Source organism: Staphylococcus sp. EG-SA-17, from assembly GCF_017151845.1.
Lineage (GTDB): Bacteria > Bacillota > Bacilli > Staphylococcales > Staphylococcaceae > Staphylococcus > Staphylococcus aureus.
This window is the reverse complement of record NZ_JACVZO010000008.1, coordinates 1-57,671: the sequence shown is the minus strand read 5'-3', so window position 1 is coordinate 57,671 and position 57,671 is coordinate 1. Positions and strand designations below refer to the sequence as shown.

52 protein-coding genes and 5 pseudogenes are annotated in these 57,671 nt (G+C 33.2%); 38 read left to right on the top strand and 19 right to left on the bottom strand.

Going from position 1 to position 57,671, the window contains the following annotated elements:
- Positions 1 to 45: 45 nt before the first annotated feature.
- Positions 46 to 567 carry a methylated-DNA--[protein]-cysteine S-methyltransferase gene (locus tag IDG65_RS05640; RefSeq protein ID WP_000262592.1) on the top strand — a complete coding sequence of 174 codons (522 nt, stop codon included), beginning with the start codon at positions 46 to 48 and terminating at the stop codon, positions 565 to 567.
- Between the two features lie 170 nt (positions 568 to 737).
- On the opposite strand, the gene IDG65_RS05635 is transcribed toward IDG65_RS05640, so the two are convergent.
- Positions 738 to 1,904 (bottom strand): hydroxymethylglutaryl-CoA synthase, encoded by a 1,167-nt coding sequence (locus IDG65_RS05635; RefSeq protein ID WP_000151986.1) that lies wholly within the window; start codon positions 1,902 to 1,904, stop codon positions 738 to 740.
- Between the two features lie 253 nt (positions 1,905 to 2,157).
- Here IDG65_RS05635 and IDG65_RS05630 point away from each other — a divergent pair, with 253 nt between their 5' ends.
- Positions 2,158 to 3,435: a hydroxymethylglutaryl-CoA reductase, degradative gene (locus tag IDG65_RS05630; RefSeq protein ID WP_001180327.1), complete on the top strand. Its 1,278-nt coding sequence runs from the start codon at positions 2,158 to 2,160 to the stop codon at positions 3,433 to 3,435.
- Between the two features lie 138 nt (positions 3,436 to 3,573).
- Here IDG65_RS05630 and IDG65_RS05625 read toward each other — a convergent pair whose 3' ends face one another.
- Both IDG65_RS05625 and IDG65_RS05620 read right to left on the bottom strand, forming a co-directional pair.
- Positions 3,574 to 4,005: a CHAP domain-containing protein gene (locus tag IDG65_RS05625; protein WP_000455858.1), complete on the bottom strand. Its 432-nt coding sequence runs from the start codon at positions 4,003 to 4,005 to the stop codon at positions 3,574 to 3,576.
- A gap of 388 nt (positions 4,006 to 4,393) precedes the next feature.
- Positions 4,394 to 4,612 (bottom strand): sterile alpha motif-like domain-containing protein, encoded by a 219-nt coding sequence (locus tag IDG65_RS05620; protein ID WP_000011687.1) that lies wholly within the window; start codon positions 4,610 to 4,612, stop codon positions 4,394 to 4,396.
- 166 nt (positions 4,613 to 4,778) lie between these two features.
- Here IDG65_RS05620 and cidR point away from each other — a divergent pair, with 166 nt between their 5' ends.
- From cidR to ptsG, 5 genes are all read left to right on the top strand, one after another.
- Positions 4,779 to 5,657, top strand: coding sequence for a cidABC operon transcriptional activator CidR (gene cidR / locus IDG65_RS05615; RefSeq protein ID WP_000351761.1), 879 nt, complete (start codon positions 4,779 to 4,781; stop codon positions 5,655 to 5,657).
- Between the two features lie 212 nt (positions 5,658 to 5,869).
- Entirely contained in the window at positions 5,870 to 6,265 is a 396-nt protein-coding gene (gene cidA / locus IDG65_RS05610) for a holin-like murein hydrolase modulator CidA (RefSeq protein WP_000549734.1), read from the top strand.
- Positions 6,258 to 6,947, top strand: a complete 690-nt coding sequence (locus IDG65_RS05605) for an LrgB family protein (RefSeq protein WP_001001019.1) — start codon at positions 6,258 to 6,260, stop codon at positions 6,945 to 6,947. The genes cidA and IDG65_RS05605 overlap by 8 nt, the downstream gene beginning before the upstream one ends.
- Before the next feature lie 46 nt (positions 6,948 to 6,993).
- Complete coding sequence (locus tag IDG65_RS05600) at positions 6,994 to 8,733, top strand: pyruvate oxidase (RefSeq protein WP_001062645.1); 1,740 nt, start codon at positions 6,994 to 6,996, stop codon at positions 8,731 to 8,733.
- Positions 8,734 to 9,033: 300 nt separating this feature from the next.
- Entirely contained in the window at positions 9,034 to 11,100 is a 2,067-nt protein-coding gene (ptsG, locus tag IDG65_RS05595) for a glucose-specific PTS transporter subunit IIBC (RefSeq protein WP_000473691.1), read from the top strand.
- A gap of 87 nt (positions 11,101 to 11,187) precedes the next feature.
- On the opposite strand, the pseudogene IDG65_RS05590 reads toward ptsG, so the two are convergent.
- Positions 11,188 to 12,688, bottom strand: a pseudogene (locus IDG65_RS05590) (transposase).
- A 535-nt stretch (positions 12,689 to 13,223) separates the two neighbouring features.
- On the opposite strand from IDG65_RS05590, the gene IDG65_RS05585 reads away from it, so the two are divergent.
- From IDG65_RS05585 to IDG65_RS05575, 3 genes are all read left to right on the top strand, one after another.
- Positions 13,224 to 13,634, top strand: coding sequence for an acyl-CoA thioesterase (locus IDG65_RS05585; protein ID WP_000206033.1), 411 nt, complete (start codon positions 13,224 to 13,226; stop codon positions 13,632 to 13,634).
- Between the two features lie 41 nt (positions 13,635 to 13,675).
- A complete protein-coding gene (locus tag IDG65_RS05580; protein ID WP_000240663.1) occupies positions 13,676 to 14,032 on the top strand; it encodes a thioredoxin family protein in 357 nt (118 codons plus the stop codon).
- A 120-nt stretch (positions 14,033 to 14,152) separates the two neighbouring features.
- Positions 14,153 to 15,121, top strand: a complete 969-nt coding sequence (locus IDG65_RS05575; RefSeq protein WP_001228168.1) for an alpha/beta hydrolase fold domain-containing protein — start codon at positions 14,153 to 14,155, stop codon at positions 15,119 to 15,121.
- Between the two features lie 81 nt (positions 15,122 to 15,202).
- Here IDG65_RS05575 and IDG65_RS05570 read toward each other — a convergent pair whose 3' ends face one another.
- On the bottom strand, positions 15,203 to 16,138 hold the full coding sequence (locus IDG65_RS05570) for a DMT family transporter (RefSeq protein ID WP_072362001.1): 936 nt from the start codon (positions 16,136 to 16,138) through the stop codon (positions 15,203 to 15,205).
- A gap of 182 nt (positions 16,139 to 16,320) precedes the next feature.
- Positions 16,321 to 16,524, bottom strand: a complete 204-nt coding sequence (locus IDG65_RS05565; RefSeq protein ID WP_001177186.1) for a hypothetical protein — start codon at positions 16,522 to 16,524, stop codon at positions 16,321 to 16,323.
- 548 nt (positions 16,525 to 17,072) lie between these two features.
- On the opposite strand from IDG65_RS05565, the gene IDG65_RS05560 reads away from it, so the two are divergent.
- The 5 genes from IDG65_RS05560 (at position 17,073) to IDG65_RS05540 (ending at position 20,061) form a co-directional block, all read left to right on the top strand.
- Positions 17,073 to 18,116, top strand: a complete 1,044-nt coding sequence (locus tag IDG65_RS05560; protein WP_000353634.1) for a PTS sugar transporter subunit IIC — start codon at positions 17,073 to 17,075, stop codon at positions 18,114 to 18,116.
- A 2-nt stretch (positions 18,117 to 18,118) separates the two neighbouring features.
- Entirely contained in the window at positions 18,119 to 18,799 is a 681-nt protein-coding gene (sdaAB, locus tag IDG65_RS05555; protein ID WP_001140234.1) for an L-serine ammonia-lyase, iron-sulfur-dependent subunit beta, read from the top strand.
- 13 nt (positions 18,800 to 18,812) lie between these two features.
- Positions 18,813 to 19,712, top strand: coding sequence for an L-serine ammonia-lyase, iron-sulfur-dependent, subunit alpha (gene sdaAA, locus IDG65_RS05550; RefSeq protein ID WP_000460418.1), 900 nt, complete (start codon positions 18,813 to 18,815; stop codon positions 19,710 to 19,712).
- 18 nt (positions 19,713 to 19,730) lie between these two features.
- Positions 19,731 to 19,829 (top strand): hypothetical protein, encoded by a 99-nt coding sequence (locus IDG65_RS05545; RefSeq protein WP_031789447.1) that lies wholly within the window; start codon positions 19,731 to 19,733, stop codon positions 19,827 to 19,829.
- 61 nt (positions 19,830 to 19,890) lie between these two features.
- The gene (locus IDG65_RS05540; RefSeq protein ID WP_001549802.1) at positions 19,891 to 20,061 is read left to right on the top strand and encodes a hypothetical protein; all 171 of its coding nucleotides are present in this window, start codon (positions 19,891 to 19,893) and stop codon (positions 20,059 to 20,061) included.
- A 148-nt stretch (positions 20,062 to 20,209) separates the two neighbouring features.
- Here IDG65_RS05540 and IDG65_RS05535 read toward each other — a convergent pair whose 3' ends face one another.
- Positions 20,210 to 20,701 carry a GNAT family N-acetyltransferase gene (locus IDG65_RS05535; RefSeq protein ID WP_000617359.1) on the bottom strand — a complete coding sequence of 164 codons (492 nt, stop codon included), beginning with the start codon at positions 20,699 to 20,701 and terminating at the stop codon, positions 20,210 to 20,212.
- 193 nt (positions 20,702 to 20,894) lie between these two features.
- Between IDG65_RS05535 and srtA the strand changes: the two genes are divergently transcribed.
- The gene (srtA, locus tag IDG65_RS05530) at positions 20,895 to 21,515 is read left to right on the top strand and encodes a class A sortase SrtA (RefSeq protein ID WP_000759360.1); all 621 of its coding nucleotides are present in this window, start codon (positions 20,895 to 20,897) and stop codon (positions 21,513 to 21,515) included.
- Between the two features lie 161 nt (positions 21,516 to 21,676).
- Here srtA and IDG65_RS05525 read toward each other — a convergent pair whose 3' ends face one another.
- Positions 21,677 to 22,408: a peptide ABC transporter permease gene (locus tag IDG65_RS05525; RefSeq protein ID WP_014667756.1), complete on the bottom strand. Its 732-nt coding sequence runs from the start codon at positions 22,406 to 22,408 to the stop codon at positions 21,677 to 21,679.
- A gap of 5 nt (positions 22,409 to 22,413) precedes the next feature.
- On the bottom strand, positions 22,414 to 23,049 hold the full coding sequence (locus tag IDG65_RS05520) for an ATP-binding cassette domain-containing protein (protein WP_000773921.1): 636 nt from the start codon (positions 23,047 to 23,049) through the stop codon (positions 22,414 to 22,416).
- 320 nt (positions 23,050 to 23,369) lie between these two features.
- Here IDG65_RS05520 and IDG65_RS05515 point away from each other — a divergent pair, with 320 nt between their 5' ends.
- Positions 23,370 to 24,170: a Cof-type HAD-IIB family hydrolase gene (locus IDG65_RS05515; protein ID WP_000237524.1), complete on the top strand. Its 801-nt coding sequence runs from the start codon at positions 23,370 to 23,372 to the stop codon at positions 24,168 to 24,170.
- Positions 24,171 to 24,380: 210 nt separating this feature from the next.
- Here the strand turns inward: IDG65_RS05515 and IDG65_RS05510 are convergent.
- A pseudogene (locus IDG65_RS05510) lies at positions 24,381 to 24,861 on the bottom strand (transposase); the annotation flags it as partial.
- Positions 24,862 to 25,268: 407 nt separating this feature from the next.
- Complete coding sequence (locus IDG65_RS05505) at positions 25,269 to 26,261, bottom strand: D-lactate dehydrogenase (protein WP_000161539.1); 993 nt, start codon at positions 26,259 to 26,261, stop codon at positions 25,269 to 25,271.
- Between the two features lie 269 nt (positions 26,262 to 26,530).
- Between IDG65_RS05505 and IDG65_RS05500 the strand changes: the two genes are divergently transcribed.
- A complete protein-coding gene (locus IDG65_RS05500) occupies positions 26,531 to 27,202 on the top strand; it encodes an NAD(P)H-dependent oxidoreductase (RefSeq protein ID WP_000069098.1) in 672 nt (223 codons plus the stop codon).
- 119 nt (positions 27,203 to 27,321) lie between these two features.
- Here the strand turns inward: IDG65_RS05500 and IDG65_RS05495 are convergent, their stop codons facing one another.
- Both IDG65_RS05495 and IDG65_RS05490 read right to left on the bottom strand, forming a co-directional pair.
- A complete protein-coding gene (locus IDG65_RS05495; protein ID WP_000863969.1) occupies positions 27,322 to 28,128 on the bottom strand; it encodes a VOC family protein in 807 nt (268 codons plus the stop codon).
- A gap of 173 nt (positions 28,129 to 28,301) precedes the next feature.
- On the bottom strand, positions 28,302 to 28,586 hold the full coding sequence (locus tag IDG65_RS05490; protein ID WP_000067112.1) for a GNAT family N-acetyltransferase: 285 nt from the start codon (positions 28,584 to 28,586) through the stop codon (positions 28,302 to 28,304).
- A 226-nt stretch (positions 28,587 to 28,812) separates the two neighbouring features.
- On the opposite strand from IDG65_RS05490, the gene mhqR reads away from it, so the two are divergent.
- From mhqR to mhqD, 3 genes are all read left to right on the top strand, one after another.
- A complete protein-coding gene (mhqR, locus tag IDG65_RS05485) occupies positions 28,813 to 29,247 on the top strand; it encodes a MarR family transcriptional regulator MhqR (protein ID WP_000376235.1) in 435 nt (144 codons plus the stop codon).
- Between the two features lie 77 nt (positions 29,248 to 29,324).
- Positions 29,325 to 30,293, top strand: coding sequence for a ring-cleaving dioxygenase MhqE (gene mhqE, locus IDG65_RS05480; protein WP_000002677.1), 969 nt, complete (start codon positions 29,325 to 29,327; stop codon positions 30,291 to 30,293).
- A gap of 21 nt (positions 30,294 to 30,314) precedes the next feature.
- Positions 30,315 to 30,908 carry a methylhydroquinone degradation carboxylesterase MhqD gene (gene mhqD / locus IDG65_RS05475; RefSeq protein WP_000400018.1) on the top strand — a complete coding sequence of 198 codons (594 nt, stop codon included), beginning with the start codon at positions 30,315 to 30,317 and terminating at the stop codon, positions 30,906 to 30,908.
- A gap of 104 nt (positions 30,909 to 31,012) precedes the next feature.
- Here mhqD and IDG65_RS05470 read toward each other — a convergent pair whose 3' ends face one another.
- From IDG65_RS05470 to IDG65_RS05455, 4 genes are all read right to left on the bottom strand, one after another.
- Entirely contained in the window at positions 31,013 to 32,092 is a 1,080-nt protein-coding gene (locus tag IDG65_RS05470) for a YkvI family membrane protein (RefSeq protein ID WP_001670188.1), read from the bottom strand.
- A gap of 341 nt (positions 32,093 to 32,433) precedes the next feature.
- Entirely contained in the window at positions 32,434 to 34,398 is a 1,965-nt protein-coding gene (locus IDG65_RS05465) for a fructose-1,6-bisphosphatase (RefSeq protein WP_000192182.1), read from the bottom strand.
- A gap of 436 nt (positions 34,399 to 34,834) precedes the next feature.
- Positions 34,835 to 35,605, bottom strand: coding sequence for an ABC transporter permease (locus tag IDG65_RS05460; protein ID WP_000536961.1), 771 nt, complete (start codon positions 35,603 to 35,605; stop codon positions 34,835 to 34,837).
- 1 nt (position 35,606) lies between these two features.
- The gene (locus tag IDG65_RS05455; protein ID WP_000382904.1) at positions 35,607 to 36,302 is read right to left on the bottom strand and encodes an ABC transporter ATP-binding protein; all 696 of its coding nucleotides are present in this window, start codon (positions 36,300 to 36,302) and stop codon (positions 35,607 to 35,609) included.
- A gap of 413 nt (positions 36,303 to 36,715) precedes the next feature.
- Here IDG65_RS05455 and IDG65_RS05450 point away from each other — a divergent pair.
- The 3 genes and pseudogenes from IDG65_RS05450 to IDG65_RS05440 all read left to right on the top strand — a co-directional run.
- Positions 36,716 to 37,036: pseudogene (locus IDG65_RS05450) on the top strand (MarR family winged helix-turn-helix transcriptional regulator); the annotation flags it as partial.
- Positions 37,029 to 38,192, top strand: coding sequence for an MFS transporter (locus IDG65_RS05445; protein ID WP_000185193.1), 1,164 nt, complete (start codon positions 37,029 to 37,031; stop codon positions 38,190 to 38,192). The pseudogene IDG65_RS05450 and the gene IDG65_RS05445, both read left to right, overlap by 8 nt.
- A pseudogene (locus IDG65_RS05440) lies at positions 38,182 to 38,281 on the top strand (hypothetical protein). Before IDG65_RS05445 ends, IDG65_RS05440 begins: the two are co-directional and overlap by 11 nt.
- An 8-nt stretch (positions 38,282 to 38,289) precedes the next feature.
- On the opposite strand, the gene uptA reads toward IDG65_RS05440, so the two are convergent.
- A complete protein-coding gene (gene uptA, locus IDG65_RS05435; protein WP_000435042.1) occupies positions 38,290 to 38,901 on the bottom strand; it encodes an undecaprenyl phosphate transporter UptA in 612 nt (203 codons plus the stop codon).
- A gap of 546 nt (positions 38,902 to 39,447) precedes the next feature.
- On the opposite strand from uptA, the gene IDG65_RS05430 reads away from it, so the two are divergent.
- The 12 genes and pseudogenes from IDG65_RS05430 (at position 39,448) to galU (ending at position 54,312) form a co-directional block, all read left to right on the top strand.
- Positions 39,448 to 40,725 (top strand): pyruvate MFS transporter, encoded by a 1,278-nt coding sequence (locus IDG65_RS05430; protein WP_000660709.1) that lies wholly within the window; start codon positions 39,448 to 39,450, stop codon positions 40,723 to 40,725.
- 194 nt (positions 40,726 to 40,919) lie between these two features.
- Positions 40,920 to 41,123 (top strand): hypothetical protein, encoded by a 204-nt coding sequence (locus IDG65_RS14790; RefSeq protein WP_001670187.1) that lies wholly within the window; start codon positions 40,920 to 40,922, stop codon positions 41,121 to 41,123.
- A gap of 511 nt (positions 41,124 to 41,634) precedes the next feature.
- Entirely contained in the window at positions 41,635 to 43,458 is a 1,824-nt protein-coding gene (locus tag IDG65_RS05425; RefSeq protein WP_000586385.1) for an FUSC family protein, read from the top strand.
- Between the two features lie 138 nt (positions 43,459 to 43,596).
- Positions 43,597 to 44,013 (top strand): DUF2188 domain-containing protein, encoded by a 417-nt coding sequence (locus IDG65_RS05420; protein ID WP_001117047.1) that lies wholly within the window; start codon positions 43,597 to 43,599, stop codon positions 44,011 to 44,013.
- Between the two features lie 229 nt (positions 44,014 to 44,242).
- Complete coding sequence (locus IDG65_RS05415) at positions 44,243 to 44,935, top strand: GTP pyrophosphokinase (RefSeq protein ID WP_000289136.1); 693 nt, start codon at positions 44,243 to 44,245, stop codon at positions 44,933 to 44,935.
- 164 nt (positions 44,936 to 45,099) lie between these two features.
- Entirely contained in the window at positions 45,100 to 45,864 is a 765-nt protein-coding gene (locus IDG65_RS05410; protein ID WP_000074017.1) for a MerR family transcriptional regulator, read from the top strand.
- 153 nt (positions 45,865 to 46,017) lie between these two features.
- Positions 46,018 to 46,698 (top strand): GntR family transcriptional regulator, encoded by a 681-nt coding sequence (locus IDG65_RS05405; protein ID WP_000990133.1) that lies wholly within the window; start codon positions 46,018 to 46,020, stop codon positions 46,696 to 46,698.
- 23 nt (positions 46,699 to 46,721) lie between these two features.
- A complete protein-coding gene (gene gntK, locus IDG65_RS05400; protein ID WP_000876635.1) occupies positions 46,722 to 48,275 on the top strand; it encodes a gluconokinase in 1,554 nt (517 codons plus the stop codon).
- Between the two features lie 116 nt (positions 48,276 to 48,391).
- Complete coding sequence (locus tag IDG65_RS05395) at positions 48,392 to 49,750, top strand: gluconate:H+ symporter (RefSeq protein WP_000481425.1); 1,359 nt, start codon at positions 48,392 to 48,394, stop codon at positions 49,748 to 49,750.
- Between the two features lie 382 nt (positions 49,751 to 50,132).
- Positions 50,133 to 50,235 (top strand): annotated as a pseudogene (locus IDG65_RS05390) (hypothetical protein).
- Positions 50,219 to 53,266 (top strand): fibronectin-binding protein FnbA, encoded by a 3,048-nt coding sequence (gene fnbA, locus IDG65_RS05385; protein WP_052997684.1) that lies wholly within the window; start codon positions 50,219 to 50,221, stop codon positions 53,264 to 53,266. Before IDG65_RS05390 ends, fnbA begins: the two are co-directional and overlap by 17 nt.
- A gap of 179 nt (positions 53,267 to 53,445) precedes the next feature.
- Complete coding sequence (gene galU, locus IDG65_RS05380; RefSeq protein WP_000721337.1) at positions 53,446 to 54,312, top strand: UTP--glucose-1-phosphate uridylyltransferase GalU; 867 nt, start codon at positions 53,446 to 53,448, stop codon at positions 54,310 to 54,312.
- Positions 54,313 to 54,523: 211 nt separating this feature from the next.
- Here the strand turns inward: galU and sarU are convergent, their stop codons facing one another.
- The gene (gene sarU, locus IDG65_RS05375; protein WP_000386367.1) at positions 54,524 to 55,267 is read right to left on the bottom strand and encodes an HTH-type transcriptional regulator SarU; all 744 of its coding nucleotides are present in this window, start codon (positions 55,265 to 55,267) and stop codon (positions 54,524 to 54,526) included.
- A 323-nt stretch (positions 55,268 to 55,590) separates the two neighbouring features.
- On the opposite strand from sarU, the gene sarT reads away from it, so the two are divergent.
- Both sarT and IDG65_RS05365 read left to right on the top strand, forming a co-directional pair.
- On the top strand, positions 55,591 to 55,947 hold the full coding sequence (sarT, locus tag IDG65_RS05370; protein WP_000998872.1) for an HTH-type transcriptional regulator SarT: 357 nt from the start codon (positions 55,591 to 55,593) through the stop codon (positions 55,945 to 55,947).
- Between the two features lie 306 nt (positions 55,948 to 56,253).
- Positions 56,254 to 57,671: YSIRK-type signal peptide-containing protein (locus IDG65_RS05365; RefSeq protein WP_041498128.1), on the top strand; the 1,418-nt coding region annotated here is incomplete at its 3' end.

Sequence of the window (57,671 nt, the reverse complement as noted above, 5' to 3'; positions counted from 1 at the left end):
TAAAGTTAAATGAATAGTATGATGATGCAAAAGGAGTGTGTGTTTATGGTATATAAGAGTTACTATGATTCTCCTGTTGGACGATTGGAACTTTTGAGTGATGGGGTAAGTCTGACCGCTGTTTTGTTTGAAAATCAACAAGGTGATGGTAATAGGGAAGAAAATACGTCTTTAGCGATATTTAAAGAGGCGACACAGTGGTTAGACGCGTATTTTAAAGGTGACAATCCTGAAATCACAATACCTTTAAAGCCAACAGGTAGTGATTTTCAACAGTGTGTTTGGAATGAATTAAGACAGATTCCTTATGGGACGTTAACAACGTATGGTGCTATTGCCAAAAAAGTAGGCAAGGTGCTTGATAAGCCAAAAATGTCAGCTCAAGCGGTTGGAGGTGCAGTCGGAAGTAATCCATTATCAATTATCGTGCCATGTCATCGTGTTGTCGGTAAAACGGGTAGCTTAACAGGATTCGGTGGAACGATTAATAATAAAATTAAGCTGTTAGAGTTGGAGAATATCGATATGTCAAAGCTTTATGTACCAAAACATAGCACGAAGCCGTAACGTATAAAGGATCCAGGCATTAGGAAAACTTTAATAATATGTCAAATAGGCATAATGAATTCATTCAAGACGAAGCATTATAAATAGAAAACAGCAGTAAGACGATTTCAATTAGAAGTGGTCTTACTGCTGTTTTTAGGTTATATTTAAATGTCTTTCAAATACACAGATTACTCTGGTCTGTGATATTCGCGAACGTTATTTTCAATATTTGATAAGTAGAAAATATGGCGATCTTCATGAACAGCATCTTGTTCTTCGTCAAAGTCTACGTCATCAAAACGTTTGAAGAATGTTTCATATGCATCAACAGATACTTCAGTACGGTTATTTAATAATGCTTTGTGAGCAGCCTGATCTAAATGATCTTTGTAGCCTTCAACTAATGTCGCACTATAGAATTCACCAACTGAACCTGAGCCATAACTGAATAAACCGATTGTTTCACCAGCTTGTAAATCACGATTTTCAAGTAATGAAATTAGGCTTAAATATAGTGATCCAGTATAAATGTTACCGACATAACGGTTATAATCTACAGCATCTTCATATCCTGAACGTAAACGCTCTTGAGTTGTTTCATCAGCGTTATCAATGATTGACTCTAATGCCTTTTTACCCATTTTTGTAAATGGAACATGGAAGCATAGAGATGCGAAGTCAGCTAGCGACTTACCTTGACGTTTTGCGTATTCATTCCAGCTTTGTTGGAATGAGCGGATATAAGCATCTTTAGATAATGCACCATCAACTAATGGATATTTATGTCCAGTTGGACGCCAGAAATCATAAACGTCTTCAGTGTAAGCAACAGCATCTTGATTTAATGCCAAAATGCTTGGATTATGTGCAATAACCATCGCAACTGCGCCAGCACCTTGTGTTGGCTCGCCGCCTGAATTCAATCCATAACGTGCTGTATCTGTAGCAATAACTAATACTTTTTCATTCGGTCTAGTTGCTAAATAATCTTTAGCTAATTGAATTGCTGGTGTTGCAGCATAACAAGCTTCTTTCATTTCAAAGCAACGTGCAAAAGGTTGAATACCTAATAAGTTGTGAATTTGAACAGCGGCTGCTTTAGCAGCATCAACTGCTGATTCAGTTGCCACAATTACCATACCAATTTTCTTTTTGTCTTCGTCTGTTATAATGTCCTTAGCAGCATTAGCGCCCATTGAAACGATGTCTTGGTTTACAGGACTAACAGCCATTTCAGTTTGACCAATACCAATTAAAAATTTGTTTGGATCTACTTGGCGTGCTTCTGCTAATTTAGCCATGTCTACATAGTACTTTGGAACGTAAAAGTTTATTTTATCGATACCTATTGTCATAAGGTTTTACATCCTTTCAAATTTATAAAAGCAACACTTGTATCATATCAGAATATGCTAATTTTATACAAAGAAATATACTAAATTTAAAAATGATTTGTCGTTTCTTGTAAGCGTTTTAATTTACCTTGTTTTATTTTAAAGTCAAAACGACAATTATTCAATTGAATTTTAAGACGAATGACGTTATTTTGTGGTAAAAATAGTAGTGATTGAAATGTTAAAAATTATGTGAAGTAAAAGGAGTACGTCCATGCAAAATTTAGATAAGAATTTTCGACATTTATCTCGTAAAGAAAAGTTACAACAATTGGTTGATAAGCAATGGTTATCAGAAGAACAATTCGACATTTTACTGAATCATCCATTAATCGATGAAGAAGTAGCCAATAGTTTAATTGAAAATGTCATCGCGCAAGGTGCATTACCCGTTGGATTATTACCGAATATCATTGTGGACGATAAGGCATATGTTGTACCTATGATGGTGGAAGAGCCTTCAGTTGTCGCTGCAGCTAGTTATGGTGCAAAGCTAGTGAATCAGACTGGCGGATTTAAAACGGTATCTTCTGAACGTATTATGATAGGTCAAATCGTCTTTGATGGCGTTGACGATACTGAAAAATTATCAGCAGACATTAAAGCTTTAGAAAAGCAAATTCATAAAATTGCGGATGAGGCATATCCTTCTATTAAAGCGCGTGGTGGTGGTTACCAACGTATAGCGATTGATACATTTCCTGAGCAACAGTTACTATCTTTAAAAGTATTTGTTGATACGAAAGATGCTATGGGCGCTAATATGCTTAATACGATTTTAGAGGCCATAACTGCATTTTTAAAAAATGAATTTCCGCAAAGCGATATTTTAATGAGTATTTTATCCAATCATGCAACAGCGTCCGTTGTTAAAGTTCAAGGCGAAATTGATGTTAAAGATTTAGCAAGGGGCGAGAGAACTGGGGAAGAGGTTGCCAAACGAATGGAACGTGCTTCTGTATTGGCACAAGTTGATATTCATCGTGCTGCAACACATAATAAAGGTGTTATGAATGGCATACATGCTGTTGTTTTAGCAACAGGAAATGATACGCGTGGTGCAGAAGCAAGTGCGCATGCATATGCGAGTCGTGACGGACAGTATCGTGGTATTGCTACATGGCGTTACGATCAAGATCGTCAACGATTGATTGGTACAATTGAAGTACCAATGACATTAGCAATTGTTGGGGGTGGTACGAAAGTATTACCAATAGCTAAAGCTTCATTAGAGCTACTAAATGTAGAGTCAGCACAAGAATTAGGTCATGTAGTTGCTGCCGTTGGTTTAGCGCAAAACTTTGCAGCATGTCGCGCGCTTGTGTCAGAAGGTATTCAACAAGGTCATATGAGTTTACAATATAAATCATTAGCTATCGTTGTAGGAGCAAAAGGTGATGAAATTGCTAAAGTAGCTGAAGCATTGAAGCAAGAACCCCGTGCAAATACACAAGCAGCGGAACGTATTTTACAAGAAATTAGACAACAATAGTAAATTGCGAATAGCGATTTTAAAGAAAAGTTTAAGTCAGTCCATCGTAGCGCTTAAATAAATTAATATGAACAAAAAATAAAAACTTCTATCACACGCATACAGGAAATTGAAGCGTTCGTGATAGAAGTTTTTTGATTAGTAAATATAGTTAAAGTTACGTGCTGCCTTTTTGCTTAGTACACGTGTATTGTATTTTAATGGGCGATAAAAGTTGTATTCTGAAACTTTAATACTACCGTTTTTATATACTTGTTCAACAACTGCGACATGTCCATAATATCCTGCAGTTGATTGCATTACAGCAAATTTTCTTGGTGTACGACCAGTCGCATATTTTGATTTACGTGCATTGTTATACCAATTTTTGGCATTACCCCATTTGTTAGAGACAGGTTTGCCAACTTGTGCGCGACGTTTAAATGCCCACCATGTACATTGGTTTTTACTATAATAATTAACTGCGGCATGCGATTGATGCGTTTGTTCGACGGATTGATAAGTGAAATCTGCTGAGAAAAGTACTGCAAAAGCAATTAATAAACGAATTAGTATCTTTTTATATTCCATTTTTATCTCCCAAGTTAATTTTTTTCTTTATTCAACGTTATTTATGATAACAAAATTTTTTTAGAAAACAATGCAAGCAATCAACAATAAAAGTAACTGTAATGAAGTTGTCATATAAAGTGTTGAATTGTAATAAAAATGGATTTTTTCATAAAATGTAGAAATTAATGTATTTAACAATTAATTGTCATAGTGATACAAGGATGTCAGAATTGATTAACAGCGGATATTAGTGGGAAAATATAAATGATTTAAAAGAAAAGGTACGTGGTTTTATAACTGAAAGAAAATAGCAATCACAACATACTAAATGTAGCGATAACATTAAAAATAGCGCCCTGCAATCAGAGCGCTAACATGAGATGATGTGACTCCATGTATTCATGTATCATTGTACATTTGTGAATTGGTTGAAAACTGATAGTGCCCGTTTAATTACAGGTACTGAGATGCTTTCAGGACATGGATTTGTTCGAAAATATGACAATATTTCACTATGGCTCTTCACTTCTCTAGGGAAATTGCTATCTTGATTAATCCAATCAACCAATTCACCTAATGGTGTGTCATCACCAAGAAAACTTTGCATAAATTCGTAAAAGCTCAATACCTCACCTCGAATAACAAACTTGAGCCATTAATATAATACCATAAAAGAATGTGTATTTTACATGAAACTTTTTATAAAGCAATTTTATAAATCTAAATTTATTGAATGTTTAAGAAGTTGTGTATAATGAAATAAACGTGTTGAAATAGTTAGGATGATGTTAGTGGATATCAAACATATGAAATATTTTATTGAAGTCGTTAAGCAAGGGGGCATGACTAATGCTTCCAAATCATTATATATTGCACAACCTACAATTAGTAAAGCAATTAAAGATATTGAAAATGAAATGGGCACGCCCTTATTTGATAGAAGTAAAAGACATTTAATTCTTACCGATGCAGGTCAAATTTTTTATGAGAAAAGTAAAGAAATTGTTGCACTGTATGATTATTTACCATCTGAAATGGAACGCTTGAATGGACTGGAAACAGGGCATATAAACATGGGTATGTCGGCAGTCATGAATATGAAGATTCTTATCAATATTCTTGGTGCATTCCATCAACAATATCCAAATGTTACATATAATTTAATAGAAAATGGCGGCAAAACGATTGAACAGCAAATTATCAATGATGAAGTAGATATAGGCGTGACCACTTTGCCAGTCGATCATCATATTTTCGATTATACTACCCTAGATAAGGAAGATTTGCGACTTATCGTGAGCAGAGAGCATCGACTCGCAAAATATGAAACTGTTAAACTCGAAGATTTAGCAGGTGAAGACTTCATTTTATTTAATAAAGACTTTTACTTGAATGATAAAATTATTGAAAATGCTAAAAACGTTGGCTTTGTTCCGAATACTGTAGCGCAAATTTCACAATGGCATGTTATAGAAGATTTAGTTACGAATGAATTAGGTATTAGTATTTTACCAACATCAATTTCAGAGCAACTAAATGGAGATGTGAAGCTGCTACGCATTGAAGATGCTCATGTACATTGGGAATTAGGTGTTGTTTGGAAGAAGGATAAACAATTAAGTCATGCCACAACGAAATGGATAGAATTTTTGAAAGACCGTTTAGGCTAACATATTAATAAAGCACTCATTATTTAAGGCGCATCATTACGTGGGTCATTGAAATAATGAGTGTTTTTTTGTGAAAATGAAGTGAAATTTAGAGAGCGTTTCCATAGAAAATAGTAATACAAACTATAAAAAAAGAGTATTTTTATATTGTGTACGCCATCTTTATAATAGTTATTGTAACAATTTAGACATATTTAGAAAGGGATGGCGCCATGCACAAAGTCCAATTAATAATCAAACTACTACTACAACTAGGAATCATCATTGTGATTACTTATATTGGCACAGAAATTCAAAAGATTTTTCATCTTCCCTTAGCCGGCAGTATTGTTGGTCTATTTTTATTTTATTTACTATTACAATTTAAGATTGTACCGCTAACTTGGGTAGAAGACGGTGCAAACTTTTTATTAAAGACGATGGTCTTTTTCTTCATACCGTCAGTTGTAGGTATTATGGATGTTGCTTCCGAAATTACGCTAAATTATATACTCTTTTTCGCAGTCATTATCATAGGAACATGTATCGTTGCATTATCTTCAGGTTATATTGCTGAAAAAATGTCTGTTAAACATAAACATCGTAAAGGTGTAGACGCTTATGAATGATTACGTGCAAGCCTTATTAATGATTTTGTTGACTGTCGTTTTATATTATTTCGCTAAAAGGTTACAACAAAAATATCCGAACCCATTTTTGAATCCAGCATTAATTGCATCTTTAGGAATTATTTTTGTCTTACTTATCTTTGGAATTAGTTATAACGGGTATATGAAAGGTGGCAGTTGGATCAACCATATTTTAAACGCAACGGTCGTATGTTTAGCGTACCCACTTTATAAAAATAGAGAGAAAATTAAAGACAATGTCTCTATCATTTTTGCAAGTGTATTAACTGGCGTCATGCTGAATTTCATGTTAGTGTTCTTAACACTTAAAGCATTTGGCTATTCTAAAGACGTCATTGTAACGTTATTGCCCCGATCTATAACAGCCGCAGTAGGTATCGAAGTGTCACATGAACTAGGTGGTACAGATACGATGACCGTACTTTTTATTATCACAACGGGTTTAATCGGTAGTATTTTAGGTTCGATGTTATTAAGATTTGGAAGATTTGAATCTTCTATCGCCAAAGGTTTAACGTATGGGAATGCGTCACATGCATTTGGCACAGCTAAAGCACTAGAAATGGATATTGAATCCGGTGCATTTAGTTCAATTGGGATGATTTTAACTGCAGTTATTAGTTCAGTGTTAATACCTGTTCTAATTTTATTATTCTATTAATTTAGATATTTAAAATGATAGACAGAAAGGGAGGCTATTAGTAATAATGGCAAAAATAAAAGCAAATGAAGCATTAGTTAAAGCATTACAAGCATGGGATATAGATCACTTGTATGGTATTCCAGGAGACTCAATCGACGCAGTAGTCGATAGTTTACGTACAGTGAGAGATCAATTTAAATTTTATCATGTACGTCATGAAGAAGTAGCAAGCTTAGCGGCTGCTGGTTACACAAAATTAACTGGTAAAATCGGTGTGGCATTAAGTATCGGTGGCCCTGGTTTAATTCATTTATTAAATGGTATGTATGATGCCAAAATGGATAATGTACCGCAATTAATATTATCTGGACAAACGAATAGTACAGCACTTGGAACGAAAGCATTCCAAGAAACAAATTTACAAAAATTATGTGAAGATGTAGCCATTTATAATCACCAAATTGAAAAAGGTGACAATGTGTTTGAAATTGTTAACGAAGCAATTCGTACGGCATATGAACAAAAAGGTGTAGCTGTTGTTATTTGTCCTAACGACTTATTAACTGAAAAAATTAAAGATACAACGAATAAACCAGTAGATACATCAAGACCAACTGTTGTATCACCAAAATATAAAGACATTAAAAAAGCTGTTAAATTAATCAATAAGAGTAAAAAGCCGGTTATGTTGATTGGTGTTGGTGCAAAACATGCGAAAGATGAGCTACGTGCGTTTGTTGAAGCGGCAAAAATTCCGGTCGTTCATTCATTACCTGCTAAGACAATCTTACCGGATGACCATCCATACAGTATTGGTAACTTAGGTAAAATAGGTACAAAAACCTCATATCAGACAATGCAGGATGCAGATTTACTAATTATGGTAGGTACAAACTATCCATATGTAGATTACTTACCTAAGAAAAATATTAAAGCAATCCAAATCGACACAAATCCTAAAAATATCGGACATCGTTTTAATATTAATGTAGGAATTGTTGGAGACAGTAAAATTGCATTGCATCAGTTAACTGAAAATATTAAACATGTTGCGGAAAGACCATTTTTAAACAAAACGTTAGAACGTAAAGCGGTTTGGGATAAATGGATGGAACAAGATAAAAATAATAATAGCAAACCATTACGTCCAGAACGTTTAATGGCATCAATTAACAAATTTATTAAAGATGATGCAGTAATTTCAGCAGATGTTGGTACTGCAACAGTTTGGTCTACACGTTATTTAAATCTTGGTGTGAACAACAAGTTCATCATTTCAAGTTGGTTAGGTACAATGGGTTGCGGTCTTCCAGGAGCTATGGCATCAAAAATTGCATATCCAAATAGACAAGCGATTGCCATTGCTGGTGACGGTGCATTCCAAATGGTAATGCAAGACTTCGCTACAGCAGTACAATATGATTTACCTTTAACTGTATTTGTACTTAATAACAAACAGTTAGCATTTATTAAATATGAACAACAAGCAGCTGGTGAATTAGAATATGCAGTTGATTTTTCTGATATGGATCATGCAAAATTTGCTGAGGCAGCAGGTGGTAAAGGTTATACAATTAAGAGTGCTAGCGAAGTAGATGCTATAGTCGAAGAGGCATTAGCACAAGATGTACCAACGATTGTAGATGTATATGTTGATCCTAATGCTGCGCCATTACCAGGTAAAATTGTAAATGAAGAAGCGCTTGGTTATGGTAAGTGGGCATTTAGATCAATTACTGAAGATAAGCATTTAGATTTAGATCAAATTCCACCAATTTCAGTGGCAGCAAAACGTTTCTTATAACTGATTTAAAGGTTATCACAATTGAATTGAACTATAAAAACGGTAATTTCTATTTCAACAAAATGGGAATTGCCGTTTTGTTTATTTATCACAAATGATCGTACTGAATTGATGATAAAATTGTGAAAAAGTTGTTGAAAACGCTTTTACAAATATGTATAATAGCTATGAATTAGATATCACTTGCGTGTTACTGGTAATGCAGGCATGAGCAAACAACCGCACTATGAGAATAGTCTTGTTTGTTCATGCCTGCTTTTTTTGTACATGGAAGCGGAAATTGAGATAGGGGATGTTTATATGTTTAAGAAATTGTTTGGACAATTGCAACGTATCGGTAAAGCATTAATGTTACCTGTTGCGATTTTACCAGCAGCTGGTATTTTATTAGCGTTTGGTAACGCAATGCACAACGAACAATTAGTAGAAATTGCACCATGGTTAAAAAACGATATCATTGTAATGATTTCGTCGGTCATGGAAGCAGCAGGACAAGTTGTATTTGATAACTTGCCATTATTATTTGCAGTTGGTACAGCACTTGGATTAGCAGGAGGAGACGGTGTTGCAGCATTAGCAGCGCTAGTAGGTTACTTAATTATGAATGCAACAATGGGGAAAGTGTTGCACATTACAATTGATGACATTTTCTCATATGCCAAAGGGGCAAAAGAATTAAGTCAAGCAGCGAAAGAACCGGCACATGCCTTAGTATTAGGTATTCCAACATTACAAACGGGTGTGTTTGGCGGTATTATCATGGGTGCTTTAGCCGCATGGTGCTACAACAAATTTTATAACATTACACTACCACCATTTTTAGGATTCTTTGCAGGTAAACGATTTGTACCGATTGTGACATCGGTCGTAGCGATTGCAACAGGTGTGGTTTTAAGCTTTGCGTGGCCACCAATTCAAGACGGATTAAATAGTTTATCGAATTTCTTATTAAATAAAAATTTAACATTAACAACGTTTATATTCGGTATTATTGAACGCTCATTAATTCCATTTGGTTTACATCATATTTTCTATTCACCGTTCTGGTTTGAATTCGGTAGTTATACAAATCACGCAGGTGAATTAGTTCGTGGTGACCAACGTATTTGGATGGCACAATTGAAAGATGGCGTACCATTTACTGCTGGTGCATTTACTACTGGTAAATATCCATTTATGATGTTTGGTTTACCAGCGGCAGCATTTGCGATTTATAAAAATGCACGACCAGAACGTAAAAAAGTCGTGGGTGGTTTAATGTTATCAGCAGGATTAACTGCATTTTTAACTGGTATCACTGAGCCATTAGAATTTTCATTCTTATTTGTAGCACCAGTACTTTATGGAATTCACGTATTATTAGCTGGTACATCATTCTTAGTAATGCATTTATTAGGCGTTAAAATTGGTATGACATTCTCAGGTGGTTTCATAGATTATATTTTATATGGTTTATTAAACTGGGATCGTTCACACGCATTATTAGTTATTCCAGTCGGTATTGTATATGCTATCGTGTATTACTTCTTATTCGACTTTGCAATTCGTAAGTTTAAATTGAAAACACCAGGTCGTGAAGATGAAGAAACTGAAATTCGTAACTCTAGTGTCGCAAAATTACCATTTGATGTCTTAGATGCAATGGGTGGAAAAGAAAACATTAAACATTTAGATGCATGTATTACACGTCTGCGCGTAGAAGTGGTTGATAAATCAAAAGTAGATGTAGCAGGTATTAAAGCTTTAGGCGCATCAGGTGTATTAGAAGTTGGAAACAATATGCAAGCTATCTTTGGTCCAAAATCAGATCAAATTAAACATGATATGGCCAAGATTATGAGTGGTGAAATTACGAAACCAAGTGAAACGACAGTGACTGAAGAAATGTCAGATGAACCAGTTCACGTAGAAGCACTTGGAACAACAGATATCTATGCACCAGGTGTCGGTCAAATCATTCCATTATCAGAAGTACCTGATCAAGTATTCGCTGGTAAAATGATGGGTGATGGTGTTGGCTTTATCCCTGAAAAAGGTGAAATTGTAGCACCGTTTGATGGTACAGTGAAAACAATCTTCCCTACGAAACATGCGATAGGATTAGAATCTGAAAGTGGTGTCGAAGTACTTATTCATATTGGTATCGATACAGTGAAACTGAATGGCGAAGGATTCGAAAGTCTGATTAACGTTGATGAAAAAGTAACACAAGGTCAACCATTAATGAAAGTGAATTTAGCATACTTGAAATCACACGCACCAAGCATCGTTACACCAATGATTATTACAAATCTTGAAAATAAAGAACTTGTCATTGAAGATGTACAAGATGCTGATCCAGGTAAGCTAATTATGACAGTCAAATAATGATTAAAAATGAAACAGCATATCAAATGAATGAACTTTTTGTCATTCGTAGTGCGTATGCGAAGTAGCGAGTTGAAACAGAATACGTTACAAAAGAGCTTGAGACATTAAGTTCTTAGGCAATGTAAAAAAGCTGATTTCTATTAATTATTTGATAGAAATTAGCTTTTTTGATATGTATTTTATAATGTACAGCTCGTTGAGCTGCTATTTTCCTTATATTAAGTGCCATTAATACAAAACCTAGCTCTCGTTTAACTTTATTTATTCCTCGAACTGACATACGAATGAAACTCAAAATAGCTTTCATAAATCCAAAAACAGGCTCTACATCAATTTTTCTTTGACTATAGATTTTTTTCGTTTCTGGTTCAGAACGCTTTTGATTAATTTGGGCTTTAAAGTATTCCCAATTATAATTCTTCATAATTTTCTTATTGGATTTCGAATTTGGCTTCATGCATTGATGTCTCAAAGAACATGATGAACAGTCATCACATTCATATAGTTTGAAGTCTCGTTTAAAACCATATCTATCATTATGGTATGCATATCTTTTAAAACCTATTCTTTTGTTATTAGGACATATAAATTCATCATTAAGTTCGTCATATTTCCAATTTTGAGTGTTGAAAATGGAATTAATGTTCCAGTATCTGTTGGATTTTGAAATAGGTCATAGGATAAAACAAATTGAGAATTTGTCGCTATTTGTAAATTGTATCCTGGCTTAAGTTGGCCATTTTTCATATGGTCTTCTTTCATTCTCATAAAAGTTGCATCATGATCAGTTTTAGAAAAGCTATTTCTATCTTTAAGAATCGATTTTTGCTCTTCATATTTACTTTTTCTTTCAGAATAATCATCAAATTTATTTTTGAACTTCTTAATCTTAGTTCTTTTTTACGGGTCTATTTTCTAATTTGAGCACAATCTTCGTTCTCAATAGAATGATTTAAATCTTCGATTTCTTTATCTAAATGACTACCAATTAAATCTATTTCTTCTATTGTTAAATCGCTATATCCATCTTCTTTTATCTCTGGTATTATTTTTCTTCAACTAAGTCACGATATAATGCTTTTGAATTTTCGTTCAATTTCGATTCGTGATTTTGAATACTTTTCTTCCACACAAATGTATATCTATTGGCATTAGCTTCTACTTTTGTACCATCAATAAAAATTGAATTATCATCAATAAGATTTTTCTTTAAACATTGACTATGGAACTGAATAAATAAAGATTCAATTAACGCATCAGTATTAGGATTCACTCTAAAACGATTAATAGTTTTATAAGAAGGTATTTGATCTTGAGCTAACTACATCATTCGAATACTGTCATGAAGTAATTTCTCTATTCTACGACCAGAAAATACAGATTGAGTATATGCATATAAGATGATTTTTAATATCATTTTTGGATGATAGGATGTTGCGCCACGATGATGTCTGAATTCATCGAATTCGCTATCAGGTATCGTTTCAAAAATTTCATTAACATATCGCGAAATATCATTTTGAGGAATTCTAACAGAAGTTTCTATTGGTAGTGTAAGTTGGGTCATGTTATAATTTTTATACATAAGGCACCTCGTTAATTTAGTTTAGTGGTATTTATTAAATTATGCGAAAGTGTCTTATTTTTTTAAAGTATTTCAAAGTAAAATTACATGTTAATACGTAGTACTAATGGCGAGACTCCTGAGGGAGCAGTGCCAGTCGAAGACCGAGGCTGAGACGGCACCCTAGGAAAGCGAAGCCATTCAATACGAAGTATTGTATAAATAGAGAACAGCAGTAAGATAATTTTCAATTAGAAAATATCTTACTGCTGTTTTTTTAGGGATTTATGTTCCAGCCTGTTTTTAGTGCGCAATGATGTATAGCAGATGTGTTGATGATAATAAGTTAAATATTAGTGTTAGATATAGAAAACATTGCTTATGTTTTTGTCACATTTTAGAAAAATGCATCTTCGCGACTAGCCAAATTAATAGTCTCATTGAAAAGTTTGATTTTCCGTAATAAAGTTCAATTGCTTGTATTTTTATCATGAAAGTAATAAAAATAAATTAACATGATTTTAAATCTATTTGTAAGATAAGGAGATTTGTCATTATGACAACAGAAGGTCTATTAGTTGCAGAGAAAGAAATCGAAGTGAATGGTTACGACATTGATGCGATGGGTGTCGTTAGTAATATCGTTTATATTAGATGGTTCGAAGATTTGAGAACAGCATTTATTAATCAGCACATGAATTACTCAACAATGATCAATCAAGGCATTTCACCTATACTTATGAAAACGGAAGCAGAGTATAAAGTACCTGTCACAATACATGACAAACCAGTAGGTCGTATTTACTTAGTTAAAGCAAGCAAGATGAAATGGGTGTTTCAGTTTGAAATTGTGTCCGCACATGGCGTGCATTGTATTGGTACACAGACAGGCGGTTTTTACAGATTGAGCGATAAGAAGATAACCTCTGTGCCACAAGTGTTTCAAGACATTTTAGCAACAAAATAATGACTTCATTTTAAAATATAAAAAGTAAGAAGGTGTTCGAAATGGTTAAGCAATTAAATAGTGTCGAAGCATTCCGTGAATTTATTCATCAATATCCGTTAGCAGTCGTACATGTCATGCGCGATCAGTGTAGCGTGTGTCATGCCGTTTTACCACAAATTGAAGACTTGATGCAATCATATCCCAATGTGCCATTAGCTGTGATTAATCAAAGTCAGGTGGAAGCTATTGCTGGAGAATTAAATATTTTCACTGTACCTGTGGATTTAATTTTTATGAATGGAAAAGAAATGCATCGTCAAGGGCGTTTTATCGATATGCAACGTTTTGAACATCATCTTAAGCAAATGAATGATAGTGTGAATAACGATGTCGATGAGCATGAATATCGCAAATGATTAGCATTGCTAAGATTATGTAGACATCATAACTTATTTCCCAGTAAATATTGGTAGTAATAAGAATCAGCATGGTACATTAATACTATAGTAGAAATCATCAAAGAGGAGTGACGACAAATGCGTAAAAAATGGTCTACACTTGCGTTTGGATTTTTAGTAGCAGCATACGCACATATTAGAATTAAAGAAAAACGCAGTGTGAAAAGTTATATGTTAGAACAAGGTATACGATTATCTAGAGCTAAGCGTCGTTTTATGTATAAAGAAGAAGCGATGAAAGCATTAGAAAAAATGGCGCCACAGACAGCAGGTGAATATGAGGGCACCAATTATCAGTTTAAGATGCCAGTAACAGTGGATAAGCACTACGGTTCAACCGTTTATACCGTTAACGATAAACAAGATAAGCATCAACGCGTTATATTATATGCACATGGAGGGGCATGGTTCCAAGACCCACTCAAAATTCATTTCGAATTTATTGATGAACTTGCAGAAACACTCAATGCTAAAGTCATCATGCCAGTATATCCGAAGATTCCGCATCAAGATTATCAAGCGACGTATGTACTTTTTGAAAAGTTGTACCATGATTTATTGAATCAAGTAGCAGATTCTAAACAAATCGTTGTAATGGGTGACTCTGCGGGCGGTCAAATTGCTTTATCATTTGCTCAATTGTTAAAAGAAAAACATATTGTGCAACCAGGACATATTGTATTAATTTCACCAGTTTTAGATGCAACGATGCAGCATCCTGAAATTCCTGACTACTTAAAGAAAGACCCAATGGTAGGTGTGGATGGCAGTGTGTTCTTAGCTGAACAATGGGCAGGGGACACGCCTTTAGATAACTACAAAGTATCACCAATTAATGGTGACTTAGATGGTTTAGGTCGTATTACATTAACTGTTGGCACAAAAGAAGTACTGTACCCAGATGCTTTGAACTTATCGCAATTGTTGAGTGCGAAAGGTATCGAACATGACTTTATACCTGGATATTACCAATTCCATATTTATCCAGTATTTCCGATACCAGAGCGCCGACGCTTTTTATACCAAGTGAAAAATATTATTAATTAAAATAAAAAACTCTGATATCACCTACAAGGTAGCTACATTGTTAAATAATAGTTACTTGCTAAAGTGATTATCAGAGTTTTCTTATTCATCTAATGCTTCAGGTTGTCTTTTAAGTGATAGTAATAAAATTAAAATCATAATAAGAATGATGCCTACGATTTGAAATGGTTTGAATGCCACATGTAACCATAGACTGCTTGCGATAACGGCTACGACAGGTTCAACAGTTCCGAATAATGTTGTTTCTTTCGCTGATATGTATTGTAAACTGTCGATAAAGAAATAAAATGCGAGTGCGGTACCACCGATAATACCAAAGATTAAAAATAATATAATTGATATGTCCCATTTAGTGATATCAATGTGCCAAATTGGATGGCGTAAATTCATCGCAACACCAGAAATAAGCATTGCCCACCCGACAATTAGAATCGAACCGAAGCGGTTAAGTAGGTCTGAAGGATAAATTGTGTAAAAAGCGAGTGCTACACCAGCTAAAATACCCCAGAATAAACTTGCAGGATTGACGACTAAATTAGAAAATGAACCATTCGTTAATAATAAAAATGTTCCTAATAGTGTCATGATAATAGCAAGCACATCAAATAATGTTAGTTTTGCAACGCCTCTTATGACAAACCAAATAATAATATAAACTGGCGCAATGTATTGTAGTAATGTTGCAATCGCAGCATTACCTGTATTAATAGATGCCATATAAGCATATTGTACAACTAACATGCCCAGTATACTGAAGATAAGTAATTTGCCTAACATACGTCGATCTTGGAATACGCTAAATATTGAACGTTTGGGTTGCATCATTTTGTACATAATAAGTAAGAAAACACCACTGACTACAAGTCGAGCAGTGACGTACCAATCGACATTAATATTCTTATATTTGAACAAGAAATCAGAAACAGTACCACCTAATCCCCATAAACAAGCACCGACAATGGCAAGTATAATTCCTTTTAAACGCAAAGCTGAATGATTGTTCGCCAAGTATCTCACCCCTTTAAAACTTAACACCAACAACATAAAATATGTCGGTGTATGATAATGATTTAATTCATTATATCGACTTTTAAGAAAGAGTGAAATGAGAAAATAAAAAAATCATCTAAGATGTAGTGGTCTAGATGATAGATAAATGAATCGATATGGGAAATGAATGTTGAAACACAGAGGATAAACTATTTAAATGAGATTTCAGGAAGACTCAAATGTTTTTGCGTAAGAGATCCATGATGAGAATGCTGACTATCTAAAACGAAATGTGATACATCATGTCCAGTCATACTCGTATATAAAATAATGACTAAATAAGAAGTGAACGTTATAAAGATAAGTGCTAAATAGATAGAAATTGCAACTTTAACGGAATGACTCAATTGCATCTTTATCGCCTCCACTAAGTTATACTAAATATTTTCATCTTCAGTATAAACAGCCATTGTTAAGTTGATGTAAATTTAGCTTTAAAAAAAGTAAAGATTCAACCTATAGACTATAATCATTCCTATCAGAAAACTAAAAATAATATCCTACTTTAATTATCTTATTGCAAATATATGTGTAATAAGTTATTTTTGAATATAGTGTGCGGTTTTATAAACACAGCACAAAAACAAAAATAAATAGCTCGAAAGATAAAATGTATAAATATTAAAAATTTTTAGAAATATTACTCACTTTCAGATGTAAAAAAGTTATCAAAAAACTTTCACACAACTGTTTGAAATATAGAGTGAAAAGTTAATTAGTAAATATTAATGACAACATAAGTAGTTTTTGAAACAATCCATTTTAAAAATCTTTCACAAATATGAAATATTTCACTTAAATATTTGATTTGATAACAGATAAAAGTTGAAAACGTTTTCTTAAGGGTGTACGATGTTTATGGTCTGAAAATAAAATAAACATAGAGAGAGGTTTTTGGGAAATGGATATTCTGTTAGGTGTAGGCACATTAGTCTTGGTTTTAGTGATCATGACGCTATTTTTAAAGTATGCACCGTACGGTAAACAAGGACTACAAGCATTATCCGGTGCAGCTTGTGCGACATTTCTACCACAAGCATTCTTAAGTTATGCTATTGGTGGCGTATTTGATATTAAATTTCTACAAGATATTGGGGATTTAGCAGGAAGTTTAAGCGGTATTGCAGTAGGTATTTTAACGTGCTTAAACTTAGGCGTTGCACCAGTATTTGCGGTCATTGTTGGTTTAGTATTACATGACTTTAAATTATTACCAGCATTTATCGCAGCTTATGGCGTAGCTTTTTTAATTAAATGGATTGAAAAGAAAGTTCCAGAAGGCTTGGACTTAATTGTGGTGATCTTATTTGCACCAGCAATTGCTTTCGGACTTGCATCAATCATTACACCTGGTGTGCTAGCAACATTAAAACAAATAGGTAGTGCTGTCACTGCGGTAGGTGATAACAATCCATATGCATTAGCGGTCATTTTAGGACTAGTGATTCCTGTTACAGGTATGACACCGCTAAGTTCAATGGTATTAACAAGTTTATTAGGACTGACAGGTGTTCCTATGGCTATTGGAGCACTAACATGTACAGGTAGCTCATTTGTTAACCTTATTTTATTCCGAAAATTAAACATTGGTGGACCGTCAAAAGCATTTGCAGTTTGTATTGAGCCATTGACGCAAATTGATTTAATAGCGCAATATCCAGTACAACTATATGGTACAAATGCACTGATTGGGGTCGTCAACGCATGTATCGTGACATTTAGCGGACTAGTAATAGGTGTCAAAGGTATGGCAACACCAATTGCAGGCGCCATCGTATTGTTTGGCTTTAATAATGCAGTGACATCAATTGTAACAATCGCAACAGTGATTATTGTCAGCATTGTCTTAGCCTATATTATTGGAACACTAATTAATAAGTTTAATTTAATGAATATCAACTTTAAAATGCCGAGCAAAAAGAATCATATTAAGGAGAGTGTTTAATTATGGCAAAGAGCTATGATTATCAAAGTGCTTTCGATATTATCGGACCAGTTATGATGGGCCCTTCAAGTTCTCATACGGCTGGTGCAGTAAAGATTGGGAATTCAGCACGCGCAATATTGGGAGATATTCCTAAAAATATTGAAATACATTATTATGAATCATTTGCTCAAACACACCAAGGACATGGTACAGATGTCGCTATTGTGGGTGGAGCAATGGGATATTCAACATTTGATAACCGAATTAAATCTTCATTAGAAATTGCAGCTGATGATGGTATTAAAATAGATATCATCGAAGAAGAAGGCGATAGTATTGGTCAACATCCAAACTGTGCTTATATTAAATCATCTCGTAATGATGGTCGCTACATTGAAATTATCGGTATTTCAATCGGTGGTGGTACAATTAAAATTAAAGGTATTCATATAAATGGACTAGAAGTAGATTTAAATCATGGATTACCAATTTTAGTTGTCGACGGAAATATGACTAAAGCACAAGTAAATCATTTCATTAATGATATCAACGATATGAAATTAGACTGTAAAGATGAATTTATTAAGATAGATGAAGATAAATGCTTGGTTGTAATACCATTAAATAAAGCAATCTCAGAATCGACATTAAATACAATTAAAGAGAAATACAGTGACGTAAACGTTTCCTATATAAATTAGAGGGGGAATAAACATGTTTGATTCAATTAGAGAGACTATAGATTATGCCGTAGAAAATAATATATCATTTGCGGATATCATGGTTAAAGAAGAAATGGAATTAAGCGGTAAATCACGTGATGAAGTGCGAGCGCAAATGAAACAAAATTTAGATGTCATGCGAGACGCAGTAATCAAAGGGACGACAGGTGATGGCGTTGAAAGTGTAACGGGCTACACTGGTCATGACGCTGCTAAACTACGTGATTATAATGAAACACATCATGCTTTGTCTGGATATGAAATGATTGACGCAGTCAAAGGTGCCATTGCAACAAATGAAGTCAATGCTGCGATGGGTATTATTTGTGCAACGCCAACAGCTGGTTCCTCGGGTACCATTCCCGGTGCACTTTTTAAATTAGAAAAAACACATGATTTAACAGAAGAGCAAATGATTGATTTCTTATTCACTTCAGCGTTGTTTGGGCGTGTCGTAGCAAACAATGCAAGTGTAGCTGGTGCAACAGGTGGCTGCCAAGCTGAAGTTGGTTCAGCATCTGCAATGGCGGCAGCTGCAGCAGTAGCTATATTCGGAGGATCACCAGAAGCATCCGGGCACGCTATGGCATTAGCGATAAGCAATTTATTAGGATTAGTTTGTGACCCAGTAGCCGGACTTGTTGAAATTCCTTGTGTTATGAGAAATGCAATTGGTTCGGGTAACGCTTTAATTTCAGCAGATTTAGCATTAGCAGGTATTGAAAGTAGAATACCTGTTGATGAAGTTATTGAAGCAATGGATAAGGTTGGTCGTAACCTTCCTGCATCATTACGTGAAACTGGATTGGGTGGACTAGCAGGCACACCAACTGGCGAAGCAATTAAACGTAAAATCTTTGGCACAGCTGAAGATATGGTTAAAAATAATTAATGAGATAACAATAAGATATTGATAAAAAAGAAGCATCTGTCTGGATCATTAGTACCAGATAGATGCTTCTTAATTATCTCTGAAGAAGTTGAAAAATTTATGGGAAATACATGCTAATCAAAATAGTGATTGCAAAAGCGCCCCCGTATATCTAAAATAACTTAAAAGGAGTGATGATATGCTAAGACTATCAATCATCTTTATAGCATTCATCATTAACACAACGATTACATATGGATATACGACTGAGGGAACGTGGGTCAATCTATTATTTAAATCTTTATCGCTCAGCATGATTATCGTTTTCATGTTCTACTATATTCGTTTTGTTATTGAGAAAAAGCGTTAAATCAAAGCTATGGGGATAGTATTTGAAAAGAAAAAATAAAAGGGACGATGTAAATTGTCCCTGAGAAGTTTAAAATTTTATATGTTGGCTTGTTATGTTAAGTGAATTGACATGGTCGTCTTGTTTATATTATGTGATTCAAACATTACTAGTCTTGTAAATCTAATTCGTAAAATGCTAAATCTAACCATTGATTAAATTTAAAACCTACATTGGTCAGTGTGCCGGCATGCTTAAAAGCAAACTTTTGATGCAACTGAATACTCGCTTTGTTGGAAGCATCAATGCCTGCAACTAGCGCACGATAACCTTTAGCTTTTGCTTCCACAATTAAATGGTGTAGTAATTGACTAGCAATACCTTTTCCTCTAGCTGAAGCATCGACATAAATAGAATGTTCGATTGTATATAGGTATGCTGGCCAAGGTCTAAACGAACCGAACGTCGCAAACCCTAAGACACTTCCATTTTCCTCAAATACAAAGATAGGCTCATGCTTACGTTGTTTCGTTTCAAACCATGCGACACGTTCGTCTATGGTTTGTGGTTCATAAGTATAAACAGCTGTAGTATTGATAATGGCATCATTGTATATCACTAATATAGCGTTTAAATCCTCTTTTTTAGCGCATCTAATCATAACAATTCCCCCTTAGTAATTATTAAAAGCGTTTCGTTATTTGAATGCAAATATGTGTAATGAAATCTAACGTAAAAGCATACATGTAAATTTTATAGTATAAAATGAATTGCTATGAGTCACTTTGAAATTAATGGTATACTATATGAAATGTTAATAGGCATTGTGAAATGTATAAAAGGAGCCTTAACGTATGAAAAAATGGACAAATCGATTAATGACAATCGCTGGTGTGGTACTTATCCTAGTGGCAGCATATTTGTTTGCTAAACCACATATCGATAATTATCTTCACGATAAAGATAAAGATGAAAAGATTGAACAATATGATAAAAATGTAAAAGAACAGGCGAGTAAGGATAAAAAGCAGCAAGCTAAACCTCAGATTCCGAAAGATAAATCGAAAGTGGCAGGCTATATTGAAATTCCAGATGCTGATATTAAAGAACCAGTATATCCAGGACCAGCAACACCTGAACAATTAAATAGAGGTGTAAGCTTTGCAGAAGAAAACGAATCACTAGATGATCAAAATATTTCAATTGCAGGGCACACTTTCATTGACCGTCCGAACTATCAATTTACAAATCTTAAAGCAGCCAAAAAAGGTAGTATGGTGTACTTTAAAGTTGGTAATGAAACACGTAAGTATAAAATGACAAGTATAAGAGATGTTAAGCCTACAGATGTAGAAGTTCTAGATGAACAAAAAGGTAAAGATAAACAATTAACATTAATTACTTGTGATGATTACAATGAAAAGACAGGCGTTTGGGAAACACGTAAAATCTTTGTAGCTACAGAAGTTAAATAATCCATTACGCTAATGGATGAATATATTGAGTGGAAAACAGTCTTGATTGCGAGACTGTTTTTTTGTTTGGTCTGAGGTAACAATGACGACGTGTCATTGGTGGAGATTGTAAAAATACATAATAAAAAGGAGCGACAATGGATGCCGCTCCTTTTTATGTACTACATACCGATTTTCAACCATCTCTTTCTACTTAGTAATAAGACAATAGTATTAACTATAAATAGAAGAACGAAGAATGATACTGTATTTATAATTTCAGTAGGACATATAAATGTTGACTCGTTATTCAATATTTTTTCTACGGCACGATACATCGTGTTGCTCGCCTCAAATGGAGCAACGATACCAAATATATTTTTATTAATGGCAACTAAGATGACTGAACCAATCCAATATACAATACTGATACCTAAGCTGATTAAAATGTTAGGTGAAACCATACTAATTGTTCCAACAACTAAGATATATTGTAAGATAACGAGTGAAAATAAGATTATTAATAGTAAGTAATGTGAGAAATCCGAATATATAATTGAAATAATAGTGATACTTAGAATTATGAACACTAAACATTCAAAAAATAACACTGCTACCTTTTTATAGAAGAAGGTAAAGATATTATCGCCAATCAGCTTGTAAAATAATATATTTTTATTCGAATACTCTTTATTAATAAAATATGCAATAACAAATGAAAATAGTAAGAACCCTAATTGCGTTGCAACAGTATATGAACTGAAGAAAAACTGGCTATAGCTTAAACTTTTAACTTTGTCTATTCCTATTGGTAAAAAATACCCAAGTAAGAAAAGGAATATGAATAGCACACCAAGCGTGTAAATAATTTTATTGGAAATACTTTTTTTAAATTCTAATTTCAAAGTGGACACCTCAATTATAAATTAATGTAATCATTTATGACTTCTTCTTTTGATTGGTACTCTTCTATTTGAAGGTCTTTAAAAATAAAGTATTTACCCGGCAAAGCACTTAAATCGGATAAATTATGTGTAATATTGATAATAGTTTTAGTTTGATGGCTTTGAATAAAATCATTTAAAAATTCATAAATTTCATTAACTGTTTTCTTGTCTAAAGCGTTTGTAACTTCATCTAATATGATTAAATCATGATCTTCCAATAAGAAACTTAATAATTTAAGCTTTTGTTTTTGACCATCACTCAAGTTTTTTAGTAGTACGTTAGACGGTATTGCTTCGATGTTTAGTATGTTATAAATCTTATCGAATGTTTGTCGATTGTTTTCAAATTTTGATTTTAACAATGATAATAAAAAATCTTTTGTTATATCATTAGGAATATTTGATGAACTTGATATTAAGGTTACATTTTGAGAAATGGACTTAGGGATATTTCCACTATTATTTAGTAAGAAATCTTTAGCTAATAAAGATTTTCCTACACCATTTTTACCAACAATGTGATTGATCTGACCAAGATAGAAATTTAAATCACAATTGTCAACTAGTTGTTTGTTTTTAACTTTTAAAGAATAGTTATTTAGTTTCATGTATACAACTCCTATGTATAAAGGGATTTATTACACCGATATTTAATTGTATTTTTGAAAATTCTTTCACATTATGTATAGATGTTATAAATTAGTATATCACACTATATTTTGTCCAAATGATAAATATATCGTTATATTTTTACAATATTCTGAAATTTATGTTCGCCTTCGAATGCTATATCCAGTGTAATGTGTTTTGCATATATGAAAGCAATTTCAAAATGTGAATATAGGTTCATTGTGGTATGACAAACTTCATTGCTTGTCATGAGATGGATATAATGAAGACGACTAAAAGAGCAATGAGGAGGATAATCATGGTTAAGGCTATTGCGGTAGATATGGACGGGACGTTTTTAGATTCGAAAAAGACATACGATAAACCAAGATTTGAAGCGATTTTTACTGAACTTAGAAATAGAGATATTACATTTATTGCTGCGAGTGGCAATCAATATGCGAAGTTGAAGTCTATTTTCGGGGATAGAGATATGTATTTTATTTCTGAAAATGGTGCAGTTATTTATAAAGGCAATGAGTTATATAATTATAAAAGCTTTAATCGTCAGGTGTTTCAACAGGTTGTCGATTACTTAAATATGAACCAAGGTATTGATCAACTCGTCATCTGTGGTTTGAAAAGCGCGTATATTTTGAAACATACTTCTGAAGCATTTAAAGAAGATACGAGATTTTATTATCATCAGTTAAAAGAAATTGATAGTCTACAACAATTACCTGAGGATGATTATGTCAAAATAGCATTTAATATTAATCGTGAGACGCATCCGAATGTTGACGAAGAAGTAGCAACGCAATTCAGCAATGATATTAAACTTGTCTCAAGTGGGCACGATAGTATTGATATTATTATGCCAAACATGACTAAAGGGCAGGCATTAAAACGATTGTTAGATAAATGGGAAATGTCTCCTTCAGAGCTCATGGCCTTTGGAGATGCGAATAATGATAAAGATATGCTAGCGTTCGCTAAGCATAGTTATGTGATGGAAAATAGTCATGATGAAGAATTGTTCAATATTGCCTCTGCTGTCGCTCCAAGTAACGATAAGCAAGGTGTTTTAACAATTATCGAACAAGAAGTATTGAACAAGTAGGTAGTACATCATCAATGAAGTAGCTATTATGATACTAAATACATGTTAAATGAAAACTCTGAATACGAATCATCAAATATTAATATATCTCAAACAGGTTAGACAATAATGCCATAGTAAAATAAGCGCACTAAAATCATTTGAATAGATGATAAAATAAAGCGGATTTTAATCAAATCGATTTTGATACAGATATACAAAATAAAACAATTCATGATTTTGAATACTTTTCTTCCACGCAAATGTATACCTATTGGCATTAGCTTCTACTTTTGTACATCAATAAAAATCGAATTATCATCAATAAGGTTTTGCTTTAAACATTGACTATGAAACTGGATAAATAAAGATTCAATTAATGCATCAGTATTAGGATTTACTCTAAAACGATTAATAGTTTTATAAGAAGGTGTTTGATTTTGAGCTAACCACATCATTCGAATACTGTCATGAAGTAGTTTCTCTATTCTACGACCAGAAAATACAGATTGAGTGTATGCATATAAGATAATTTTTACATCATTTTTGGATGATAAGATGTTGCGCCACGATGGTGTCTGAATTCATCGAATTCACTATTAGGTATCGTTTCAACAATTTCATTAACATATCGCGAAATATCAATTTGAGGAATTCTAACAGAAGTTTCTATTGGTAGTGTAAGTTGGATCAAGTTATAATTTTTATACATAAGGCACTTCATTAATTTAGTTTAGTGGTATTTATTAAATTATACGAAGGGACCCAACACAGAAAATTCAAATTATTGAATTAAACATTTATGTGCAAGTTTGGCAAAGTGTCTTATTTTTTAAATTATTTAAAAGTAAAATTACATGTTAATACGTAGTATTAATGGCGAGACTCCTGAGGGAGCAGTGCCAGTCGAAGACCGAGGCTGAGACGGCACCCTAGGAAGGGACCCATCATCAAAAATTCTATTTATAGAATTTTACAGTAATGTGCCAGATGGGCATAGCGAAGCCATTCAATACGAAGTATTGTATAAATATAGAACAGCAGTAAGATATCTTCTAATTGAAAATTATCTTACTGCTGTTTTTTAGGGATTTATGTCCCAGCCTGTTTAAATATATATTAATTTAAACGTGTTTCACATGTACCAGTGTTAATGACAGATAATGCTGCGTTTAAACCACCTTCAACAAGGTTTTGTACTGCTTCATCAGAGAAGAAAGCAATATGTGGTGTTACTAAAATTCTTTCATGTTCGATTAACTCTAATAATGTTTTATCGTCAATGTCTTTATTAGTCCAGTCATTTGTGAAGTATGCTGCTTCATTTTCATAAGTATCAATCGCAGCACCTAACAAAGTACCATCGTTCACTGCAGCGATTAAATCAGGTGTATTGATGACTGCACCACGTGCTGCGTTAACTAAGATTGCACCTTTTTTCACATGATTAAACATTGCTTTATCGAATAAATGATAGCTTTCTTTGTTCGCTGGAACATGTAAAGAAATAATATCGGCATCTTTAATAGCTTCTTTAACACTATCTTTATAAGTTAAAAAGTCTAAATCTTTATTAGGATAGGCGTCATAAGCTGTAATTGTAGCACCAAATCCTGCATATATTTTAGCTGTAGCAGCACCGATACGACCCGTACCAATAATTGCAACAGTCATATTTTTAACTGGTTTAGACATGATTTCTGCTTGCCAAGTAAAATCATGTGCTTGTACACGGCGTTCAATATCTGGGAAGCGACGCACTAATTGTAGGGCGATAGAAACAGAATACTCTGCAATTGTTTCAGGTGAATAACTAGGAACGTTAGATATCACAATGTTGTGTTTTTTAGCTAAATCTAAATCATACATATCAAATCCAGCAGTACGTTGTGCAATTTGTTTAATACCGTAAGATTCTAATTTAGGATAAACGTCATTTTCTAACTTACCAAATTGCATTGTAGTTACGCCATCGTAATCTTTTAATTGATCGACTGTAGCACTTGATAATAGCTCTTTAGAAGTAGTTACTTCGACATTATTCTTTTTTCCCCAATTTAATGCCATCTCTTTCTCATAATCACGCGTACCAAAGAACATAATTTTTGTCATTATTAAAAACCTCGCTTTTAAAAGATTGAAAAGTAAATGAGTGAAATTAAAGATTATGTACATTAAAATCACGCCACAATTTAATTGTGAAAAATATCACAAATATATTATAACACTAAATTTTCCAAAATTCAAAAGTGTGTTTTATTGCAGAAAACTTATAACATGTACACAAGTTATAGTGAATTGCAAACGGATTACTTTAGTCTTTTTAAAACATGAAGTATAATTTGTATAGTAATAAATATAAAAATTGGAGGCTATGTTCAATGAGCAATATGAATCAAACAATTATGGATGCATTTCATTTCAGACATGCGACTAAGCAATTCGATCCACAAAAGAAAGTTTCGAAAGAAGATTTTGAAACAATATTAGAGTCAGGTAGATTGTCTCCAAGTTCTCTTGGGTTAGAACCTTGGAAGTTTGTCGTGATTCAAGATCAAGCGTTACGTGATGAATTAAAAGCGCACAGTTGGGGCGCAGCAAAGCAATTAGATACAGCGAGCCATTTTGTGCTAATTTTTGCGCGTAAAAATGTAACGTCAAGATCACCGTATGTACAACATATGTTAAGAGATATTAAAAAATATGAGGCACAAACGATTCCAGCTGTTGAACAAAAATTCGATGCATTCCAAGCAGATTTTCATATTTCCGATAATGATCAAGCCTTGTATGATTGGTCAAGTAAACAAACGTATATCGCATTAGGCAATATGATGACGACAGCTGCATTATTAGGTATTGATTCATGCCCGATGGAAGGTTTTAGTCTGGATACAGTGACAGACATTTTAGCAAATAAAGGTATCTTAGATACTGAGCAATTTGGTTTATCAGTGATGGTTGCATTTGGCTACAGACAACAAGATCCACCGAAAAATAAAACACGCCAAGCTTATGAAGATGTTATTGAATGGGTTGGACCAAAAGAATAAATAGAATACCGTATGTCTAAATATATAAAATTAAAAAGTTAGCAATAAAAAAGCCTGCGATTACATAAATGAATCGCAGGCTTTTGCGTGAAAAAATTGTATTAATAAAGTATGGATGTTTATTTTTCTGGAACAAGGTCAGTATTTGAATGAACTGTGATGCCAAACCCTTCTGGTGCCGTAAATGTATGTGTTGAGGCGTCGGGTTGATAAATATCAACATGTGTTAATCCATAACTTTGTGCATTGTTTTGTCTTGCTTGATTAGATTGCCAAGTGTTAGCGGCAATATGATGGTGATAGTGATTCGTTGACATAAATAGCGCACGTGGAAAATCAGACACATGTTGGAATCCTAATTGTTCAATGTAACATTGATATGCTGCGTCTAAATCATGTGTTTTTAAATGTAAGTGTCCAATCATGCCTTTTGCTGGCATTCCTTGCCAACCTTCATCAGTACGATGTGTTAATAAAGTTTGGCTATCAACTTCTAAAGTATCCATTTTAACTTTGCCATTTTGCCATTCCCATGAAGATGAAGGTCTATCGCGATAGACTTCAATACCATTACCTTCGGGGTCGTTGAAATATAAAGCTTCACTGACTAAATGATCACCAGCGCCAATGCCCATATTTTTTTGTGCCACGAAATATAAGAAGTTAGCTAGATCCTCAGTAGTTGGTAATAAAAATGCTATATGAAAAAGTCCTGCTTCACGTGGGGAAGTCTGACGGCCGTCTTCTAATAAATGTAACGTTAGAGTATGGCCACCAGTCCCAACAGATAATACGGTTGTGTTATCGTCAGAACTTTTAACGGATAGTCCTAAAATGTTTTTGTAAAATGTTGTCATTAAGTCTAAGTCTCTTACGTTCAGTTCAATGTTTGTCACTTGTGTTGCTGTTTTATCGTGAAATGCCATTATGCATCGCCTCTTTTTCTATTTTTCTATAAGTTAGTATAAAAAGTATACCAGAAAAGAAAATGAATTGACAGCATAAAGTTTGAAATGCAAAATAACTAGTCGTTTTGCAATTTTATATTGATGCGAACAAATAAAAAGCGATGGCACAGTTGCACCATCGCAAAATTTATTTAACCAAGATATACATCTTGATATGAATCTTCTTTTTCTAACATATGTTTGGCAAATGAACATGAGGCAATGATTTTTAAATGATTTTCGCGAGCATGTTCAACAACTGCTTTAACTAGTTTTTTGCCAACACCTTGACCACCGAGTTCATCAGATACGCCTGTATGATCAATGTTAATTTCATTATTATCCACAAAACGGTATGTGATTTCAGCTAAAGCATGATTTTCATCATCACCAATATAGAATTTGTTCTCGCCTTGTTTAATTTCAAGGTTACTCATACATATCAACTCCTATCATGATTGATTATAGTATTTCCCTATTCTATTTTAACTTAAACGAAGTCAAAGGTGCATGACAGTCATGTGACGACATTGCCACATTTATGTAGTCGTTTTTATTAAGCGCAGTTTGAAATAAAGATGAAAACACGTATCTTGACATTAAATCTATTCAGCTATATAATTTATCTCGAAATCGAAATAAAATGAAAAAGTTGGTGATGATATGGATCGAACGAAACAATCGCTCAATGTCTTTGTCGGAATGAATAGAGCATTAGACACATTAGAGCAAATTACAAAAGAAGACGTAAAACGTTATGGATTAAATATTACTGAATTTGCAGTGCTTGAGTTGCTTTATAATAAAGGTCCGCAACCAATTCAACGTATTAGAGACCGCGTATTAATTGCAAGTAGCAGCATTTCATATGTTGTAAGTCAATTAGAGGACAAAGGTTGGATTACACGTGAAAAGGATAAAGATGATAAACGTGTATATATGGCTTGTTTAACTGAAAAAGGTCAAAGTCAAATGGCAGATATTTTCCCTAAGCATGCTGAGACATTAACAAAAGCGTTTGATGTGTTAACAAAGGATGAATTAACAATCTTACAACAAGCGTTTAAGAAACTAAGTGCACAATCTACAGAAGTGTAAGGCGTGCACTAAAAATTTACATTAAAATATCTCGATTTCGAGATAAATACACTAAAAAGACAAAGAGGGTATATAAAATGGCAAATAATCATGAATTATTAGGTATTCACCATGTTACTGCAATAACAGATAATGCAGAACGTAATTATAAATTTTTTACAGAAGTACTAGGCATGCGCTTAGTTAAAAAGACAGTCAATCAAGATGATATTTATACGTATCATACATTTTTTGCAGATGATGTAGGTTCAGCAGGTACAGATATGACATTCTTCGATTTCCCAGATATTCCTAAAGGGCAGGCTGGAACAAATTCTATTACAAGACCGTCTTTTAGAGTGCCTAACGATGACGCATTAACATATTATGAACAGCGCTTTGATGAGTTTGGTGTCAAACACGAAGGTATTCAAGAACTATTTGGTAAAAAAGTGTTGCCATTTGAAGAAGTCGATGGCCAAGTGTATCAATTAATTTCAGATGAGTTAAATGAAGGTGTAGCACCTGGTGTACCTTGGAAGAATGGACCGGTTCCAGTAGATAAAGCGATTTATGGATTAGGACCCATTGAAATTAAAGTAAGTTATTTTGACGACTTTAAAAATATTTTAGAGACTGTTTACGGTATGACAACTATTGCGCATGAAGATAATGTCGCATTACTTGAAGTTGGCGAAGGAGGCAATGGTGGCCAGGTAATCTTAATAAAAGATGATAAAGGGCCAGCAGCACGTCAAGGTTATGGTGAGGTACATCATGTGTCATTTCGTGTGAAAGATCATGATGCAATAGAAGCGTGGGCAACGAAATATAAAGAGGTAGGTATTAACAACTCAGGCATCATTAATCGTTTCTATTTTGAAGCATTATATGCACGTGTGGGGCATATTTTAATAGAAATTTCAACAGATGGACCAGGATTTATGGAAGATGAACCTTATGAAACATTAGGCGAAGGGTTATCATTACCACCATTTTTAGAAAATAAAAGAGAATATATAGAATCGGAAGTTAGACCTTTTAATACGAAGCGTCAACATGATTAATTGGAATGAGGAGGATTTGTGATGGAACATATTTTTCGTGAAGGACAAAAAGGTGCGCCAACGCTAATATTGTTGCATGGTACAGGTGGTGATGAGTTCGATTTATTGCCATTAGGCGAAGCATTGAATGAAAATTATCACTTGTTAAGTATTAGAGGACAAGTTTCAGAAAATGGGATGAACCGTTATTTCAAACGTCTTGGTGAAGGTGTTTATGATGAAGAAGATTTGGCATTTCGTGGACAAGAATTGTTAACGTTCATTAAAGAAGCTGCTGAACGTTATGAATTTGATATTGAAAAGGCTGTGCTTGTTGGATTTTCAAATGGATCAAATATAGCAATTAACTTAATGTTGCGTTCAGAAGCACCATTTAAAAAAGCATTGTTATATGCACCGTTATATCCAATTGAAGTAACGTCAACGAAGAATTTATCAGATGTCAGTGTGTTGCTTTCTATGGGGAAACATGATCCAATTGTACCATTAGCTGCAAGTGAACAAGTCATTAACTTGTTTAAGACACGTGGGGCACAAGTCGAAGAAGTTTGGGTGAATGGTCATGAAATTACAGAAACTGGATTAACGGCTGGTCAACAAATACTTGGGAAATAACAGTTCTATTAAGAAGCGGACAGATGGAAAAGATTTTTACTTTTCATCTGCCCGCTTTTTTGATTTTGAAGTGTTGTACTAAATTTTACAATAGTATAGATATTTTAATCGATATGAGATTTGCCGGTAATACGCTTAATTAAACCTTTATAGAGTACAGGTATGAGTAAGATGAAACCGAACAATCCCATAATAGGGAATACTTTTCCAATTAATGAAATGAAACCGATAAATGTACTAATATAAGTGATGACAGCCATTGTAATAATAATGATGAAGTAACGTCTGCTAAATGGAACGCTGAAACGTGACGCAAATGCATACATTAATCCAACAACAGTATTGTAGATGACAAGTATCATAATGACAGACATAATAATACCGATTGACGGAGACATTTGTGTCGCTAATTTTAATGTAGGTAAGTCGACGTGTTTAATTTTATCGAATTGAGAAATTAAACCTAGGTTAATCATCATGAGTAAAAATGTAATGATTAAACCGCCAATCAAGCCCCCGTATAACGTTGAGTCACGATACTTAACTTTACTACCCATCACTGATAAGAAGCTGAAGGCAGCAGCAATTTGCAAGCTTGCATAGTTAATTGCATCAAACCACCATCCAGGTGATAATGATTTCTGCTTATGAATCTGAGCATCATTATTAGCGGCAGTAAAATCAAGATGACTCGTTGTGAAATAGTAGACCGCAATCATAATGACAATCGCAATTAAAAATGGGGTAACACCGCCAAGCACAGCAATTAAACGATCGAATTTTAGAAACAGTGTTGCTAAAATAAAGGCGACTAATATGAGTGCGCTCAGCCAATACGGTAAGTTGAAACTTTGATGAATGGTTGAAGCGCCACCTGCAGTCATAATAATAGCTAAAGACAACATAAACATTGTCAAAATAATATCAAAACCTCTTGCAATAGAGGGATATAAGAAATAGTTAATTGAATCAGAATGATTTCTAGACTTTAGATGATGACCTGTATGCATGACAATCATTCCACCTAAAGTAATCAATAGTCCTGTCACAATAATGCCTGAAATGCTATACACGCCATGACTTGTGAAAAACTGGAAAATTTCTTGACCAGTAGCAAAGCCGGCACCAACGACAACACCAACAAAGGCAAATGCCACAATAATGGACTCTTTTAAGATACGCATGATTTAAAAATGTCCCTTCGTAATTTTAAGTAATATAGAAAATGTAACATACATGTTAATGAAAAATATAGTACTAATATAGTATTTTGTTAAATTGGAGTAGAAGCGAGGGCGTCGGTCATTTCATTAATTTATTAGTTGATTTTGCATTTTTTTGCTGTGAAGTTGTTATAATACAGTTAACAGGAACTAGCATAGATACACCAATCCCCTCACTACTCGCAATAGTGAGGGGATTTTTCGGTGTAGTTAGGTCGACTATTTACCATCGCGTTTGCGTAGCCAATGCGTAAACAAAGTACCATTAAGTAAGTGCACGATGCATGCACCAAATGTCGTCTTTAGTCTAAGTAACGATCATGCATTAACATTTTCAAAATATCTATTTGAGCTTGAAGCTCTTTACCTTTATTTGTATTACGGATTTTTTTACGTTGCAATTCTTTATCAACAATCCGTTTAATTGACAGTTCGTCGATACCTTCGGAAAGAATTTTTTCTTTTGCGTTAAATTGTTGATGTGCAACGAGTTGCATTCCGAATGAATTATACAACAATGTATAACCTGCAATGCCAGTTGTTGACTGATAAGCTTTTGAAAAGCCGCCATCAATGACAAGCATTTTTCCATCAGCCTTGATAGGATCTTCGCCATTAATTTCTTTCACTGGTGTGTGACCATTAATAATGCGTCCTTCATCTGGATTTAATCCAAAATCACTGAGCATTTTACGAACCATATTCACATCTTCACGTAGATGATAGTACGGGTTTTTTTCTTCTTTATGAGAAGCTTTATCTGCAATAAAATATCGCTCAAACGTAGTCATCGCACGTTTACCAAATAGTGAAGAATATTTCCCAGTCCATAAATACCAAACTAAATCAGTGGATAAGTCATCAGTATTTTCTTTTTCATCAAATGATTTACGGACATGATATTCAAACACATCTAATAACTCTTGGCCACTGTATGTCTGACCATCAATTTCGAATGATTCCATCTCACCATTTTCATCAACTGGAATACAACCATGAATGAGTAAATTGCCATTATAAGGTAAGTAAAGTGAGCCTTTACGCATCAAGAAAGACATATGACGACGTAATTTTTCAGATTGCTGGAATGACAATAATAGTTTATTCATGACTTCTTCTTCTTCAGGTAGTAATTCTGCTGGGTTATCACGGTTAACAGTTTGGAAGCATGTATCTTTTAATGGATATGTTTTTCCGTATACTGTTATTTCATTAGTATCGTAATTAACTTTTTCAAGTACAAGTCGTTCGTCCATTTCAAAGTTTGGACGGCGCTTAATAACCGGTATTTCCAGTTTGAATTGAATCATCGCAATAGCTTGATGAATTTTAGTAATCTGACTTTCTTCGCGTTGTGTTAAACGTTCATGTTTATCAGGTCTTTTTTTAGGTTTAAAAGCAGGATTATCTGCATCATAGTATTTTTCGGCTAATGTTAGCAAAGGTCTTAAATTAATACCGTAAGCATCTTCAACGATATCTAGATTGTCATAACGTGCACAAATACGTAGTAAATTAGCTAAACATACTTTAGACCCTGCATAAGCACCAACCCATAGCACATCATGATTACCCCATTGAATATCCAGAGAATGATAATTAATCAGCGTGTCCATGATTTTATCTGGTTGCGGGCCACGATCATAAATATCGCCGACAACGTGTAAATGATCGACGACTAAGCGTTGTACAGAATACGCAAGCCCTATAATTAAATCATCCGCTTGCTTAAGCTCAATCACTTGATTTACAAGTGTTTCGTAGTAAGATTTTTTATTTTTGAATTCGTTGTTTTTATATAATAACTCTTCTACGATGAAAACGTATTGCTCCGGCAAGGCACGTCGAAGTTTTGAACGCGTATATTTTGAAGAACAATATTTAATTAGCTGAATGAGATGTTCAATCGTCGTAATATACCAAACATTTAATTGTCCGTAATTTTGAAAATCGCATTTAATAAGCTGCAATTTGTCTTCTGGATAGTAAACAAGGGCAGTCAAATCGTTAAGTTCTTTCGTTGATAACTTGTCTTTGAAAATATCATTGATTTTCGCTCGCACGTTCCCAGAACCGTTGCGTAATACGTGTTGGAAAGCTTCATATTCACCATGTAAATCGCTGACGAAATGCTCCGTACCTTTAGGCAATTCTAGAATAGATTCTAAATTAATAATTTCAGTCGCAAGCTTTTCTGGAGTATCGAAATGTTGAGATAATAAATCCAAATATTTCTTTTTTAATTCTCTTTCAGTAATTTGAGTCATTGTGTGTCACTCCTGTAGTATATTTCAATCATTGGTTTGTAAAATTAATACGCTTACAATGATTATCAAGAAAACGTTAACATTTTTCAATAAGTATGCTTGAATTGATAAAAATAGAGTAAACATATTGTGAATTTTAGTGTTGAGAATCTATGGTTGTATCATTCATATTAGTAGCGTTGAAGTGTACCCGCATAAATGTGAAGTGATAAAGTTGTTGAAGCAGAGTTGAAATAGCTTGGCAGAGATACGATTATCGTATAAGTGAGCATATTTTGTACATTACAAGTGGGGGGATTCTGGAATATATAAAAGATAGAATGAGTGGTATGCTGACATATCAAAAATCCCCGCACCATTATGGTGAAGGGATTTGAAAATGATTTTGAATTACGATGGAATCTGTGTGTATTTATTCATCTAATACTTTAAGTTACTAAATATTTTTCTTCTTGAAAATAAATACTACAAGTATTAAGAAAATAGAAATATAAGCAATATTACCAATAAACAATTCATGAAGTTCTAATTTTGTCGACTTACTAAAGCCTTTTTCAACTGTTTGAAGCATAATATTCATCATATTAATAGGATTCCACTTTAGCCAGTCTATTTTTTCTAAAAGTGCCGTTTGAATAACTGCTAAAATAGAACTTGCAAAATAAAAAACAATACCTACAGCAATGGCTACACCCGTTGAATTTGTTGCAGATGATAATAGCAACGTTAAGCTTAAAACTAACCAAACGCCAACAAATGTGCCTAAACTAACTAATAATAATTGATTCAATAAAGATAATTGATTACCGCTACTTTCAAATATATTTAAATCATTAAAGAATAAAGACCCAATAACAATTGAAGCAATAATTGTAATAACAAAATAAATTAAAGAAATAATAAATAATGTGATGATTTTGCTAACAATCATAGTTGTTCTTGAATATTCACGATAGAGTAAATTTTTAATCGTACCGTAATGAAATTCCATTGAAATGATTGTACTTGCTTGAATAATTAATAAAAATGCAAACCATGAAAAACCATTATAAGCAGATGTAAAAGATTCCTGTGGCGTAAAAATTTCATTGTATTTTGTAGCGATATAACCTTGAGCAACCATTAGTAGAATAAAGACAATAGGTGCGATAAAAGTTGATTTCTTTTTAAATAATTTGAAACATTCTTGTTTAATTAAAGTTCCCATTTTATGCTTGATCCTCCCTTTCTATGATTTCTAGTAATACATTTTCTAAATCATTATCTTTAAATTGTTTAAGTTCTTCTTCCGATGTTTCTGTAACAATTTTACCTTTGTTAATAATAAGGATAGAGTTTGTGATTTTAACTAACTCACTTAAAATATGACTCGAAATTAAGAAAGTGACACCTTCTTGCGCTTTTTGTACAATCAATTCACGTACATCTCGCACAGCTTTTGGATCTAAGCCGTTCATTGGTTCATCTAAGATAATGAATTGAGGTTTATTTAAAAATGCTATAGCAATTCCTAATTTTTGTTTCATACCAAGAGAATACGTTTTAGCTTTTTTATGAATGTATTCATCCATATGAAGTTGTGAGACAATTTTATCGATATCTTGAGTGTTTTTTGATTCGTTCAATAACTTCAAGTTTTCATATCCAGACATAAAAGGATATATTCCTGGATTTTCAATCAATGCACCGATATTGCTTTTGCTGTCCTTGCTGTTAATAACATTAAAATTCCCGCTTTGGAAACTAGAGTAACCTAATATAACTTTCATTAAAGTTGTTTTACCTGCACCATTCGCTCCAACAAGACCAACTATTTGTCCGCGTTTCAGCTTAAATGATACATCTTCGAGAATCGTTTTGTTGCCTATCTTCTTTGTTAAATGTTCTATTGTTAAAACATCCATATCACTATCTCCTTTGCTATTAAATAATCTGAATCTTAAGATTTTATATATAAAATTAATTTTATCACATAGCAAGTGTTATAAAAATATGGATTTAAAAAACTTAAATAATATAAAATATAAATATTAATATGAGTATTTTTGCAGCATGCAAATGGCATTGCTACATTTATTAAAATGCGCAATTTGTTATGAGTGACTTTTTTGAATAGAAGGCATATTACAGTGACGAAAACAGTTTGTGTGGAAGACAGGGAAAATTCTGCTTATTTAAAATGATAGTTTGTATTATAGATGGATTTGTGAGGTGGGTTTGCGGAATAAATGGTGCATAACTAAGTAAATATATGTTAATTACAACAATATTTGACAAAAATGGGAGTGACAACAATAATATAGTTAACCGGTTAACTAATGATAAAGTGAATAATAAATTTTTGTCTGAAATGTTAAATGTATCAAAACCAGCAATTACTAAATCGATAAAAAAACTTTTAGCGAAAGGCTTAGTAGTTGAATCGCACAATGAATTTAACAAAAGAGAAGTTAATTATTCATTAACACAAGAAGGAAAAAAATTATCTTATATACATGATGAATTACATGAAAAAGCGGTAAAAAAATATGAAGAAGTACTTAAAGTCTTTGATAATGATGAAATGGCAGTTATTGTAGAGTTTTTAAACCGTAGTATAGAAGAATTAAAAAAAGAAGAAGATGGTTTAAATGACTAATAGTAATATCAGATTATATATTCTAGGATTTTTAGCATTTTTCGCATCATTGATTCAAAACATATACACGCCTATTATTCCGAGACTATATGACGATTTTCAAGTACCACTATTTTGGATAAATGCGACAGTTGGCGGTTTTATATTTATCGTTGCAGTTATGCAAATTGTACTTGGTAGAAGTATAGATTCTCGTGATTCGAAAAAAGTACTTTTAACGGGATTGGGAATAGTAATCATATCTAGCTTTATTTGTGCAATGACACATAACTTTATATTATTTGCTATATCAAGGTTATTTCAAGCAATTGGTTGCGGAATTATTCCTCTCGTGACTTTAACTTTATTAGCCAAACTAAGTACAGATAATGGTAGAGCTCAAGCTATGGCGAACTATCAAATATTTTTATCATGTGCGCCAGCTTTGGCACCAATCCTAGGGAGTACTTTAGGTGCAAGATGGGATTATATTGGTATTTTTAGTTTTTTGCTTGTTATATCTATCGTATTATTTCTGATTATCTTTTTTATTGATATTCCAAATGTTGAAAAAGGGATTGTAAAATTAACTGAAAAAATTGAAGAAAAATATTTGATCGATAAAGTGTTTATTACTTTAGTGACATTGGGATTTTTAATATTTTTGACGTACTTTTCAATATTAGTTTATTTACCGACATTATTAAATAATACCTATGATATAGGCGTTGGAATATCAGGAGTTTTGTTTTTACCTATTACTGTTAGTGTTATATTAGGAAGTTTATTTTATAAACGATTGTCAAAAAAATATAATGAAATAATGATACTTCGTGTTACTATAACTGGATTTGCTATATTTACATTATTGTTTGGATGGTTAAACGAATCAAATGTAATTATATTATCAGTAATTATATTTATATTAGGTACTTGTGTTGGTATTGTGCCAGCTTTGCTGTCTACTATAATTTCTAAAAGGTTTGAACATATAAAAGGAAAAGTGTTAGGTGTATTTAACTTTGTGAGATATATTGGAATGACTGTCGGCGCATTATTAATTGGTATCATTTCTCACTCATTGGTACCATTTTATTTCACAACTGTAACTATCATGTTAATAATAATATTTCTTTATATAAAGATAGGTGACTTTCAGCTAAAGTTTGCCAAATAAACTTAAAAAAGCAGTGAATCATTTCAATAGATGGAATGATTTTACTGCTTTTTGTGTATAGAAATTTAAAATTCATGCCTTTATACTAACAACAATATTATTTTACTCTTTTACGTTTGCCGATGTAACGTATAGCAAAGTAAATGACTGCGATAATGATGATAACATACATAATACGTGAATATGTATGAAGACCAGTCATCAACATACCAAAGCTATCGCTCAAAGTGCGTCCTAGTAAAATTAAACCGAAATTCCAAATTGTTGTACCTATTAATGAAATAACGGTAAATGTCACAACATTCATGCGGTTTACACCGGCTGGAATGGTAATCAATACACGTAATACAGGTATGAAACGACAGATAAATACAGCCCATACGCCATACTTTTTAAACCAATCATTTGCTCTCTTTAAATCCTTACTTTTCAATTTAATCCACTTACCGTGTCGATCAATAAAACGATATAGACGTTCTTCTGAAATCAAACGACAGATATAATATAAAATTAACAGCCCTATAAACGATGCGATGGTTGCAATAATAAATAAGGTTAAAATTGATAAATGTGATTTAACAGACATAAGGCCAGCAAATGTCAGAATAATTTCCGATGGTACGATAGGTAAAACATTTTCTAATAAAATTAATATAAAAATGGCTGCATACCCAAAACGACTAATAAATTCAGTGATAATTTGTTCCATTATTAAAAATAAGCTCCTTTAATTTTCAGCAATTGCAGACAAATAGAAACTGGATAAATTCAAATGAATAATGAATGATGTCGTATGCGATGTTGAAACAAGCATTTGTCTTAAAATGTATTATAAGCAATAAATCAAAAAATTGCTTGCTATAAGTACGAAAAGTCAACAAATGATCATCTAAATAACAGGCGCTGCACAATGAATGAGCAATGTAGTTTTATGCAATTTAAAATGAATGTCAAATATGTAAGAAAGCCTGCAATATACGTTTTAAAACACTAGCATTGCAGTATTTTTAATTAACAAATGATAGGCTACTATGTAACTAAAAGTTCCTTTATATCGTTTTAATAGCAAAAGTTAAGCGGAATTTAATAAAATTTTTATAGATTCTATTGTAAACGCTTTCCATGTCTGATAATATTATAAAAAATAACTTTGGTACAATTTTGTGACAAAGTAGGGGTGGACATGCCAGATGTCCGAAAATTTTAACGTTTCAGGGTAAGTTTTAAAAAATTAATTAGGGAAGTAGGAATAGTTATGAAGGAAAAACGAACTAACGTAAGGTGGATGTTCGCGCTTGCGTTCTTCTTTATTGGGGTTATTGCGTATATGGATAGAGCAAACATTTCATATATCGCTAAGCAAATGATGGATGATTTAGGGATGACAAAGCCACAATTTGGTTTATTGGCATCATTCTTCTCTCTAGGTTATGCATTAATGCAAGTACCATCGGGGATGTTGGCTGAAAAATTCGGTCCACGTAAGATGATTACAATTGCATTAGTTTGGTGGAGTGCATTTACAATCTTAACGGGTATGATTAAGAACCACGGTTTAATTTATTTAGTGAGATTCTTATTTGGTGTAGGTGAGGCGCCAATGTACCCTTCTAATGCTGTGTTTAACTCATTTTGGTTCTCTAAAAATGAAAAAGGTAGAGCATCAAGTGCATTATTAGCAGGATCATATTTCGGACCTGTATTAGCACCAATAGTTACAATTGCTATTGTTAACGCATTTAACTGGCAAGCAGTATTTTACATTTTTGGTGCAGTAGGTATTTTAATGGCTGTATTATGGGCGATTATTGCCAAAGACTTACCTGAGCAACATAGAATGGTTAATGAAGCGGAGAAACGTTTCATTATGGAAAATCGTGATATCGTAGCTACTGAAAAGTCATCACCACCATGGAATGATTTCTTTAAGCGTTTTAGCTTCTATGCAATTGCAATTCAATACTTTGTTGTACAATTTATCATTACATTATTCTTAATTTGGTTACCGACGTATTTAACAGAAGTATTCCACGTTAACTTTAAAGAAATGAGCATTAGTTCATTACCTTGGTTATTAATGTTCTTCTTAATCTTATCAGCAGGTGCAATTTCTGACCGTGTATTAGGATTAGGTCGTTCAAAATTCGTAGCTAGAGGTGTAATTGCAATCGCAGGATTTATTGTGTTTGCAGTTTCAATTATCTTTGCTGTACGTACAGGAAATTTATATGTAAGTATTTTCTGGTTATCACTAGGTCTTGGTGGTATCGGTATTTCAATGGGTATGAGTTGGGCTGCAGCAACTGACTTAGGACGTAACTTCTCTGGTACAGTATCAGGGTGGATGAACTTATGGGGTAATATAGGTGCATTAATCAGTCCGCTATTAGCAGGTCTATTCGTAGAACATTTGGGTTGGACAATGACATTCCAATTGTTAATCGTTCCAGCAGTAATCGCTGTGATTATGTGGTTCTATGTGAAACCAGATCAACCTTTAATTGTTAGTGATGATAAAGCAATAGAAAAATAATTTAAACAAGCAGTAAGCTTTCACATTGTTGGGGCTTATTGCTTTTTTTACGTTGAAATTGAAACTTTTTAAAACAGATATGGTTTAAGATGAAAGAGAAGTTATTAAAATGATGTATGTAAAGAAATAAAGTTTTAAAACATTAGTCAGGTAACGCTTATAAAAGTACATATAAATTTTAGGAGGTTATAAATATGAAGGAAAACTTAGAGAAATATATTAGAAGTTTGCCTCTTATAGGTCTAATTATAAGTATTTTTTTAATTAGTTTATTCTTCTTAATTTATCGAGTAGAAGGAAATTTTTGTGTAATCATTTTGTACTGCTTACTGCCATTATTTGTAAATACGTCACTATATATATTATACGTAAGCATCTTTCGATATTTTAAAAAATGAACTGACATCGAATGTCATTTTAAATAACGAATATAGGAACTATTCAAGCTTATGAAGCAAATATGTTTTATAAACTTTCTTAAATTTACTATAGTTTGGATCTTGAACCCTAGGAATAATATGAAGTAAATAGACACTAAGTCTATGTGAATGTTTTTCTAACCCTAAATGTATAATTCGCTAAAATAATTTCAACATGTCACAAATAAATTTTAACTAGCGCAAAGGTGGGCGACCAAAGGTTCAACGATGTTAAATAACATTAGAAATTAATTTTAATTGGACTTTAAAAGTTTTTAAATTTAGATAATTGAGCATAAGGTGTTATAATGACATATGTTGCGTAATTAAAATTTATAGCAACAAATTCATTTTAACTATGCTAATAAAAAGATTATGGAAATATTTTGACAAGGAAAGGAGAAGTCGAAATGACATCTTTTTGACATCACTCATAAAAATCAATCGACTTAACTTAGACTTTTATAAAGGTGTAAGACAGGGACTGTTAATGATTATTCCCGCAATAATCGGTTACTTATGTGGTAATTTCCAATTTGGATTATTAGTTGCAACCGGAACACTAGCCCATATTTATGTTTTTAAAGGTCCGTCGCGATCTAAGCTGCGAACTGTAATAATTTGTAATTTAGCGTTTGCAATATGTATGATGCTTGGTACGCTAACAGCCAAAACGCCACTCGTTTTTGGAATGACATTATTAATTGTTACGGTTATACCATTTTATATATTTACTGCCTTAAAAATAGCTGGACCGTCATCGACATTCTTCATTGTGACATTCAGTCTACCCATTAACTTACCTATAGCTCCCGAAGAAGCATTATATAGAGGCTTTGCGATTTTAGTAGGCGGTATACTTGCCACTATGATGGTGTTAATCACGATCGTATTTTCTAAAAACAAAGCTGAAGAACAAGCAATTCAAAATGATTTTAAACTCATATCTAAGTTGTTACACACTTATAATGATAAATCTGCATTTTTACAAGTAGCAAAAACAGCGGTGGATAATTTTAAAGCATCTGATAAATTATTAATCACTTCTACTTCAAGTAACGATAAATTAAGTAGACGTTTCCAAAAATTATTATTATTACACACATCTGCCCAAGGGATTTATTCTGAACTGTTAGAGTTGAACGCTAAACAAATTCGACCATTGCCAGATGAGTTAATTGAAATGATGGATCATATCATTGCACAACTAGATAATAGTGAGGAAAATGTAAGATATTGGCGAAAAGAAGTGACAGTAACAGAGGAATTTCAAAATTTATTCAACCATATATTGAAAATTGATGAAATGGTGCATGCAAATGAAGCGCGTATTGCGTATGAAGCAGACATGCGAAAACCTTTATATAGTAAACGCATTTATCAAAATTTAACATTAGACTCTATTGTTTTTAGAAATACATTGAGATATACAGCGATTATGATGATAGCGATATTTATTGCGTTAATGTTTGATTTTGAAAAAGCATACTGGATACCGTTATCTGCACATACAATATTACTAGGAACATCAACTATACATGCAATCGAGAGAGGTATGGCACGAGGTTTAGGTACTATTTTAGGTGTGTTAGTACTTTCAGTCATATTGTTGTTTTCAATACCAACACCTGTTGCAGTAATTTTAATGGGCATTGCAGCATTGTTTACTGAAGCATTGGTGGGAGCAAATTATGCGATTGCAGTAGTTTTTATTACAATACAAGTTATTTTAATGAATGGATTAGCATCACAGAATTTAACAATTAACATTGCGTTTCCAAGAGTTATTGACGTTGCAATGGGTATTGTGATTGCAATCATAGGTTTATTTGTCCTTGGACAACGTACCGCATCCGCATTGCTTCCTAATGTAATGGCTGAAGTTGTTCGTAAAGAAGCAACGCTCTTCCATTATTTGTTTTCTGAAAACCAATATAAAGATGATGTGTATCAGAAAAACACGGCTATGAACCTATCTGTGAAATTAAATAACATGACGCAAGTTTATAATGCAGCTAATGGTGAATTATTTAGTGATAAGACATTGATTCAAAATTATTATCCTAGCTTATTCGCATTAGAAGAAATTAGCTTTATGTTAAATAGAGCCATGGCTAATGAAGATAGACTTACAATAAATGAACAATTAATGGGCGAGTATTTAGCAACATTTGAAAACATCGCTAAGCATTTAGAATTAAATACAGAATTAGAAATAAAGATATTACCAGATTTACCACAGTATAATTATATTCAATCAGCAATGATGAATATTCAACACAATAGTTTTTGTGAGAGAGACAAGAACGTTTAAAATAAAATATTTATCAGGTCAGACTAACGTTTGTCTGAAGTTATTATGACGGGAGTCTAAAAAATTGTGTTTAATATGTTTCATTTTATAATTATGGTGGTATATAACATGAATTATAACATATTGGAGGTTAAGGAAATGCCCTTTACAATGAAAGGTTACCCCGAAAAATGGAAAGATTTTGAAGTAATTAAACGGCAAAAAGCGATAGAAATTGCGAATGCAATGTTAAAAGAAGGATATCTTGAAAAAGATGTTGTTCCTATTGCGGCGAAAAAAGCGAAAGATTGGTATCGAGCGTTATCGAAAGAAGAAATCAAAGCATTAGAAGAAGAGAACTTCGTACAATTCCATACAGCAACAATGGAAAAAACAGAGGTGGATAGTGAATATGCAACAACTGATAATGAAGAACATATTCAAGAACAATCAAATCAAGATAAATCGTACTTTGATAGCGAATCAATTGGCAACCAAAGTGGTGGCGTTCGACAAAGAGAACCGCTTATGGATGGTCCACATCCAAAAGTTGTGGAATCATTTAAAGACGTATAACATCTCTATCAATTAAACACTTGTACCTATATAACGGTAACAGGTGTTTTTTGCGTTAAATCATTTTAAAATTACTTCCTATAATTGAAGGTTTTGATACATAATTCGAATTGTTTGAGTTTCTTTGTGCTGTTTCAGTATCAGCCCAAAGTTCGATAGTGTATTAGTATTATCTTAATAAAATGTTAGGTACAATAAAGATGATTATATATCGGAGGTTAGTATAAAAATGTATGTAGATCGAAAACCATCACTATATTTAGAGGATTTGCGACATGATTTTAAAAATAGTTTAAGTAAATTTGAAAATGGTGATGAAGCATTTGATACGTTATTAGGTTTCGTAGAGTTAGATCATATTTATTCGTCAGCACTAAAGGAAATAAGCACTAAACTGAGTATTTTAGACGATAATTTCAATCACATTTATAAACACAACCCTATACATCATATGGAGCGACGTGTGAAAGAAATGCGCAGTTTAATAGAAAAGCTTAATCGTAAAGGATTACAGATTAGCGCAGAAACTGCCAAAGAACATATACTGGATATTGCCGGAATTCGCGTAGTATGTAATTACTTAGATGATATTTATTTGATTGAAGAGATGTTGCTTAAACAAGAAGACGTACAATTGATAAAACGTAAAGATTATATTCAGCACCCTAAAGAAAATGGTTACCGCAGTTTACATATCGTTGTATCCATTCCAGTCTTTTTAGCAGAACGCGTTGAGGTATTGCCTGTTGAAATTCAAATTAGAACGATAGGTATGGATATGTGGGCAAGTTTAGAACATAAAATACGTTATAAAAACAATGCAGAGACGGAAAAGTATCGAGATTTACTGAAAGAATGTGCGACAGAGATTACTGAAGTTGAAGATAAATTACAACAAATTCATTCTGAAATAACAGAGTAGACGTTTAGTAGTAGTGTTGCTTAATTTGAGTGATTTTGTAAATCAACATGGTACGAAATCACAAAAATAAGACGCCTAGTATAATAAATTTCTTTAAAATGTAGAAAAAGTACTTGCTCGTGACGTCGGGTCATCAACTATGGTGATTGTAGGAGGTGGAATCTATGTCTAACTATTCGACTGGAGAACTCGCGAAATTATGCAATGTGACAACGCGAACGATTCAATATTATGATCGCAAAGGTATTTTGAAACCACAAGGATTTACAGAAGGAAAGCGTCGTGTGTATACAGAACAACAGCGACAAACATTAGAGTTAATCTTATTGCTTAAAGATTTAGGTTGTGCGTTAAGCGATATAGATATGTTGCTAAAAGGTGAAGGTACTTTGAAGACACTCAATACTTTACTAACTATGAAACAACAAGAAATTAATCAACAAGTCAAACAGCAACAAGCGGTATTAAACAAAATTAAAAATGTTCAATATTACGTAAATAAAGCGTCGACGTCTCCAATCACACATTTAAAAGACATAGAGCATGTCATGAGTAAATCAGCTGAAATGAAAAGTATTCGTCGTAACATTTGGATTAGTGCGGGTATTATAGGAATAATTCAATATTCTAGCATTATAAGTGCAATTTTGATGAAAAATAAATGGCCGTTTCTAATTGCGTTGCCGTTTATGATTGGATACGGCATTGGTGTTACTTTTTATTACCAACAAAAGGTTGCCTATTTATGTCCTAACTGCCAGCATATATTCTCACCATCTTTGTGGGCAGTTATCAAAGCGAAACATACAGCGACAACACGTCGATTCGAATGTCCGAACTGTCATGAAACGCATTATTGCATTGAAGTACCTAAAGCGCATATGAGTACAGAACAATTAGAAATATCCCGCATACAACATAACAATTAAATTATTCGTGTGATAGTGACCATTCCCTTTAAACTTACATCGAAAAGGGGTGGTCGCTATTTTAGTACGCGTAAAGAAAGCGCTTGCAAACGATTAAGAACTATATTAACATACTTGTATACAAGTATGTCGTGTAATGAAGGAGTGGCTTTGATGATGTATGGATATCCAGAGAAATGGTTGGAAGGTATGACAACTGGAGAAGGTATCGCGGCAGAATTACGCTTAGGTATTGTGAATGGTCACATAGCTGAAGGTACGTTACTCACTGAAAATCAAATGGCAAAGCAATTTAATGTGAGTCGTTCGCCAATTCGAGATGCATTTAAATTATTGCAACAAAATCAACTCATCCAATTAGAAAGAATGGGTGCACATGTGTTGCCGTTTGGGGAACAAGAAAAGAAAGAAATGTACGATTTGCGACTGATGCTAGAGTCTTTTGCATTTTCAAGAGTTAAAAATCAAGAGCGACTACCTATCGTAAAAGAAATGAAGAAACAACTTGAAATGATGAAAGTGGCAGTAAAATTTGAGGATGCAGAATCATTTACGAAGCATGACTTTGAATTTCATGAAACATTAATCAAAGCATCTAATCATCAATATTTAAACTCATTTTGGAGTCATTTAAAACCAGTAATGATGGCACTCGTTTTAACATCCATGCGACAACGTATGCAACAGAACCCGCAAGATTTTGAACGCATACATCATAATCATCAAGTGTTTATTGATGCAGTGGAACAATACGACAGTCAAATTTTGAAAGAAGCGTTTCACTTAAATTTCGACGATGTTGGTAAAGATATTGAAGGATTTTGGTTGAATTAAAATGAAAGAAAGAAGGATTTGTCATGAAATATATGATTGGTGTCGACATTGGAACGACGAGTACCAAGTCAGTCTTATATGATGACAATGGAACATTCATCATGAAACATCAAATCGGCTATGATTTACACACACCAAACGTTGATGTCTCAGAAGAAAACCCAGATGAATTATTTGATGCGGTATTAATGACTATTAAATATGTTATGAGAGAATCCAAAGTTAATAAAGATGATATTAAATTTGTGTCATTTAGTGCGCAAATGCATAGCTTGATTGCGATGGATCAGAAACATCAAAGATTAACAAATAATATTACTTGGGCAGATAACCGCGCTGCAAAATATGCAACAGTAATAAATGAAGTGCATGATGGCAATGCGATTTATCAGCGAACAGGTACGCCTATTCATCCTATGTCGCCTTTAGTGAAAATTTTTTGGATGAAACATGAATGGCAAGATGTATTTCAACGTACTGCTAAGTTTGCAGATATTAAAACATACATTTTCTATCATTTATTTGATACATATATCATTGATTATTCAATGGCTTCCGCAACAGGGATGTTTAATTTAGAAACATTAGATTGGGATGTTGGGGCATTAGAATTGCTTGGTATTTCCAAGGAAATGTTGCCGGAATTAGTGCCAACAACGTACGTAATGAAAGGCATGAAAGAACGTTATGCAACATTAATGGGGCTTAATGAAGATACACCGTTTGTTATTGGTGCGAGTGATGGGGTCCTTTCTAATTTGGGTGTCAATAGCGTTGGTAAAGGAGAAGTTGCTGTCACAATCGGTACATCTGGGGCGATTCGTACTGTGATAGATAAACCGCGTACTGATTACAAAGGTAGAATATTTTGTTATGTCTTAACAGAGGACCACTACGTCATCGGAGGTCCTGTAAATAATGGTGGTGTCGTATTGAGATGGTTGCGCGACGAGTTGCTAGCGAGTGAAGTCGAAACTGCGAAACGTCTCGGTGTTGATCCTTATGATGTCTTAACTCAAATTGCAAAGCGTGTTAAACCAGGTGCAGATGGTTTAATATTCCATCCCTATTTAGCTGGAGAACGTGCACCGCTTTGGAACGCAAATGCAAGAGGTTCATTCTTCGGTTTAACTTTATCTCATAAAAAAGAACATATGATTCGCGCTGCATTAGAAGGTGTTCTTTACAATTTGTATACCGTCTACCTTGCACTCATTGAAGTAATGAATGAAACGCCTAAGATGATAAAAGCAACAGGTGGTTTTGCGAAAAGTGAAGTATGGCGTCAAATGATGTCAGATATATTTGACACAGAGTTAGTGGTTCCTGAAAGCTATGAAAGTTCATGCTTAGGTGCCTGCGTGCTTGGACTTAAAGCTGTAGGTGACATTGAAGATTTTTCAATCGTTTCATCGATGGTCGGTGCTACAAATAATCATATGCCGTTTGAAGAAAATGTCGCTGTTTACCAAGAGCTCGTATCCATTTTTATCAATTTAAGTCGTTCTTTAACAGAGAATTATGAACAAATTGCAGATTTTCAACGCCAACATATGGCTGAAAATAAAACACAATAAATACGTCACTTAAGCATCTTAGATAAAGTTGTTGTGCCATGACTACTATATATTATGTGGAATACGTGCGCGACGACGGTGTTACATTCTATTGAAAAGAGAAAGAGGGGAATGTCATGTTTAACGAAATATGGCCGTTAATCAGTGTTGTTTTAGGTATCGTTATTTTATTAGTATTAATTATTGGGTTTAAATTAAATACATTTATTTCATTAATTATCACATCGATGATTACAGCGTTAATGCTAGGTATACCATTGACTAAAATTATGGAGACGATTGAGAAAGGGATGGGCAGTACGCTCGGCCACATTGCACTAATATTCGGTTTAGGTGCCATACTTGGGAAATTACTTGCTGATGGTGGTGGTGCAACTCGAATTGCAGACACGTTGATTCAAAAATTTGGTCAAAAACATGTACAATGGGCAATGCTTGTTGCAGCATTTATCGTCGGTATTGCATTGTTCTTTGAAGTAGGTTTAGTCTTACTGATTCCATTAGTATTTACAGTAGCAAAACGCGCAAATGTTTCAGTGTTAAAACTAGGACTACCTATGGTAACAGCTTTATCTGTGACACATGGCTTTTTACCACCACATCCAGGACCGGTAGTCATCGCAAAAGAATTAAAGGCAAATGTTGGAGATGTATTACTGTACGGTATGATTATTGCCATTCCAGTTACACTCATTGCAGGACCTATATTTAACAAAGTTGCACAAAAAATGATTCCGTCTGCGTATACACGAGAAGGCGATATTTCAGCGTTAGGTGCACAAAAAGAATTTACGGATCAAGAGATGCCAGGATTTGGTATGAGTTTATTAACTGCAACATTACCAGTCATATTAATGTTAGTGTCTACGATAACGCAACTTGTAACTGGGCACGACAAACCTACAAATCTATTTGAATCTATCATTTATATGATAGGAACAGCAGGGACAGCCATGCTAATAGCAGTATTATTTGCAATCGTTACGATGGGATTAATGAGAAAACGTAAGATGAATCATATTATGGAATCAGTGACGAATGCGATTTATCCAATCGGAATGATGTTATTGATTATTGGCGGTGGCGGTACATTTAAACAAGTATTAATTGACGGTGGTGTCGGAAATACAATTGCTAAAATGTTTGAAGGTACAGAGATGTCTCCAATTTTACTAGCATGGATTGTTGCAGCTGTGCTACGTATCGCATTAGGTTCGGCTACAGTAGCTGCGATTTCAACTACAGGTATTGTCTTACCATTATTACAATCATCAGATGTAAATGTTGCATTAGTTGTACTTGCGATAGGTGCAGGTAGTGTGATTTTGTCTCATGTAAATGACGCAGGATTTTGGATGTTTAAAGAATATTTTGGTTTAACTGTAAAAGAAACATTCTTAACATGGTCATTATTAGAAACGATTATTTCCGTTTCAGGTATCATCTTCATTCTATTCATCAGCTTATTTGTTTAACTAAATATTAAGTAAACGTGTTTTAAGGTAATTGCAATATATTGCCTTGAAACACGTTTATTTTTATGCAGAAAATCGTCTGAAATAGTCAGAATCCGAACGATATAAAAAGTATATTGGGGATTTTAGTGTAATGAAAGGCGTTTCAAGACATGTTTTTGTGCGTATTGTACAGGCGATAATTATGAAACGCTTAGTATATTGTTTTAAATTAGATAATGATGAATTTAATTTGAAAAATAAGTATAAAAAATACAAGCCTTGTGTGACAAGGGTTTATTATGACTTGAATACAATTTATAGGTATATTTCAAATAATAAAATTATCAATTAACATAAAATTAATGACAATCTTAACTTTTCATTAACTCGCTTTTTTGTATTGCTTTTAAAAACCGAACAATATAGACTTGCATTTATTAAGTTTAAAAAAATTAATGAATTTTGCATTTAAAGGGAGATATTATAGTGAAAAACAATCTTAGGTACGGCATTAGAAAACATAAATTGGGAGCAGCATCAGTATTCTTAGGAACAATGATCGTTGTTGGGATGGGACAAGATAAAGAAGCTGCAGCATCAGAACAAAAGACAACTACAGTAGAAGAAAATGGGAATTCAGCTACTGAAAATAAAGTAAACGAAACACAAACAACTACAACTAACGTTAATACTATAGATGAAACACAATCATACAGCGCAACAGCAACAGAACAACCGTCAAACGCAACACAAGTAACAACTGAAGAAGCACCAAAAGCAGTACAAGCACCACAAACTGCACAACCAGCAAATTTAGAAACAGTTAAAGAAGAGGTAGTTAAGGAAGAAGCGAAACCTCAAGTTAAGGAAACAACACAATCTCAAGACAATAGCGGAGATCAAAGACAAGTAGATTTAACACCTAAAAAGGCCACACAAAATCAAGTCGCAGAAACACAAGTTGAAGTGGCACAGCCAAGAACGGCATCAGAAAGTAAACCACGTGTGACAAGATCAGCAGACGTAGTTGAAGCTAAGGAAGCTAGTGACGAGAAAGTGGAAACGGGTACAGATGTGACAAGTAAAGTTACAGTAGAAAGTGGTTCTATTGAGGCACCTCAAGGAAATAAAGTAGAGCCACATGCTGGTCAACGTGTCGTATTGAAATACAAATTGAAATTCGCAGATGGATTAAAAAGAGGAGATTATTTTGATTTTACATTATCAAATAATGTAAATACTTATGGGGTTTCAACAGCTAGAAAGGTACCAGAGATTAAAAATGGCTCAGTTGTAATGGCTACAGGTGAGATCTTAGGGAATGGTAACATAAGATATACATTTACTAACGAAATTGAACACAAGGTAGAGGTAACAGCTAATTTAGAAATCAACTTATTTATTGACCCTAAAACTGTACAAAGCAATGGAGAACAAAAGATTACTTCTAAATTAAATGGTGAAGAAACAGAAAAAACAATACCAGTTGTTTATAATCCAGGTGTTAGCAATAGTTATACAAATGTAAATGGATCAATTGAAACATTTAATAAAGAATCTAATAAATTTACACATATAGCTTATATTAAGCCAATGAATGGAAACCAGTCAAACACTGTATCAGTAACAGGGACGTTGACTGAAGGTAGTAATTTAGCTGGTGGACAACCTACTGTTAAAGTATATGAATATCTAGGGAAAAAAGATGAATTGCCACAAAGTGTTTATGCAAATACATCAGATACTAACAAATTCAAAGATGTAACAAAGGAAATGAATGGAAAATTGAGTGTGCAAGACAATGGTAGTTACTCATTGAATTTAGATAAGTTGGATAAAACGTATGTCATTCATTATACAGGTGAATATTTGCAAGGGTCAGATCAGGTTAATTTTAGAACTGAATTATATGGGTATCCAGAACGAGCATATAAATCTTACTATGTTTATGGGGGATATCGTTTAACTTGGGATAATGGTTTAGTTTTATATAGCAATAAAGCTGACGGCAATGGTAAAAATGGACAAATTATTCAAAATAATGATTTTGAATATAAAGAAGATACTGCAAAAGGAACTATGAGCGGGCAGTACGATGCCAAGCAAATTATTGAAACAGAAGAAAATCAAGACAATACACCGCTTGACATTGATTACCACACAGCTATAGATGGTGAGGGTGGTTATGTTGATGGGTATATTGAAACAATAGAAGAAACGGATTCATCAGCTATTGATATCGATTACCATACTGCTGTGGATAGTGAAGCGGGTCACGTTGGAGGATACACTGAGTCCTCTGAGGAATCAAATCCAATTGACTTTGAAGAATCGACACATGAAAATTCAAAACATCACGCTGATGTTGTTGAATATGAAGAGGATACAAATCCAGGTGGTGGTCAGGTTACTACTGAGTCTAACTTAGTTGAATTTGACGAAGAGTCTACAAAAGGTATTGTAACTGGCGCAGTGAGCGATCATACAACAATTGAAGATACGAAAGAATATACGACTGAAAGTAATCTGATTGAACTAGTGGATGAACTACCAGAAGAACATGGTCAAGCTCAAGGTCCAATCGAGGAAATCACTGAAAACAATCATCATATTTCTCATTCTGGTTTAGGAACTGAAAATGGTCACGGTAATTATGGCGTGATTGAAGAAATCGAAGAAAATAGTCATGTTGATATTAAGAGTGAATTAGGTTATGAAGGTGGCCAAAATAGCGGTAACCAGTCATTCGAGGAAGACACAGAAGAAGACAAACCTAAATATGAACAAGGTGGCAATATCGTAGATATCGATTTCGACAGTGTACCTCAAATCCAAGGTCAAAATAATGGTAACCAGTCATTCGAAGAAGATACAGAGAAAGACAAACCTAAGTATGAACAAGGTGGTAATATCATTGATATCGACTTCGACAGTGTGCCACAAATTCATGGATTCAATAAGCACACTGAAATTATTGAAGAAGATACAAACAAAGATAAACCAAATTATCAATTCGGTGGACACAACAGTGTTGATTTTGAAGAAGATACACTTCCAAAAGTAAGCGGTCAAAATGAAGGTCAGCAAACGATTGAAGAAGATACAACGCCGCCAACACCACCGACACCAGAAGTACCAAGTGAGCCGGAAACACCAACACCACCGACTCCGGAAGTACCAAGTGAGCCGGAAACACCAACACCACCGACACCAGAAGTGCCGAGTGAGCCAGAAACACCAACACCGCCAACACCAGAGGTACCAGCTGAACCTGGTAAACCAGTACCACCCGCAAAAGAAGAACCTAAAAAGCCTTCTAAACCAGTGGAACAAGGTAAAGTAGTAACACCTGTTATTGAAATCAATGAAAAGGTTAAAGCAGTGGCACCAACTAAAAAAGCACAATCTAAGAAATCTGAACTACCTGAAACAGGTGGAGAAGAATCAACAAACAAAGGTATACTGTTCGGAGGATTGTTTAGTATTTTAGGATTTGCATTATTACGCAGAAATAAAAAGAATCACAAAGCATAATCAATCTAAAATTGACAGGTTTATTTCATAAATTATATGAAGTAAGCCTGTTTTTTAAAATTAAATCAAATTTCCCAAGAAATAATTACATACTTAATGACACTATGAAGGCGTTCTAATTAGTGTTAAAATGACGTTGATACATAGATTTAATACTTAGGAAAAGGAGCACATTAACTTTGAAAAAAATAAAAAAGGCAATCATTCCCGCTGCTGGTTTAGGGACTAGATTTTTACCAGCAACTAAAGCGATGCCAAAGGAAATGCTTCCTATCTTAGATAAACCCACAATACAATATATCGTTGAAGAAGCTGCAAGAGCTGGAATTGAAGATATTATTATAGTGACAGGTCGCCACAAACGCGCGATTGAAGATCATTTTGATAGTCAAAAAGAATTAGAAATGGTGTTAAAAGAAAAAGGTAAATCTGAGTTACTAGAAAAAGTTCAGTATTCAACAGAACTTGCGAATATTTTTTATGTAAGGCAGAAAGAACAAAAAGGTTTAGGGCATGCGATTAGTTCTGCGCGTCAATTTATCGGCAATGAACCATTTGCGGTATTATTAGGTGACGATATTGTTGAATCTGAAGTGCCAGCAGTGAAACAGTTGATTGACGTTTATGAAGAAACAGGGCACTCAGTTATAGGTGTCCAAGAAGTTCCGGAAGCAGATACTCATCGTTATGGGATTATTGACCCATTAACTAAAAACGGACGTCAGTATGAAGTGAAAAAGTTTGTTGAAAAGCCAGCACAAGGTACGGCACCATCAAACCTAGCTATTATGGGACGTTATGTATTAACGCCTGAAATTTTCGATTATTTAAAAACGCAAAAAGAAGGCGCAGGTAACGAAATTCAGTTAACAGATGCGATTGAACGTATGAATAATGATAACCAAGTGTATGCATATGACTTCGAAGGCGAACGTTATGACGTTGGAGAAAAATTAGGCTTCGTTAAAACAACGATAGAATATGCATTGAAAGATGACAGTATGCGAGAAGAATTAACACGATTTATTAAAGAATTAGGGTTATAACATTAAAAAGCATGATACTCAATAAAATTGGAACACGAAATTGTGAACTAAATTGAATGAGTGTCATGCTTAATTTATGTGTTGTGATATATAGTAGGGTATTGAAATAATATAAAAACAAAAGAAAGTTAATTATGTATTTTTATTTATACTAAATTGAGAAGTATTATGATTGCTTATTTATTTTATCAAGAGGTAAATCTGTTTAAATTTAAAAGAAAAATTTTCTTGGTTTGAGAATCTTGGAAGTATCTGTGAATATGCTTTTAATAGTGTTATATTGTATTTTATTTATTTTGATTAACACAATCCTTTCATCTGCAAGGGATCGTTCTTTGATTAGCATACCTTTATTATTTAATCTATTAACTGACCTAACAATTTGAGGATACATAAATCTAATACTTTCAAACAAATCTTTTAAATTTAGTATCTCATTTTTTCGAGATGATATTACATATAAGATAGATAAATCAAGAAATGTTAAATTAAATCGATATTTTAAAAAATCTTTTGAGTACATAATGTTCATAAAAAGTATAAAAAATTCTTTGCTATATTTTGGAGCCCATTGATATTTTATGTAGTCTCTTTCCTTATTAAATCCTTTAATTATTTTATCTAACTCATTAATAACACAAGCAATCTTTTTACGTTGTATTGGAGTAACTGAAACAAAAATACGGCGTTCATCTGCTTCGTTTCTAGACTTATTTATAAATCCTTTTTTAGATAGTGACTTAATGTTCTTTACAACATCAGATTGTTTGTAAAGTATGTCACCAATGATTTCTTTTAGTGAAATACTGTGTTCATTTTTGTAATAAAAATATGCTAATATCAACAATTCTTTTAATGATAATTTATATTGTTGCTTTAACTCTTGAGTGAGAAAAAATATGTACGCTTCTACATTTATGAATTTATTGACCTTTTCGAAAGTTTGATAGTCCACCTTACATTCTCCTACTATTTTCTGATGTCCCAATACTTTATATTATTTAAAGTAATATAAAAGCAATCTCTTTTGAAGACATGTTAACCTAAATATTTTTATATATAATATATATAAAATATAAATAACTAAAAATCACGGAATAACAAATGACAAATTCATTTATTATCCAAAAATAAAAACAATTGAACAAAATCAAAATATAGTGTTATGATTCATTTGTGTTTATAGCTAGCACCACAAACTAAATATATTTGGAGTTATTACTAGTTAAAGACAAATATTATTTGACGTGACAATTAAAAGTAAGGGATGAAGACTTGATGAATGATTTGAAAAGCAAGAGCAATATTAAATTAATGAAAAGAGTATTAACTACATATGAGCTGCGTAAATATTTAAAAAAATATTTTTGTCTTACATTAGATAATTATTTAGTATTAGCATATTTAGATGTATTTAAAAATGATGAAGGTAAATATTTTATGAGAGACATTATAAGTTATATCGGTATAGACCAATCTAGAATTGTTAAAAGCGTAAAAGAATTATCAAAAAAGGGTTACTTGAATAAATGTAGAGACCCACATGATAGTAGAAATGTAATCATTGTTGTTTCTGTAAAACAACACAATTATATTAAAAATCTTTTGAGTGAAATAAATATTAATGAAACATAAAGTATGTTTCGAGATTTTAATATCTTGGTGCAGTTAAATGTATTTTTAAATGCGTTAAGGTATTTTTTATTTTAGAAATTCAATGCTATTGAGTTGATGGGTTTTTCCAACAGATAAGAATGAATTATTCATTGAAAACTAAAAATAATAATTTTATTTGTAGATTGTTTTAAGTGTTTCAATATATATAAAATAATTTTATAAAGATAAGTGTTATATTCCATTGTGCAACTCCTATTGTATTTGTAAAATTACATGTAAATTCACTGTAAGTAAAGTGGAAAATATGGAAAAAGGAGTATGCAAATGAGAGATAAGAAAGGACCGGTAAATAAAAGAGTAGATTTTCTATCAAATAAATTGAATAAATATTCAATAAGAAAATTTACAGTTGGAACAGCATCTATTTTAATTGGCTCACTAATGTATTTGGGAACTCAACAAGAGGCAGAAGCAGCTGAAAACAATATTGAGAATCCAACTACATTAAAAGATAATGTCCAATCAAAAGAAGTGAAGATTGAAGAAGTAACAAACAAAGACACTGCACCACAGGGTGTAGAAGCTAAATCTGAAGTAATTTCAAACAAAGACACAATCGAACATGAACCATCAGTAAAAGCTGAAGATATATCAAAAAAGGAGGATACACCAAAAGAAGTAGCTGATGTTGCTGAAGTTCAGCCGAAATCGTCAGTCACTCATAACGCAGAGACACCTAAGGTTAGAAAAGCTCGTTCTGTTGATGAAGGCTCTTTTGATATTACAAGAGATTCTAAAAATGTAGTTGAATCTACCCCAATTACAATTCAAGGTAAAGAACATTTTGAAGGTTACGGAAGTGTTGATATACAAAGCAATCCAGAGGATCTAAAGGTATCTGAAGTCACTCGTTTCAATAATAAAAGTATTGGAAAAAACGAATTGACAGGAGCATTACAATTAAAGAATAAAGTTTCTTTTAAAAATGACTTTGAGTTTAACATTAGAGTAGCTAATAATCATCAATCGGTAACAACTGGCGCTGATGGATGGGGGTTCTTATTTAGTAAAGGTGACGGTAACGAATATTTACAAAAGGGAGGTATATTAGGTCCCAAAGGAATGGAAAATTCAGCAGGATTTAAAATTGATACAGGGTATAATTTTAAAGATCCCATGGATAAAGAAGAGAAACAGGCAGGACAAGGATTTAAAGGGTATGGTACGTTTGTAAAAACAGGTGCTGATGGAACTACAGCAAAGGTTGGAACAAACATACCAACAAGAGGTAAAGCGGATAATTCATTCCAATATGCAGATAATTCTATTGATACAACAGATGGAAAATTCCATGGTCAATTACTTAATAATTTAAAATTAGCGTACAATGAAAAATCGGGGATAATGAGAGCCGAATATGCTGGTAAAATTTGGGAAGCTAATATATCAGATTTGGGATTGGATAAATCTGAAGCATATAACTTTTTAATTACTTCTAGTCAAAGACAGGGAACATCTCAAGGTGTATATGCAAATGGTTGGATGAGAACAGATTTAAATAACTCAACATTTAAACTAACGCCTAATCTAGTTAATAAAACAGAAACAAAAACAGTAGAGATACCGTTCGAGACAAAACGTGAATTTAATCCGAAGTTACAACCTGGTGAAGAGCGAGTGAAACAAGAAGGACAACCAGGAAGTAAGACAATCACAACACCAATCACAGTGAACCCATTAAC

What these genes read in the sequence shown, in the direction of transcription:
- IDG65_RS05640 (WP_000262592.1), top strand. Translation starts at nt 46, where the DNA reads ATGGTATATAAGAGTTACTATGATTCTCCTGTTGGACGATTGGAACTT.
- IDG65_RS05520 (WP_000773921.1), bottom strand. Translation starts at nt 23,049, where the DNA reads ATGAAACTAAATAACTATTCTTTAAAAGTTAAAAACAAACAACTAGTT.
- IDG65_RS05500 (WP_000069098.1), top strand. Translation starts at nt 26,531, where the DNA reads ATGAGCAATATGAATCAAACAATTATGGATGCATTTCATTTCAGACAT.
- IDG65_RS05425 (WP_000586385.1), top strand. Translation starts at nt 41,635, where the DNA reads ATGATTATTCCCGCAATAATCGGTTACTTATGTGGTAATTTCCAATTT.
- IDG65_RS05470 (WP_001670188.1), bottom strand. Translation starts at nt 32,092, where the DNA reads ATGCGTATCTTAAAAGAGTCCATTATTGTGGCATTTGCCTTTGTTGGT.
- IDG65_RS05395 (WP_000481425.1), top strand. Translation starts at nt 48,392, where the DNA reads ATGTTTAACGAAATATGGCCGTTAATCAGTGTTGTTTTAGGTATCGTT.
- IDG65_RS05515 (WP_000237524.1), top strand. Translation starts at nt 23,370, where the DNA reads ATGGTTAAGGCTATTGCGGTAGATATGGACGGGACGTTTTTAGATTCG.
- IDG65_RS05505 (WP_000161539.1), bottom strand. Translation starts at nt 26,261, where the DNA reads ATGACAAAAATTATGTTCTTTGGTACGCGTGATTATGAGAAAGAGATG.
- IDG65_RS05495 (WP_000863969.1), bottom strand. Translation starts at nt 28,128, where the DNA reads ATGGCATTTCACGATAAAACAGCAACACAAGTGACAAACATTGAACTG.
- IDG65_RS05585 (WP_000206033.1), top strand. Translation starts at nt 13,224, where the DNA reads ATGACAACAGAAGGTCTATTAGTTGCAGAGAAAGAAATCGAAGTGAAT.
- IDG65_RS05410 (WP_000074017.1), top strand. Translation starts at nt 45,100, where the DNA reads ATGTCTAACTATTCGACTGGAGAACTCGCGAAATTATGCAATGTGACA.
- IDG65_RS14790 (WP_001670187.1), top strand. Translation starts at nt 40,920, where the DNA reads ATGAAGGAAAACTTAGAGAAATATATTAGAAGTTTGCCTCTTATAGGT.
- mhqR (WP_000376235.1), top strand. Translation starts at nt 28,813, where the DNA reads ATGGATCGAACGAAACAATCGCTCAATGTCTTTGTCGGAATGAATAGA.
- IDG65_RS05575 (WP_001228168.1), top strand. Translation starts at nt 14,153, where the DNA reads ATGCGTAAAAAATGGTCTACACTTGCGTTTGGATTTTTAGTAGCAGCA.
- IDG65_RS05540 (WP_001549802.1), top strand. Translation starts at nt 19,891, where the DNA reads ATGCTAAGACTATCAATCATCTTTATAGCATTCATCATTAACACAACG.
- IDG65_RS05465 (WP_000192182.1), bottom strand. Translation starts at nt 34,398, where the DNA reads ATGACTCAAATTACTGAAAGAGAATTAAAAAAGAAATATTTGGATTTA.
- srtA (WP_000759360.1), top strand. Translation starts at nt 20,895, where the DNA reads ATGAAAAAATGGACAAATCGATTAATGACAATCGCTGGTGTGGTACTT.
- IDG65_RS05580 (WP_000240663.1), top strand. Translation starts at nt 13,676, where the DNA reads ATGGTTAAGCAATTAAATAGTGTCGAAGCATTCCGTGAATTTATTCAT.
- mhqE (WP_000002677.1), top strand. Translation starts at nt 29,325, where the DNA reads ATGGCAAATAATCATGAATTATTAGGTATTCACCATGTTACTGCAATA.
- IDG65_RS05630 (WP_001180327.1), top strand. Translation starts at nt 2,158, where the DNA reads ATGCAAAATTTAGATAAGAATTTTCGACATTTATCTCGTAAAGAAAAG.
- uptA (WP_000435042.1), bottom strand. Translation starts at nt 38,901, where the DNA reads ATGGAACAAATTATCACTGAATTTATTAGTCGTTTTGGGTATGCAGCC.
- IDG65_RS05445 (WP_000185193.1), top strand. Translation starts at nt 37,029, where the DNA reads ATGACTAATAGTAATATCAGATTATATATTCTAGGATTTTTAGCATTT.
- IDG65_RS05600 (WP_001062645.1), top strand. Translation starts at nt 6,994, where the DNA reads ATGGCAAAAATAAAAGCAAATGAAGCATTAGTTAAAGCATTACAAGCA.
- IDG65_RS05535 (WP_000617359.1), bottom strand. Translation starts at nt 20,701, where the DNA reads ATGATTAGATGCGCTAAAAAAGAGGATTTAAACGCTATATTAGTGATA.
- sdaAA (WP_000460418.1), top strand. Translation starts at nt 18,813, where the DNA reads ATGTTTGATTCAATTAGAGAGACTATAGATTATGCCGTAGAAAATAAT.
- IDG65_RS05430 (WP_000660709.1), top strand. Translation starts at nt 39,448, where the DNA reads ATGAAGGAAAAACGAACTAACGTAAGGTGGATGTTCGCGCTTGCGTTC.
- IDG65_RS05560 (WP_000353634.1), top strand. Translation starts at nt 17,073, where the DNA reads ATGGATATTCTGTTAGGTGTAGGCACATTAGTCTTGGTTTTAGTGATC.
- ptsG (WP_000473691.1), top strand. Translation starts at nt 9,034, where the DNA reads ATGTTTAAGAAATTGTTTGGACAATTGCAACGTATCGGTAAAGCATTA.
- mhqD (WP_000400018.1), top strand. Translation starts at nt 30,315, where the DNA reads ATGGAACATATTTTTCGTGAAGGACAAAAAGGTGCGCCAACGCTAATA.
- IDG65_RS05635 (WP_000151986.1), bottom strand. Translation starts at nt 1,904, where the DNA reads ATGACAATAGGTATCGATAAAATAAACTTTTACGTTCCAAAGTACTAT.
- IDG65_RS05455 (WP_000382904.1), bottom strand. Translation starts at nt 36,302, where the DNA reads ATGGATGTTTTAACAATAGAACATTTAACAAAGAAGATAGGCAACAAA.
- IDG65_RS05415 (WP_000289136.1), top strand. Translation starts at nt 44,243, where the DNA reads ATGTATGTAGATCGAAAACCATCACTATATTTAGAGGATTTGCGACAT.
- sdaAB (WP_001140234.1), top strand. Translation starts at nt 18,119, where the DNA reads ATGGCAAAGAGCTATGATTATCAAAGTGCTTTCGATATTATCGGACCA.
- sarT (WP_000998872.1), top strand. Translation starts at nt 55,591, where the DNA reads ATGAATGATTTGAAAAGCAAGAGCAATATTAAATTAATGAAAAGAGTA.
- IDG65_RS05625 (WP_000455858.1), bottom strand. Translation starts at nt 4,005, where the DNA reads ATGGAATATAAAAAGATACTAATTCGTTTATTAATTGCTTTTGCAGTA.
- gntK (WP_000876635.1), top strand. Translation starts at nt 46,722, where the DNA reads ATGAAATATATGATTGGTGTCGACATTGGAACGACGAGTACCAAGTCA.
- IDG65_RS05460 (WP_000536961.1), bottom strand. Translation starts at nt 35,605, where the DNA reads ATGGGAACTTTAATTAAACAAGAATGTTTCAAATTATTTAAAAAGAAA.
- IDG65_RS05605 (WP_001001019.1), top strand. Translation starts at nt 6,258, where the DNA reads ATGAATGATTACGTGCAAGCCTTATTAATGATTTTGTTGACTGTCGTT.
- IDG65_RS05565 (WP_001177186.1), bottom strand. Translation starts at nt 16,524, where the DNA reads ATGCAATTGAGTCATTCCGTTAAAGTTGCAATTTCTATCTATTTAGCA.
- cidA (WP_000549734.1), top strand. Translation starts at nt 5,870, where the DNA reads ATGCACAAAGTCCAATTAATAATCAAACTACTACTACAACTAGGAATC.
- IDG65_RS05405 (WP_000990133.1), top strand. Translation starts at nt 46,018, where the DNA reads ATGATGTATGGATATCCAGAGAAATGGTTGGAAGGTATGACAACTGGA.
- IDG65_RS05420 (WP_001117047.1), top strand. Translation starts at nt 43,597, where the DNA reads ATGCCCTTTACAATGAAAGGTTACCCCGAAAAATGGAAAGATTTTGAA.
- IDG65_RS05490 (WP_000067112.1), bottom strand. Translation starts at nt 28,586, where the DNA reads ATGAGTAACCTTGAAATTAAACAAGGCGAGAACAAATTCTATATTGGT.